Source organism: Phycisphaerae bacterium (assembly GCA_017999985.1).
In the GTDB taxonomy this organism is placed as follows: Bacteria; Planctomycetota; Phycisphaerae; order UBA1845; family Fen-1342; genus JAGNKU01.
Genome location: JAGNKU010000001.1, coordinates 115,343 through 173,013 on the forward strand (window position 1 = coordinate 115,343; position 57,671 = coordinate 173,013).

The 57,671-nt window shown below is 67.9% G+C and carries 40 protein-coding genes (2 of these 40 running past the window's edge); 13 read left to right on the forward strand and 27 right to left on the reverse strand.

Annotated features, from left to right (window positions below; all coding sequences use genetic code 11):
• From trxB to tadA, 4 genes are all read right to left on the reverse strand, one after another.
• A protein-coding gene (gene trxB, locus KA383_00465) for a thioredoxin-disulfide reductase (protein MBP7744571.1) crosses the window boundary here: on the reverse strand, positions 1-20 show its 5' end (the start). Its footprint begins 949 nt before the window's first position; the window shows 20 of its 969 coding nt (coding positions 1-20); it begins with the start codon at positions 18-20; its stop codon lies beyond the left edge, outside the window.
• 304 nt (positions 21-324) lie between these two features.
• Complete coding sequence (locus KA383_00470; protein ID MBP7744572.1) at positions 325-942, reverse strand: lamin tail domain-containing protein; 618 nt, start codon at positions 940-942, stop codon at positions 325-327.
• Between the two features lie 302 nt (positions 943-1,244).
• A complete protein-coding gene (locus tag KA383_00475) occupies positions 1,245-2,393 on the reverse strand; it encodes a type IV pilus twitching motility protein PilT (protein MBP7744573.1) in 1,149 nt (382 codons plus the stop codon).
• A 45-nt stretch (positions 2,394-2,438) separates the two neighbouring features.
• On the reverse strand, positions 2,439-4,160 hold the full coding sequence (tadA, locus tag KA383_00480) for a Flp pilus assembly complex ATPase component TadA (GenBank protein ID MBP7744574.1): 1,722 nt from the start codon (positions 4,158-4,160) through the stop codon (positions 2,439-2,441).
• A gap of 294 nt (positions 4,161-4,454) precedes the next feature.
• Between tadA and KA383_00485 the strand changes: the two genes are divergently transcribed.
• From KA383_00485 to KA383_00495, 3 genes are all read left to right on the forward strand, one after another.
• Positions 4,455-5,021 carry an LOG family protein gene (locus tag KA383_00485; protein ID MBP7744575.1) on the forward strand — a complete coding sequence of 189 codons (567 nt, stop codon included), beginning with the start codon at positions 4,455-4,457 and terminating at the stop codon, positions 5,019-5,021.
• 119 nt (positions 5,022-5,140) lie between these two features.
• Positions 5,141-6,013 carry an amidohydrolase family protein gene (locus tag KA383_00490; GenBank protein ID MBP7744576.1) on the forward strand — a complete coding sequence of 291 codons (873 nt, stop codon included), beginning with the start codon at positions 5,141-5,143 and terminating at the stop codon, positions 6,011-6,013.
• A gap of 31 nt (positions 6,014-6,044) precedes the next feature.
• On the forward strand, positions 6,045-6,569 hold the full coding sequence (locus KA383_00495; protein MBP7744577.1) for a hypothetical protein: 525 nt from the start codon (positions 6,045-6,047) through the stop codon (positions 6,567-6,569).
• Here the strand turns inward: KA383_00495 and KA383_00500 are convergent.
• The 12 genes from KA383_00500 to KA383_00555 all read right to left on the reverse strand — a co-directional run bounded on the left by KA383_00500 (position 6,553) and on the right by KA383_00555 (position 29,317).
• A complete protein-coding gene (locus tag KA383_00500) occupies positions 6,553-7,029 on the reverse strand; it encodes a CBS domain-containing protein (protein ID MBP7744578.1) in 477 nt (158 codons plus the stop codon). The two genes, KA383_00495 and KA383_00500, sit on opposite strands and share 17 nt — an antisense overlap.
• 93 nt (positions 7,030-7,122) lie before the next feature.
• A complete protein-coding gene (gene mreD, locus KA383_00505; protein MBP7744579.1) occupies positions 7,123-7,620 on the reverse strand; it encodes a rod shape-determining protein MreD in 498 nt (165 codons plus the stop codon).
• Positions 7,620-8,255, reverse strand: coding sequence for a hypothetical protein (locus KA383_00510; protein ID MBP7744580.1), 636 nt, complete (start codon positions 8,253-8,255; stop codon positions 7,620-7,622). The genes mreD and KA383_00510 overlap by 1 nt, the downstream gene beginning before the upstream one ends.
• A 6-nt stretch (positions 8,256-8,261) precedes the next feature.
• Positions 8,262-20,489 (reverse strand): hypothetical protein, encoded by a 12,228-nt coding sequence (locus KA383_00515; GenBank protein ID MBP7744581.1) that lies wholly within the window; start codon positions 20,487-20,489, stop codon positions 8,262-8,264.
• A gap of 207 nt (positions 20,490-20,696) precedes the next feature.
• A complete protein-coding gene (locus KA383_00520) occupies positions 20,697-21,851 on the reverse strand; it encodes a hypothetical protein (protein ID MBP7744582.1) in 1,155 nt (384 codons plus the stop codon).
• Between the two features lie 15 nt (positions 21,852-21,866).
• Entirely contained in the window at positions 21,867-23,492 is a 1,626-nt protein-coding gene (gene pilM / locus KA383_00525; protein ID MBP7744583.1) for a pilus assembly protein PilM, read from the reverse strand.
• Positions 23,493-23,512: 20 nt separating this feature from the next.
• Complete coding sequence (locus tag KA383_00530) at positions 23,513-24,991, reverse strand: general secretion pathway protein GspK (GenBank protein MBP7744584.1); 1,479 nt, start codon at positions 24,989-24,991, stop codon at positions 23,513-23,515.
• Entirely contained in the window at positions 24,988-25,863 is an 876-nt protein-coding gene (locus tag KA383_00535) for a hypothetical protein (GenBank protein MBP7744585.1), read from the reverse strand. The genes KA383_00530 and KA383_00535 overlap by 4 nt, the downstream gene beginning before the upstream one ends.
• Positions 25,860-26,861 (reverse strand): hypothetical protein, encoded by a 1,002-nt coding sequence (locus KA383_00540; protein MBP7744586.1) that lies wholly within the window; start codon positions 26,859-26,861, stop codon positions 25,860-25,862. The genes KA383_00535 and KA383_00540 overlap by 4 nt, the downstream gene beginning before the upstream one ends.
• A 23-nt stretch (positions 26,862-26,884) precedes the next feature.
• Positions 26,885-27,541, reverse strand: coding sequence for a prepilin-type N-terminal cleavage/methylation domain-containing protein (locus KA383_00545; GenBank protein ID MBP7744587.1), 657 nt, complete (start codon positions 27,539-27,541; stop codon positions 26,885-26,887).
• 47 nt (positions 27,542-27,588) lie between these two features.
• Positions 27,589-28,053, reverse strand: a complete 465-nt coding sequence (gene gspG, locus KA383_00550; protein MBP7744588.1) for a type II secretion system major pseudopilin GspG — start codon at positions 28,051-28,053, stop codon at positions 27,589-27,591.
• Positions 28,054-28,108: 55 nt separating this feature from the next.
• A complete protein-coding gene (locus tag KA383_00555) occupies positions 28,109-29,317 on the reverse strand; it encodes a type II secretion system F family protein (GenBank protein ID MBP7744589.1) in 1,209 nt (402 codons plus the stop codon).
• 312 nt (positions 29,318-29,629) lie between these two features.
• On the opposite strand from KA383_00555, the gene KA383_00560 reads away from it, so the two are divergent.
• Positions 29,630-30,961, forward strand: a complete 1,332-nt coding sequence (locus KA383_00560) for a DEAD/DEAH box helicase (GenBank protein MBP7744590.1) — start codon at positions 29,630-29,632, stop codon at positions 30,959-30,961.
• Positions 30,962-31,104: 143 nt separating this feature from the next.
• On the opposite strand, the gene KA383_00565 is transcribed toward KA383_00560, so the two are convergent.
• From KA383_00565 to rlmN, 3 genes are all read right to left on the reverse strand, one after another.
• The gene (locus tag KA383_00565) at positions 31,105-32,040 is read right to left on the reverse strand and encodes a hypothetical protein (GenBank protein MBP7744591.1); all 936 of its coding nucleotides are present in this window, start codon (positions 32,038-32,040) and stop codon (positions 31,105-31,107) included.
• Between the two features lie 104 nt (positions 32,041-32,144).
• Complete coding sequence (locus tag KA383_00570) at positions 32,145-33,284, reverse strand: DUF1573 domain-containing protein (protein ID MBP7744592.1); 1,140 nt, start codon at positions 33,282-33,284, stop codon at positions 32,145-32,147.
• A 114-nt stretch (positions 33,285-33,398) separates the two neighbouring features.
• The gene (gene rlmN / locus KA383_00575) at positions 33,399-34,454 is read right to left on the reverse strand and encodes a 23S rRNA (adenine(2503)-C(2))-methyltransferase RlmN (GenBank protein ID MBP7744593.1); all 1,056 of its coding nucleotides are present in this window, start codon (positions 34,452-34,454) and stop codon (positions 33,399-33,401) included.
• A gap of 382 nt (positions 34,455-34,836) precedes the next feature.
• Between rlmN and KA383_00580 the strand changes: the two genes are divergently transcribed.
• On the forward strand, positions 34,837-35,919 hold the full coding sequence (locus KA383_00580; GenBank protein MBP7744594.1) for a branched-chain amino acid aminotransferase: 1,083 nt from the start codon (positions 34,837-34,839) through the stop codon (positions 35,917-35,919).
• Positions 35,920-36,574: 655 nt separating this feature from the next.
• Here KA383_00580 and trpE read toward each other — a convergent pair.
• From trpE to KA383_00615, 7 genes are all read right to left on the reverse strand, one after another.
• A complete protein-coding gene (gene trpE / locus KA383_00585) occupies positions 36,575-38,098 on the reverse strand; it encodes an anthranilate synthase component I (GenBank protein ID MBP7744595.1) in 1,524 nt (507 codons plus the stop codon).
• Positions 38,099-38,134: 36 nt separating this feature from the next.
• Entirely contained in the window at positions 38,135-39,334 is a 1,200-nt protein-coding gene (locus tag KA383_00590; protein ID MBP7744596.1) for a redoxin domain-containing protein, read from the reverse strand.
• A gap of 147 nt (positions 39,335-39,481) precedes the next feature.
• The gene (locus tag KA383_00595; protein ID MBP7744597.1) at positions 39,482-40,243 is read right to left on the reverse strand and encodes an RNA methyltransferase; all 762 of its coding nucleotides are present in this window, start codon (positions 40,241-40,243) and stop codon (positions 39,482-39,484) included.
• Positions 40,244-40,556: 313 nt separating this feature from the next.
• Complete coding sequence (locus tag KA383_00600) at positions 40,557-42,857, reverse strand: Ig-like domain-containing protein (protein MBP7744598.1); 2,301 nt, start codon at positions 42,855-42,857, stop codon at positions 40,557-40,559.
• Between the two features lie 167 nt (positions 42,858-43,024).
• Complete coding sequence (locus KA383_00605) at positions 43,025-45,325, reverse strand: Ig-like domain-containing protein (GenBank protein MBP7744599.1); 2,301 nt, start codon at positions 45,323-45,325, stop codon at positions 43,025-43,027.
• 151 nt (positions 45,326-45,476) lie between these two features.
• Entirely contained in the window at positions 45,477-46,211 is a 735-nt protein-coding gene (rsmG, locus tag KA383_00610; GenBank protein MBP7744600.1) for a 16S rRNA (guanine(527)-N(7))-methyltransferase RsmG, read from the reverse strand.
• On the reverse strand, positions 46,183-49,029 hold the full coding sequence (locus tag KA383_00615; protein ID MBP7744601.1) for an FAD-binding protein: 2,847 nt from the start codon (positions 49,027-49,029) through the stop codon (positions 46,183-46,185). Before KA383_00615 ends, rsmG begins: the two co-directional genes overlap by 29 nt.
• Positions 49,030-49,206: 177 nt before the next feature.
• Between KA383_00615 and KA383_00620 the strand changes: the two genes are divergently transcribed.
• Positions 49,207-49,833 (forward strand): hypothetical protein, encoded by a 627-nt coding sequence (locus KA383_00620; GenBank protein ID MBP7744602.1) that lies wholly within the window; start codon positions 49,207-49,209, stop codon positions 49,831-49,833.
• A gap of 18 nt (positions 49,834-49,851) precedes the next feature.
• On the opposite strand, the gene KA383_00625 is transcribed toward KA383_00620, so the two are convergent.
• Positions 49,852-50,271 carry a secondary thiamine-phosphate synthase enzyme YjbQ gene (locus KA383_00625; protein ID MBP7744603.1) on the reverse strand — a complete coding sequence of 140 codons (420 nt, stop codon included), beginning with the start codon at positions 50,269-50,271 and terminating at the stop codon, positions 49,852-49,854.
• 128 nt (positions 50,272-50,399) lie between these two features.
• On the opposite strand from KA383_00625, the gene KA383_00630 reads away from it, so the two are divergent.
• The 7 genes from KA383_00630 to hypB form a co-directional block, all read left to right on the forward strand.
• Positions 50,400-51,542: an acyl-CoA dehydrogenase family protein gene (locus KA383_00630; protein MBP7744604.1), complete on the forward strand. Its 1,143-nt coding sequence runs from the start codon at positions 50,400-50,402 to the stop codon at positions 51,540-51,542.
• 450 nt (positions 51,543-51,992) lie between these two features.
• Complete coding sequence (locus tag KA383_00635) at positions 51,993-54,362, forward strand: response regulator (protein MBP7744605.1); 2,370 nt, start codon at positions 51,993-51,995, stop codon at positions 54,360-54,362.
• A 304-nt stretch (positions 54,363-54,666) separates the two neighbouring features.
• Positions 54,667-54,915: a HypC/HybG/HupF family hydrogenase formation chaperone gene (locus KA383_00640; protein MBP7744606.1), complete on the forward strand. Its 249-nt coding sequence runs from the start codon at positions 54,667-54,669 to the stop codon at positions 54,913-54,915.
• Positions 54,912-56,006, forward strand: coding sequence for a hydrogenase formation protein HypD (gene hypD, locus KA383_00645; GenBank protein MBP7744607.1), 1,095 nt, complete (start codon positions 54,912-54,914; stop codon positions 56,004-56,006). Before KA383_00640 ends, hypD begins: the two co-directional genes overlap by 4 nt.
• Positions 56,003-57,061: a hydrogenase expression/formation protein HypE gene (gene hypE / locus KA383_00650; protein MBP7744608.1), complete on the forward strand. Its 1,059-nt coding sequence runs from the start codon at positions 56,003-56,005 to the stop codon at positions 57,059-57,061. Before hypD ends, hypE begins: the two co-directional genes overlap by 4 nt.
• Positions 57,062-57,116: 55 nt before the next feature.
• Complete coding sequence (locus KA383_00655) at positions 57,117-57,479, forward strand: hydrogenase maturation nickel metallochaperone HypA (GenBank protein MBP7744609.1); 363 nt, start codon at positions 57,117-57,119, stop codon at positions 57,477-57,479.
• Positions 57,476-57,671: the 5' portion of a hydrogenase nickel incorporation protein HypB gene (hypB, locus tag KA383_00660; GenBank protein ID MBP7744610.1), read on the forward strand. It continues 497 nt past the right edge of the window; the window shows 196 of its 693 coding nt (coding positions 1-196); it begins with the start codon at positions 57,476-57,478; the stop codon falls past the right edge of the window. Before KA383_00655 ends, hypB begins: the two co-directional genes overlap by 4 nt.

Consider the following 57,671-nt stretch of genomic DNA (forward strand, 5'->3'; position numbering starts at 1 on the left):
ACAACCTTCTCGACGGCCATGCAAGCTCCTCTGGGCACGGTACGACTCAGTCAACCGAAGACCCGGAGCCCATGGCGCCCGCCGAACACCCGCCTCCCGCGCCGGACCCCGAGGTTGCCCGTATTGTAGGCGGGCCGGCGGCGTTCGTCAGGTAAGGGGAAGCGCTGCGTCCCATAGAAGCGGGCAGCCGGTGAACGGCCGCGCGCGAGCGCACCTTCCACCGGCTGTCCGCCGCTGCCAGGCGGGTGCACACAGTCCCCCTGCGCCCGTCACGCGTCGTGTGAGCCGAGCTCTGTCGGGGCAGCGCGGCCGACGTCGCGGCGTCTAGCGGCGGCGCGCCAGCAGCAGGCCACACGCCAACAGCGTCAGTGCGGCCGGCTCCGGAATCGGCGCAATGCCGGGACTGCCGATGTCACCGCCGGTCGATGCCCACGAGCCGTAGACATCGCCGACCGCGGCGAGGCCCCAGCTCGTCTGGACCACGGTGTACCCGTAGTCCGTGGCCGGGATATTGCAGCTCTTGTTCTGGGTGCGCACGGTGCCGGGGTAGGTCTGGTCGCCATAGGCCAACTGATCGACCAGGTTGCCGCCGGCGTCGTAGAGGTTGATCTGGTCGTTGCGGCCGAGATTGGCGAGGTTGTCGCCGATGATGCCCACGCCGCTCAGCGCCCACGCCGTGGCGAAATCCGCCGCCGTCACATCCACAAGCAGTACGGACGCGCCGGGCGCGACAACGCCGAACGCGCTGAGATCGACCGTCCCGGGCATCTGGCTGTCGTCATCGTAGCTCCAGCCGGTCATGTCCACGGCGGCCGGTCCGATATTGGTGAATTCAATGAATTCCCCGCTGGTGCCCGAGTACATCCACTCGGAGATCTGCATGCTGCCGAAGGCCGCCTGCACGACGGCCGCGACCAGAACAATTGCCACAGAGCGCTTCATCACTGTCCTCCTTCTTGGGGTTACCCGTGGGACACCGGCGGCATTCCGGTGACGCGCTTGCGGGCCGTCAGGGAGCAGGCCGCCGCGCGCCCAGCGCGCGGACCGTCTCCCCTGCTGCAAGAAACGTTTGCCTATGGGTTTTATTCAGCGCCATGTTGGATTTTCAAGTCTGAAAACCGGCTGACGCGGCCGGCGCGCCCGCAGCGCGCGGGTAGCCGGTCGCGGCACCGCCGGATTCGCGCAACTCCCTCCGGGCGGGCGAGTTAGCGGGGCAGCCCACCACGGACAGGGCTGGCGACGCCCTAGCCCTGTGCTTCCTTCTCGAGAACCTGCTCGTCGTAGCTCTTCTTGCCGAGCATACCGACCGCGGTGGTGCCGCGCAGCTTGGCCTCGATTTTCGTCTGCAGCTCCGAAGGGTTCCGCGCCCGCTCGACGCACTCCTCGGCGCTGCAAATGCCGCCGTCGTAGAGCTGCCAGAGGTGGTCATCGAGCAACTGCATGCCGTACTTCTTCCCGGTCTGAATGGCCGAGTCGATCCGGTAGGTCTTGTTCTCGCGAATCAGGTTGGAGATGGCCGGCGTGATGACCAGGAACTCGTACGCCGCCACGCGCCCGCCGGTGCCCATCTTCGGCAGCAGGTTCTGCGACAGCACGGCGAGCAGGTTGGTGCTGAGCTGGACGCGGATCTGCTCCTGCTGCTCGACCGGGAAGGCATCGATGATACGGTTGATCGTGCCCTGGGCACCGGTCGTGTGCAGCGTGGCAAAGACCAGGTGGCCGGTCTCGGCGGCCCGGATGGCCGATTCCATCGTCTCCAGGTCGCGCATTTCGCCGACCAGGATCACGTCCGGGTCCATGCGCAGCGAGCGGCGCAGCGCTTCGGCGAAGCTCGGCACATCCACGCCCACTTCGCGCTGCGAGATCACGCACTTGTGATGCTGATGGTAGTACTCGATCGGGTCCTCGATCGTGATGATGTGGCGGTCGCCGATGTCGCGGTTGATGTGGTCGATCATCGTGGCCAGCGTCGTGGTCTTGCCGGAGCCGGTCGGGCCGGTGACGAGGAACAAACCACGCGGCCGGCGGCACAGGGCCCGCGTGATGCGCGGCAGGCCGATCTCCTCGAAAGACAGGATCTTCGACGGGATCAGCCGCAGCACCATCGAGATGTTGCCCTTCTGCCGGAAAACCGAGACGCGGAAGCGGCCCTTGTCACCGAACGCGAAGCCGTAGTCCGTGCCGCCTTCCTCCTGCAGTTCCTGCTGGTTGCGCTCGGGCGTGACAGACTTCATCAGGGCCATCGTGTCGTCGGCCTCGAGCGACTTGGTTTCGAGGGAGCGCAGGGCGCCGTCGATCCGCAGCACCGGCGGACGCCCGACGTGCAGGTGGATGTCCGACGAACCCACTCGGATGCAGGTCTCCAGCAGACGATCAATGTGAACGGTAGCCACAGCCGAACCTCACTTGGGCGCCGGCCAAGGCGGCGCGGACAGCCCCTATTCCTCGGTCAGTACGCCTTCGGACTGCGCGATCTTGGCCACTTCGAGCGCCGTTGTGATACCGCGCAGGATCTTGCGTTTGCCGTCTTCGAGCAGCGGGCGCATGCCGGCGGCCCGCGCGGCCTTGCGAATCTCGTTGGTGGGCGCGCGGTTGAACGCCAGCTCGCGGACCTCGTTACACATCTCGAGCATCTCGAAGATGCCCTGCCGGCCGCGGAAGCCCACGCCGCTGCAGCGATTGCAGCCCTTGCCACGATAGAGGTGCCCGCCGGCCAGGTCGTCGTCCGTCATGCCGAGCATGCGCAGGACGAAGCGATCAGGGGCGGGGTCGATCTCCTTGCATTCCTGGCAGATCGTGCGGATCAGGCGCTGGGCCATGATCGCCTGCACGGACGACGCGACCAGGAACGGCTTGATGCCCATGTCGATCAGACGCGTGATGGCGCTGGGTGCGTCGTTGGTGTGCAGCGTGCTGAACACCAAGTGGCCGGTGAGCGCGGCCTGCACCGCGACCTCGCCGACCTCGCGGTCACGGATCTCGCCCACCAGGATGATGTTGGGGGCCTGCCGCAGCATGGCGCGCAGGATGCGCGCGAACGTCAACCCGATCTCCTCCTTCACCTGGCACTGGTTCATGCCGGTGAAGTTGTATTCGACCGGGTCCTCGGCGGTGATGATCTTGCGGTCCGGGCGGTTGAGCTCCTGCAGCGCGGCATAAAGCGTCGTGGTCTTGCCGGAGCCGGTCGGCCCCGTGACCAGGAACACGCCGTTCGGCTGGCGGATGATGCGCTGAAAGCGCGCGTAGTCATCCTCCTCGAAGCCCAGGCCCATGATGCCGATCTTGACCGAGTCCGGGCGCAGAATACGCAGGACCACGCTCTCGCCGTGGTACGCCGGCAGCGCGCTCACGCGGAAGTCGATGAACGAGCCGCCGATTTTCATCTTGATGCGGCCGTCCTGCGGCAGGCGTTTCTCCGCGATGTCGATGCCGGAGATAATCTTGAGGCGGGCGATGACCGGGCCCTGCATGCTCTTGGGAATGTTGTCGCGCTCGATGCACACGCCGTCGATGCGGTAGCGGACGCGCACGCGGTCCGCCATGGGCTCGACGTGAATGTCGGAGGCGCGCATGCGCACCGCTTCGCCGATCAGCAGGTTGATCAGTTTGATCACGGGGGCGTCGGCGTCGTCCTCCTCCTGCGCCTTTCTGTAGGCGTCGACCTCCTTGGCGTGCAGGTCGGCGTCGCGGTCGATCTCCGAGATGGCTTCGTCGACGCTGGTCCCCAGGCCGCCCATGAACGTGTCGATGAAGCGCTGGATCTTGGAGCGCGGCGCCAGGGCGCAGTCGAGCTCCATGTTGAGCAGGAAGCGCAGCTTGTCCTGCAGCTCCAGGTCCAGCGGGTCGGAAATGATGATCTTGAGCCGGTTCCCCTCCTTCTTCATGGGGAGAACCTTTTCGTCCTTGATGATCTTCTCGGGCACCAGGTCCAGCGCGGCCGGCACCTGCACGTTCTTGTCGAGGTCCACGTACTCGAGGTCGAACTGCGCCGCCAGGGCCTTGGTGACGTCGTCCTCGCTCGCCAGCTCCAGCGCGACCAGCGCCTCGCCCACGCGTTGCCCACGCTCGGATGCGTAGGCAATCGCCTCCTTCAACGCCTCCGGCGAGATGATGTTCCACCCGACGAGGATCTCGCCGAGCTTCTTGCGACGTCGAGCCATCCGTTCTCCCTCGGCCAGCCGGCCACCCGAAGCGGCCCCCGCCGGCCGCGGCTGCGCGCGGACCAACCACTGTAACCAGGACAAATTATTGTCGGGCTCGACCGCCCAAAAGGCAAGCTCTGCGGGCCCGCCCCACGGCGCGGGCCGCCAAATCGCAGCCGGAGCGGCATTGTGCCGGCGGACCACCGGGCGATAATCTCCGCACCGGACCCATCGGTCCGATTGCGAACACGGTGCCGCTTCGCGCGGATTCGGCCCGTCAGGCCCGTGCGCAGCGACGTCAAGGAGGCTGGCGTGCGTACCCGCGTGGTCACCATCTTCGGCAGCTCCACACCCGAACCGCTGAGCCCGCCCTACCAGGACGCGTACGAACTGGGCCGGGCCCTGGCCCAAGCGGGCTGGACGGTCTGCAACGGCGGCTACGGCGGAACCATGGAGGCCGCGGCGCGGGGCGCACACGAGGTCGGCGGACACACGATCGGGGTCACCTGCTCGATCTTCGGGCGGCGCGGCGGGGCCAACCGCTACATCCAGCAGGAAGTCCCGACCTTCGACCTGCACGCCCGCCTGAACACACTCGTCCGCCTCGCGCATGCCTACGTCGTCCTCCCCGGCGGCACCGGCACGCTGCTCGAGTTGGCGCTGGTCTGGGAGCTCTACAGCAAGGGCCTCACCAGGCGCGCAGCACCCCTCATCCTGTTCGGCACGCACTGGACACCACTGATCGGCATCCTGCGCGCGCAACAGGACGAGCTGCTGGAGCCCTTCGTCGCAAGTTCAGCGGCGGACGTGGTCGAGTTCCTGCGGCACGAATGGGCCACGGCGCCCGACGCTGACGATGCACCGTCACCAACGCCTTGACGCTGGACGCGGTTCGCGGTTAGCATCGCCACAACATGTAGTGGTAAGCTCGGTTTTCGGCTTTCGACGGGGCGCGCGTCGCAGGCCCATCAAGTAGCACGAACAGGTGGCCGCCGGACATGATCGTTGACTGCCACACCCAGGTCTGGAACTCGAGCGCCCAGCTCGGCCGCGACACACCCCCGCTGGTGGCCATGGCCAAGGCCGACGAATTCCACCATCGCGAGGCCATCGACCCGGTCGATCGGGCCATCGTGCTCGCATTCAAGAGCCGCTACCTCGGCGCAGAAATCCCGAACCGCTTCGTCGCGGAGTACGTCCGGCGGAACCCGGGCAAGACGATTGGTTTCGCCGGCATCGACCCGCTCGAGCGCGACTGGCTCGACGAGCTGCGCATCGCCCAGGACGAGTTGAATCTGAAGGGCGTGGTGATCTCGCCGGAGATGCAGAACTTCCACCCGTCCGACACGCGCGTCATGCGACTTTACGAGGAGTGCGTCCGCCGCCGGCTGCCCGTGCTGTTCGAGCAGAACCATCGGCACGCGACGGCGAACATGGGGTACGCCGAGCCGATCCTGCTGGACGAAGTGGCGCGGGAGTTTCCGGAGCTGCGCATCGTGGTCGCGCGGCTGGGGCATCCGTGGGTGGCGCAGACGATCACGCTGCTGGGGAAACACCCGCACGTCTACGCCGACGTGGCCGGCCTGCTGTCGCAACCCTGGCTGAGCTACACCGCGCTGCTGGCGGCGCGCGAGTACGGCGTCATGGATAAGCTGCTTTTCGGAAGTGACTTCCCCTTCCGGGCCCCGGCGGCCTGTATCGAAGCGCTGTACTCATTGAACCAGTTCAGCCACGGGAGCAACCTTGAATCGATCCCTCGCGAGCAGTTGCGCGGTATCGTGGAGCGGGACACCTTGGCGCTGCTGGGCATTGAAGGGCCCACCACGCCAAACGCCAAACCCAAGCAGGCTATATTCGCCGATGAGGATTAACCGGCCGCGACGCACAGGTGTCCTGCTGAGCGTGAGCTTGGCACTGCTGGCCGGGGCGGCCGTGGGTTGCCGCACCTCGTCATTCCAAGTCGTTTCCTACAAGGACCCGTATTTCCCCGAGCACTACCGGACCGCGCTGGCTGACTGCGCGTATCGCACCGACCCCAGCGGCGATGTGCACGCGGTCGGGCGGGCAACCCGCGCGACCGAGCAGGGCACGACCCGGCAGTATCTCTACGTCCACATGTTCTGGCAGCCCAAGCCCGGCAAGACGCCGGCCGAGCAATCCGCCACCGACGCCACGTTCCGCTACGTGGTCGCGACCGACACGGGTGCCACCACCTACGCGGGCACGGGCTTCGTGTTTCCGCAGCAGCGCGCCGGCGGGCACCTGGAAATCACCATCGAATCGGCCCGGCTGCACCTGGAGTCTCAGCGCGGCGAGGTGGGCGACGTGCTGGGCGACAGCCGGCTGACGGGCACCCTGATCGCGCGCCGCGACCCGCCCGCCGCCGCCCATCTGATCCGCGAGGCCGAGCTCAGCGCGGCGCGGTAGCGCCCGCTGAAGTCGCGGCCTGCGCCGCCCACTCGCCATACAGGTACTCGTGCAGGTATTGGATGGTCGCCATCTGGTCGGCCTCCGCGGCCATCAGCACGTCGCCGATCGAGACGATGCCCACCAGCCGGCCGTTCGCGACGACCGGCAGGTGTCGGATGCGCTTGCGGCGCATGACCGCCCGGCATTCCTCGCCGGTGGTCGCGGGGGTGCAGCACGCGACCGGGGCGGTCATCACCGTGCCGACGGTGGTCGTGGCCGGGTCGCGCTGAGGGGCCACCACGCGGCAGAGTATGTCGCGCTCGGTGAAGATGCCCACGACCACTTCCGCACGGGTCACGACCAGCGCGCCGACGCGGTGCGTGTTCATCAGGTGCGCGGCCGCGAGTACGGTCTGGCTCTCGCCGACGCTGTGAACGTGGTGCCCTTTCTGGTCCAGGATGGTTTGGACGGTCGCCATGGGAGCCACCTCTCCAGTGCGCATTCCACGATGCGGGAAGACAGTCTTCGGCCGCGTGGGATTGTAGGCGCGTGCTCCGCCGCCGGCGGCCGGCTACCAGCGCGCCGCGGAGTAGCGGCGCCGGCGGCCGAGGAGCGCGGGCAGATGCAGGATGAGGGCAGCCAGCAACGCCGCAACGAGGCTCGTCGCCAGCGCCTGGCCGATGAGCTGGAGCCAGCCGAGCGCGGTGTCATCGGCGTAGTGTTCGTACAGGCGCACAAAGAGCTGGGCGGGCATCGCCACGAGAAAGGCCGCGAGCCAGCGCACCCACCAGAGTTCGCGGTTCACCATCTCACGCAGGTAGGTCAGCCCCAGGACTGCAAGCCCCAGCGCCAGCGCGTTCAGGCCAAGCGGGCCATCCGTGCCGGCGTCCACCGCGAAGCCGACGATCCACGCAGCCAGGCGCGCGTCGATGGCCGGTGCGCTGAGGCCCACGACCAGCGCCAGCACCAGCAGGAGGTTCAGCCACTCCGGGGCGAAGTGCTTCAGGATGGCAGTCTGCACAACGTACGTCACGAGCAGCGCCACGATGAATAGCCGCCAGGACATCATCAGGGTCGAGGCTCCGTTTGCGGCGGCGTGTCCGGCGCGCGGCGCGGGGCCGCCGCTTTCGGCGGGGCCGGCGCCCGCTGCCCCGGCGGCAGGGGCACCTGGAACCGGCTGCCGCGCCGCGCGATCACCTCGCCGTCCTGCCGCTCATAGCTGAACTCGACCTGGATTTCGCGGCCGGCGACGTCGACCTCGCGGGGCCACCGCAGTACCAGGCCGTACGAATCACCCATGCTCGAGGCGTGGCGAACGCGGAAAGCAGCGGCCTGCTGCGCCGTGAACGCCCACTCATGCGCGAGCTGACGGTCGTAGCTGCCGTCCGGCCGGACGCCCAGCACGTACATCCGGGCGCGGATCGTGCCGGGGACGAACACGCCCTTGGGAATCTCCTCGCCCGGCCGCGTGGCGGCCGTGAAGTACACCCGCGCCATGATCCCGTTCACGCGGCCGGTTTCATCGTCGCGCGTCCACGGCTGCGCCGAATAGAACTGCCGAATTGCGACGATATCGTCGCGCATCGTACCCGCGCCCGGCGCGCCCTTCTCCAGCGACGCACACCCCGAGGCCAACAGCAGCGCGCCCGCCAGAAGCGCCCCGCCGGCCGGATTCAATGACATCCTGAACAGGCTTCGTCGCATAGCGCGTCACCGCGTGCGCATCGAGACCGGTACGTCGTACGAGTCCTCGTTCACCTTCTGCGGGGTCGGCTCCGGGCGCAGCGTCGGACGCACCGGTCCGTATTCACCCTCCACCGGCTGGGCGGCGGGGGTTTCACGTCGGATCACCGGGACGGCGTCTTCCGCCGCACGCGCGGGCGGCAGGACCGGTTCCGGCTCGACACGCAGGCCCTGCATGAGCGTATCGGTCAGGGTCTCGGTGGGGATGACTTCCATGTTGTCCCGCTCGGTCACCGACAGCGCACGGTAATCCTCGACGGTACGGACCACGTGCGGCGTCATGACCAGCAGCAGCTCGGTGCGGTTGGCCGTGTCATTCTGGTTGCGGAATAGCAAGCCCAGGCCGGGAATGTCGCCGAGCAGGGGTATCTTCTGCTCGCGGTTTTCCGTCCGCGAGGTGATCAGCCCGCCCAGCACCACCGTCTCGTTGTCCTTCACCATGACGTTGGTCTTGGCCTGCCGGCGGAAGAAGACCGGGGCCGTAACCCCCTGACCCACGTCCACGGTCGAGCCCGTGAAGTCGGACACTTCCTGGTCGATCTCCATGCGCACGAAGCCGTCCGGGTTGATCTGCGGGGTCACCGTCAACTTGATGCCGATGTTCTCGCGGGCCACGCTGGTCGTGATCTGGCCACCGGTGGTCGTGGACGTGCCCGTGACATACGGCACATCGTTGGTGACCTCGATCAGCGCTTCCTGGTTGTCCATGGCGATGATCTGGGGCCGGCTGAGGACGTTCAGGCTGCCCTCGTTTTGGAGCGTGCGGAAGAGGAAGTTGAAATCTGCACCGGTGATCGTGAACGAGAAGCCGCCCAAGCCGCTGCCCGCCGCGCCGAGGTCGGTGCCGCCGACGTAGTCGTATGTGGTGGTGTCATTCGGGCCGGCCTTGGTCCACTGGAGGTCCTGGAACGCGAATTCCACGCCCAGATCGAGCGCGTTGTCCATGGTGACCTCGACGATCAGCACCTGGATCAGCACTTGCGGGGGCGGCTGATCCAGCTCGCGGACGACGTTCATCACCGTATCCTGGAAGCGCGGGTCGTAGTCCAGGATCACGCGGTTGGCGTCCTTGCTCGCGATCGCGGTGACCTGCCGCTCCTGCTTCACGCCGATCGAGACATCCTGCCCGATGTCCTGCAGACGCTGCTGCTCGGCGTCACTGAATTCCTTGATCGTGGGTGCGAGCTCCTCGGCCTTGATGCTCTTGGGAGAGTAGACGTGCGTCAGGCGATTGGGAATCTCGGTCGTATCGAGCTCCAGGATCAGCTTCTCCGCCAGGTCAAGGTAGCCGGGCGTGCCCGCCGCGATCACGGAATTGGTGCGGACGTCGGTCGCAAACGCGATCTCCTGTCGGCCGCCCTCGCCGCCGAGCCCTTCACCCACTGTCAACACGCGTTCCGATTCGGCGGTGCCACCGCGCCCGGTGCCGCCGGTCGCTCTGCGCTGGAACAGGGCCTCGAGGTTCTTCACGAGGCTCTCGGCGTCGGCGTTGCGCAGGCGGAAGACGCGGATCTTCGCGTCCTGCGGCGGCACGTCCACCGCCGCCACGAGCGACTCCATGAGCGGCATGCTCTCGGGTGGTGCCGTCACCACCAGCGAGTTCGTGCGGGCGTCCGCAATCACGACGATGTCGGAGCGCACGGCCCGCAGCGTCTCGAGACCCAGGTCCGGGTGCTGCTTCTGAAAGATCAGCATGACCTGCTTGGCATCTTCCTTCGTCGAGCCGCTGCCGCCACCGCCGCTACCGCCCGTCCCGCCGACGGTGCCGCCGCGCAGCTCCAGCACGCGCCCGAGCAGATCGCCGGCGTCCTCGGCCGCCGCCTGCTGGAGCTTGAAGATGCGGACCACGGTGCCCTTCAGCGAGGTGGTGTCGTCGAGCTGTCGGACGAACGTCTCGATGTCGTTCAGCAGGGTCGCCGGGCCGAACGCGACCACCGAGTTGGTGGTCTTGTCCGCTGTGACGGTCACGTCGATCTCGCCGCCCGTCTGGCTGCCGCCCTGTTTCTTGAAGATGTCCTGGACGTTCTTGGAGACCTCCTCGGCCACCGCGCGGCGGAGCGGGATGATCTTGATGTTGCGGCCGACCTCGCTGGGCCGGTCGAGGATGTCCACCCAGCGCTCCAGGATTTCCATGTCCTCGCGCGCCGCCGCCAGCAGCAGGCTGTCCGAAACCGGGTCGGCCGCGACGTGGATCGGCGTGCCGCTCAGCTTGGTGTCCTTCTGCGTGAGGGCTTTCTCGACCATCTCCTTCAGCAGCGACGCGATGTTCGGGGCACTGTTGAGCTTCACCTTCCGGGCGTGGAAGACCACCGTCCCGTCAAACTGCCGATCCAGGTCGTTGATCAACTGCTCGGCGTCCTGGAGGTAATCGCGCGTCCCGGTCAGCAGCAGCGAGTTGCTGCGCGTGTCCGCCAGGATCGTCAGCGAATCCGTCGCGTCCTTGTTGATTTTCTTGTCGGCGTCCAGGCGACTCTTGAAGGTCTCCTCCAGCATGTTCTGGAGCTTCACCGCGTCGGCGTGCTGCAGCCGCCGGTAGCGGATATCCACAATGCCGTACTTGTCCGACGCGTCGAGCTGGAGCACGAGGTCCTCGACCATGTCGTAGACGTCCTCGGTCGCCAGCACGATCAGCTTGTTCGAGCGCTCGTCGGAATAGATGACCGCCGTGTCCCGGCCGGCGTCCTTGTCGCCGCCGAGGGCCTTCATGCGGTCATCGAGCAGCTTCTTCAGCTTCTCCTCCAGCGGCGCGGCCTGCGCGTTCTTGAGCTGCACCACGAACGGCTTCATCCCCACTTCCAGCGTCGGCCGATCCAGCTCGGTCACCAGCCCGCCGGCCAGCAGCACGGCGTCCTTGCGGCCAATGACAAGCACAGTGTTGCTGCGCACATCGTGCTGCACGACGAGCGGATAGGGCAGGCCTTTTGCAGCCACGCCCGGTGGCACCGGCGGCATGACGCCCTTCTGCAGCCCCTTGCCATCGCCCTCGGTCGGACGATTCAGATAGCTCTTGTCCTTGAACGTCTCCTCCAGCAGGGTGGCGATCGACTCGGCCTTCGCGTGCTTCAGGACAAACGCTTTCACGTCCGTCTCGGCCCCGATCGGCAAAGCGTCGAACACGGTGATCATCTCGCTCAGGGCGACGTTGTTCTGCTTCGATGAGAAGACCAGCAGCGAGTTCGTGCCCTTCTCCGCGATCAACCGGATCGGCCGCTCCAGATCGAGCTCGGAGAACTCCTGCTCGCCCAGGCGCAGGCGGATCTTCTTCACGAACGGCTTGCCGGCGGTCTTCTTGTCGCCGCCGCCCGACTGTGCCGCTTCCAACTCCGCCTTGATCATCTCGTTGATGACCTTGGCGACGTCCTCCGCCTGCCCGTTCTTGAGCTGCACCAGGATGGCGTCAGTGCTGACGAAACCGCTATCCTTTTGCTCCTCGGTCAGTTCAACGTCTAGCGCTTTCAGCCAGCCTTCGATCTCCGAAATGTCTTTCGGCGTGCCGATGATCATGACGCTGTTATCGCGATCGATTGGATCGATGCTCGCCTGCGACTCCTTCGGAACATCGTTCATCGTGTTGTAGCGCTCGATAGTCGGCCGCAGAATCGCCGCCGCCTCGGCCGCCCGGATGTGCTGCAGCGCGAGCATCTTCACCTCGGTGCCACCGCCGCCCTTCTTCACATCCAGCCGTTCCACCAATTCCGCGATCTTCTCCATGATCGGCTCGGCTGCCGACACAATCAGCGAATTGCTGCGCGCCTCGGCGTTGACGCTGAACTTGTCCTGGGGTCCGGGCTGGCTGGTACGTGCATCGATCCACGCCTTGACCGACTTGTCGATGATCGGGGCGAGTGTCGCGGCCTTGGCTTCCTGGAGCGTGAACACCTGCACCAGCGCGACCGCGGACGTCTGCTCCATCATGGACAGGATGCGCGCGATAAACTCCACGTCTGCCGCGTCGCCGGTGATCATGATGCGCTGGCTGTCGAGCGCATTCGCGGCGACCTCGCCGCGCAGCGCGCCCGTCACGCCACTCAGGTCGTCGCTGAACGGCTGCGCCTCCTCGGCCGGCTGCGTGCCCGCCAGCTCCGCCTCCACCTCGTCGAGCACCTGCGCACGCGCCGCCGGCGGCGATTCGGGAAGCGGCTCGGTCGCCGGCCGCGTCGTCGGAGGCTGACGCCGAGGTCGCGGCGGCGGCTCGTCCTGCGTGTCGCCGAAGACGTCGTCGGCCAGCACGAACCGGATCCACGAAGAAATCGGTGTCAACGCGATATACGGCTCGACCCACGCCAGCGACTTCGGCATCAGCGGGGCGCGGTCCAGGTCCAACTCGGGCGTTGGCAGCACGGCTCCGCCGCCTCCGGATGAACGCCGCGTGCCACCCTGCCGCGGCGTCGTGCTGCGCTGCTGGCGCTGGCCGCCGCCCGACGGCGGGCTGACGCTCGGGCTGCGACTGCCAGCGCCGGATCGACGTGCACCCGTTGTGCCGCTGCGCCCGCCTGCGGGCGCATTCTTCTGCATCTCGTCGATGACCTTCTGGGCATCCTGCGCCGAGAGATTGCGCAGTTGAATCACCTGGGTCACGACGTTGGGGGAACGGATTTCCCCCAACTGGTCCACGATCGTCTTGACCTGCGCGAACAGCGTCCGCTCGCCACCGACAATGAGCGAGTTCGTGTATTCATCCGAACCAACCGTCACCTGCCGCGCATAGCGCCCCGTCCGGTCGGCGTCCGAACGTTCATTCTCGTTGACGATGCGCTCGACTTCAGTCGCGAGGCGGGCAGCATCCTGCCCGTACGGAACCTGAATAACCTCGATGTTCGCCTGCACAATGGCCTTGTCGTCGAAACGCGTCACCAGCTCGCGCACGTCGTCGATCTGCCGCTTCGTGCCACGCACCACCAGCGTCTTCGCGCTGTCGTTCGGCACGATCTGCGGCCCGGCCGACTCAGCGCCCTTCGCCCCGCCCCGGCCGCCACCCTGCCCGCCACGCTCCGCCGCCGCCCCCTGGTCGATGAACTGCCAGATGAAATTCACGATCTCCGACGGCGACACGTTCTGCACGGCCACCGTCTCGATCCGATAGCGGTCACTGAGGCTGTCCTCCAGCTTGTTGATCACCGTCGACTCGACGACGTCGATATCTTCGCGCCGGCCGATGACCATCACGGAGTTCGTCGCTTCCTCGGCCACCGCCAGCACGTTCAACTCGCGTGCGCCGGCCGCCGCCGCGCCGCCGCCGCCACCCCGCCGGCCGCCGCGCTGCCCGCCGCCCGTGTCGGCCCCGCCGGTCGCGTAGCCGTTGATCGCCTCCGCGACCGTCACGGCATCCGCCTTCTCCAGCATGAAGATGCGGAATTCCTTCTTCTGATCGGCCGGCGTCTCCACGTCCACCGCCGCCAGCACCTCGCCGACGAACAGGAACGTCTTGTCCGAGCCGACCACGGTGATGCTGTTCGTCCGCGGATCGGGCACGGCCGTGAAAGCTTCAATGTCGGTTTCGTCACCCTGGGCCTTCGCAAGTTGCAGATACTCGGTCAGAGCCTGCTTGACCGATTCCACCACCGTCGTGGCGTCGGCGTACTTGAGCTGGAAACGCTTGAGCTGCATGTCCGCGCTCGGCTGGTCCAGCGTCACCGCCAAGTCTTCGATCTGCGTGAAGATCTGGTCCGGGGCGCGCACCAGCAGCTTCTTGGCCGCCTTGTCGCCCAGGATCATCACGCGCCCGCTCGACATGGCGCCCGTGCCGCCCGCCGCGGCCTGCCGCGCCCGCCGGCCACCCTGGCGCGCCGCCTGCCCACCGGCCCCGTCACCGAATACTTCCCACAGCTTGTCGGCCAGCTTCGCCGCATCGGCGAAGCGCACCGGGATTTCGCGGATTTCGCGCTGCACCAGCTTGTCCAGCGCCTCGATCTTCTGGAAGATCACGTCGCGCTTGTCGCGCGGCCCCCAAACCAGGATCGTGTTCGTCGCCGGCTCAGCCACTAGCCGCACATCCGTGCCGGCACTGCCCGTCGCAGCGCCGCCACCACGCCGGCCGCGCCCGACGCCCTCGCCGCCGCCGAAGATCGGCTCCAGCGCACTGACGATCGCCTCCGCGTCGCCGTACTGACAGACGTACATTTCGCTTTCCGCGACCGGGCCTTCAATGTCGAGCGCCTTGATGTGCGCTTCGACCGCCGGCACGTCCTTGTTCTCGGCCATGAAGATGATCGTATTCGTGCGCGGATCAGCGGAGACCTTCACCGGCCCCAGCGCCGCGGGCGACCCGCCGCCGCCACCACCCGGCATGCCACGCAGCCGCCCACCGCCTCCGCCTCCGCCTCCGCCGGACACCGCCTCGAAGACCTCTTCGAGCAGCGGCAGCACGTCATCGACGCGCGCCTTCTGCAGCGGGAAGTAGTGAATGCCGACGATATCGCGGCCTTCAAGCTCTTCGAGTTCGCCGATGACGCGCTCGATCAGCTCCATCACCTCCGGCGGCGACGACACCAGCAGCGAGTTCGTGACGCCGTTCGGCACGATCTCGACGCGCTCGACCTTCGCCCCGCCTTCCACGCCGGGCACCGACACGAGCTGCTGTTGCAGCATCTCCAGCAGTTGCGCCTGCTGGCCGCCCGGCTGCATCGCACCGCGGCCGCGGGCACCGGCCGGCAACCCGCTCCGCCGCTGCTGGACTTTCGAGATGCCCAGCACATCCTTGATGTTCTCGCACGTTTCCTCGGCGTTCAGATTCTTGAGCTGGAAGACCTTGACCTGGACCTCGCCCGGCGGAATGTCCAGCTCGCGCAGCAGGCGATGAATCTCGGGGATGTCGGCCTCGTCGCACTTGACGATCAGGTAGTTGTGGCCGGGGTCGGTGGCGATGCGCATCTGCCCGCCGCGTCCGGCCTTACCGCCCTGCTGCTGTCCGCCAACCATGCCGCGCAGTTGATCGAACATGCCCTGCTGCTGATTGCGGCCATCCTCGCCCGGCCGCCCCTGCTGACCCTGCTGGCCACGTTGCGGCTGCTGCGGCTGCTGGATCACGATCTGCCGCTGCTGCACGTCAAACATCATGCTCAGGATTTCCGCGGCCGCGGTCACATCGCCGTACTTGAAGCGGAAAATGCGGATGACCTCACCGACCGCCAGGTCCTCCTGGAGCACGTCGAGCGCTTTGGTGATGTCGTCCACCTTGTCGCGCGGCCCGGTCACGAGAAACGAGCCGTCCGGCTGCGGGATCAGCTTCACCTGCGTCTTCTCGAAGGGCGATTCGACGCGCTGGCCATACGATCCGGCGTCCGTCACTTCGCCCGGGGTGACCTGCGGCGCGGTGGTCGGAGCCTTGGCCGGCGGCTCCTGGTACGCCGCCGGCACGACCGTCAATGCATCGTCCGACTCGGGAGCCCACCGCCGCGTGACGCGTCCGCTCGGCGGCTGATCACCGCCAATCTCGGCCTCGATCTCGTCCAGCAGAATATCGGACAGCGGCAGCGCGCTTTGGAACGACGACGCCTTCCGCCCGCCACGCTCGTGCTTCTCGCGTTCCTGCTTCTCGCGGCGCTCTTTGACCGCCTCCGGCTCTTCGCCGTCTTCCCAGACGTCGCGCACGATCGGCGGAAGCGTCGGCTTGGCCGCCGGCTCGACGATCTCGACTTCCTCGCCGCGGGCCTTGAGCCATTGCACCAGCGCGGCCTGATCGGTGCTGCCACGCGGTCGATACGTGCGGACCACGAGCTCCGGCTTCGCCCGGCTCTCGAACTGCCGAATCAGCTTCTCGATCTGGGGGAACTCAGTCGGCCGGCACTTCACAATCAAGTACTCATCAAACCAGTCGGACTCGATGCTCGGGCCGCCGCGGTCCTCGTCCGGCAGCAGGTCGCGAACGTCCCAGGCGATGTCGCTGGCACTGCCACGATTAATGTCCACCAGGTAGATCTGACGGCCGCCAGTCAGCCAGTCTTCTTCGCCCTCGGCCGGCGCACGATCGAGTTCGGCAATATACGTTTCCACCTGCCGCATCTTGCGCTTGTTTGCCGTGACGATCAGCTTGCCGGAATAGTCATCGGCCGTGACGGTCACGGCGTCGCCCACATTGCGTCCGCCCGCCGGGAAGAGCTGCTTCAGCGTCTCCTCCACATCGGTCGCGTTGGCATGCTTGAGCTTGAACGTCTGCAGCTCCGGCACGCGGACGCTTTGGCCATCCAGCTCCGTGATCCACTGCTCGACCTCGGCCAGGTCCTTCGCCATGCCCGCGAGAATGACCGCGTTGCTGCCCGCGTCGGCGGCGATGCGCACGTTCGCCGTCCCGCCGCGCCCGGCGGCCCCGCCCGTGCGACCGGCCACGACCTGCGTCAGCGACTGCGCCATCTGCGTCGCGTCGGCGTTCTCCAGCGTGATGATGTGGACGATGTCGCCACTGACCGGCTCCGCGTCCACCATCTCCACCAGCTTCGCGGCCAGTTCCTGGTACTCGTCCGGCGCGAACACGAACAGCCGGTTCCCCGTCGCGTCGCTGAACACCGCGGTCTGCAGGGTGGTCTTCTTCACGCCTTCACGCTCGGCGACCTTCGCCTTGAGCATGGCATCGATGTTGTTGGCCACCTGGTCGGCGCGCACGAATTTCAGCGTGTACGACTCGACCTTGCCCGTCGGCGGCGTCTTGCCTTCCAGCTCCTGGATCAGACCGTCCAGCACCGGCATGACGTCCGGCGGCGCCAGCACGACCAGCGTGTTCGTCGTCGGCTCGGCAAACGCACCGGGGGCCAGTTGCCCGGCCTTCACGTTCTTCTTCAACTGCGCGAGGAACAACTGCACCTGCGCCTGCACCTGCAGCGCGTTGAGCACCTTCAGGTCATACGTCTTGACCTGTACGCCGGTCGTGTCCTGGCTGTCCACGGCCGCGACCAGCTCCTCAATCTGCTCCAACTTCTTCTTCGGCGCCCGCAGCACGAGCATCCCGTTGCTGACCGAGACCTGCACTTCCTGCTGCGCGCTGCGCCCGCCCAGCGGCCGGAACATGGCCTGGATCATCTGCGCAAGCTGGTTCGGGTCGGCGTACTTCGGCGTGATCGTGACGGGCAGCACTTCCTCGACACCCGTCGTCAGTTGTGCCGCGAGTTCCGTGATCTTCGGCAGCAGGTCCGTCGTCGCCGTGACAATCACGCGATCGCTGGTCGGATCGGGGATGAACGACGCCGCCGGGCGGCCCGGACGTTGCAACGGCCGGATGGCCGCGGTGAGATTCTGAGCCACCTGGTTCACGTCGGCCCCCGGGACATCGAGCGTCACAACTTTGATCTCGTTGCCCTTCGGGTCGTCCAACTCCTTGATGAACCCCTCGATCGTCGCAAACTTGTCCTTCGGCGCCTCGACGATCACCTGCGCCCCCGCCGCCAGCGCGCGAATCTGCGCCGCGGCCGCCGCACCCCGTCCCGCCGGCCGCCCGCCGAAGATGTTCTGCACGGCGGCCGCGACTTCCGCCGGCTGCGCGTACTGCATCGTGTAGAACCGCCGCTCGGTGGATTGCAGCGCGATCTTCTGGTCGATCTCGAGCGCGAAGTTCTTGATCTTGTCCATGTCGGCCCGCTCAGCCTGCACGATCAGCGAGTTCGTGACCGACTCGACCATGATGAGCGGGGCCGTGCCGCCGCCCCGCGGGCCACGCGGCATGAACAGGCTCTGGAGCTGTTGCGCGATCTGCGCGGCGTCGGCGTTGACCAGCGGCAGGATCTCGACCTTGTCCGTCGCATCCTCGACGTCGAGCGTCCGGATCAGCGCGCCGATCTCCTCCCGCGCCGGCTTGATCGCGAACACCATGACGCTGTCGCCCTCGGCCTGGATCGCGACCGTCGAGCGGCCCAGCACCGGGTGCTCATACTGGCGGTAGAAATTCGCGAGCGTCGCCGCGATGTTCGCCGCGTTGCCTTTCGTGATGGGGAACGTCTCGAGCTCCGGCGTGTTGCTCACGACGTTCTCATCCCACATCTTGATGGTGTCTTCGATCTTCGCCCAGTCCTCCGGCATGCACAGCACGATCAGGATCTGGGCCTCGTCGAGCGGGATGACCTGGTACGTGCTGCTCTGCGCCGCCGTGCTGCGCGACATGCCCGGCATGCGTCCGCGCCCGCCCGGCAGCGGCGTCACGGCCGGGCTGCCGCCGGCACCCAGAAGCGCCTGGACCATCTGCGCCACCTGGCTCGGCCGCAGTTGCTTCAATTCGACGACGTGCCGCTCGAGCTCGGGGCTGGGCAGGTCAAGCTGCTGAATCAGCCGGCCGACGCGCTCCATCTCCTCGCGATCGGCGATCACGTGGAAGGTGTTGCTGACCTCGTCGGGCACGATCGTCGCGCTGCGCCCGGCGCGGCCGCCGGTCTGGCTCATCCCCTGCGCGATCTGCGTGACCAGGTTGGTCACGTCCGCGACCTTCGCGTACTGCAGCGTAAAGGTCTGGTACGTGTCCGGCAGCGGCTTGTCGATGGTCTCCAGCAACTCGCGCACGCGCTTCAGGCCGTCGTCGTTCGCGTACACGATCAGCGAGTTCGTCCGCGTGTCCGCGACGAGGCGGATGGTCTTCTTGGCCCGCTCGAAGATGCCTTCCGTGAAGATCTCCTCCGGCGAAACGCCGCCGGCCTGCACCGCGGGCGTGGGCTGCACGGGCGGCACGGGTTGCCCGGGGCGGCGGTTCCGCTGCTGCATCAGCATCTGCTGGCGGATCTGCTGCTGCATCTGCCAGTTCGGCGTGCGCTGCTGCCCCTGCTCCTGCTGGAGGATCTGGTTGAGCAGGTTCGCGACCTCGGTCGCGTCCGCGTGCAGAATCTCCACCACGACTGTCTTGAACTCGCCGATCTCGGGCTTGATATCGAGCGTATCGATCAGCATTTTGATTTGCGCGAACTGGTCCGGCATCGCCTTGACAATGATGGTGTTCGTGCGCTCGTCCGCCACCATCTGCACTTCGGTGCTCCCGCTCGCGGCGGGCGCGGCCACCGGCTGCGCGACCGGCCGCCCGGTGCGCGGATCGGGGACCATCCGGATCTGCGGAACCTGCTGCGCCCCGCCGATGTTCAGGAACGCGCGGACGCGCTGCTCGATGTCCATCGCGTTGGTCTTGATCTCGAAGATCCGCATCTCGCGGGGGTCGTTCGGCGCGATGTCGATCCGCTCCTGCAGCACCATGAACCGCCGCACGTCGCGGGCCAGCGCGACGATCTTGATCTGGTTGCTGTCCGCCATCGCGGTCAGCCGCGTGTAGTCCGGCAGCGTGTCGCCGAACGCGTCCACGATCGTCTGCGCCGAGCGGTCCTTCACCTGGTAGTAGACCGTGACGTATTCCATGTCGCGCGGGTTGGCGCGCTCGAACGCGTCCACGGTGGGGAATACGAGCTGCAGGTCGACGTGCTGCGGCATCTCCGACAGCGGCACGATGTAGACGTGGTACTCTTCCTCGACGAAGCGGTAGCCCTTTTCGTGCAGAATCAGGTTCAGCTCGTCCAGCGCCTCCTGCTTCGTGAACTTGCGATCGCTGACGTACGTCAATTCCCCGCCGATCACCACCGTCCCTTCGTCCAGCAGCGGCTTGCCGATCCGCTGGACGAAGTACGCAAGCACATCCTCCCAAGGCATGCCGTTGAAGTTGAACCACTCCCCGTCGTCTTCCGTGGACGGCCGGCGCGTCAGCTTCTCGGGCTCCTCCGGCGTCTCCGGCTCCGGCACTTCAGCGTGCGGCGCCGGCGCGGTCGCCGCCGGCCCCGCCAGGCTCTCCGGCGGGCCGACGAAATCCGCCGGCACGGTCGGCGGCTCGCCGCGGCCGTTCGCGCCGCTGCGCTGGGTCGACGCCAGCGCGCGGGCCTTGCGTTCCTCCAGGCTCAGCTCGCCGGACTTGGCCGGCGGCGGCAACGTCGGCCGGCTCGTGGCGGTGGGGCGGCGCGCGGGCGGCGTGGCGCGCTGCGGAGTGGGCTTGGGCTCTACGTGGCCGCTGCGCTCCTTCTCTTCCTGCTCGCGCTGCATCTGGTCGCGGAGCTTCAGCAGTTGCTCCAGGGCGGCTTGCGTGTCGGTGGGCTGGTCCGGCAGCGGCGGCTCTTCTTCGAGCCGCGACTCCGGCTCGACCGGATCCGGCTCCGGCGGCTCCTGCGCCAGGGTCGTGGGAACCCACAGCAGCCCCGCGCTCCCGAGAACCAGACCAAGCAGCCGGCACAGAGTTGTGCGCCAAATCATGCGATCACCTCTCCGCTCATGCCAAAACAGCCTTTGCGGCTGTCCGGTACGCATTCCCGCCGGACCCGGGCCGCGCCCGCCAACAGCGCGCGGGCCCCCTGGGCCGCGAGGTCCGCTATTTATACCCGCAAACCCCCCGGGGGTGGCAGTGCAAAAAAGGGTCGCCGGCAAGTTCTTTGACGCCCCAACATCCTTGCTCATGGGCACTTAGACGCGGGGGCCCGACGGCCGGCCGACCGGCCCCGCTTCAGGTTGCAGGAACGCCCGCTGGAAGGCCTCCCAGACCTCCGGGTGCGCGTCGGCATTGAGCACCTCGCGCTCGGCGAACTTCCTGCCCAATGCATAGAAATAATCCCTGCCATTGGCGCGCACGACAATGCCCTCGGGAACGACCAGCAGCAGCGTCCCGTCGTGAATCGGCTGGTCGAGCCGATACTCACTGAGCGGCTGATCACGATGCGCCTCGTCCAGCACGTACGCGATCAGCTCACCATTCAGGCGCGTCGTGCCGCAGACGTACTTCTGGGCGTCCGGGTCAGACTTGGGCGGCTCAACGATGGTGGCACGCGGCTCATCAACAACCGCCGTCTTGGTCTCCGGCTCCGGCTGCTTTATCGCGACCCGCGGCGTGTAGGGCACGAACAGGCTGCGCTCGAAGATCGTCTTGTACGCCGGCAAGTCTTCCGCCAGGCGCCCGCGCTCCAGCTCCGGGATCTCGTCCGGCAGCACGGGGTGCCCCATCATCGGCAGTCGCGGCAGGACCAGCGCGACGGCGGACACGTTCAGCTTCAGCTCCGGTCCGTCCGGACCCGTCGCCGCCTCGCGCCGCGCGGCACCGCCCCGGCCGGGCCGCGTGCCACCCCCGCGGCCGCGCGTCGAATTCACGTCGGCCACCACGGCCTGCTCCGCCGAGATGCGGACCTTGTCCAGGCGCGCCAGGTAGTCGCGGCGATAGAAGTCGCATAGGAAGCCGACGATCGCCTTCAGGGAGCCGCTGGCACTGATCGTCAGCGGCACGCCGGTGGACTCGTCCTTGTAGCGCACGAACGCACCCGGGCTGACCTTGGCGCTCTTGAGGCCGTGGCGTTCGAGCAGCATGTGCATGTCTTCGCGGAAGCGGCGCTGCGCCTCCTGCGGGTCCGCTGAAAACGTGCGGCTGGTCAGCTTTTCCCACTGCGCGTCCACCGACTGCAGGTTCCGCAGCTCGGCGCGCAGGTCCTTCTGGCGTTTCTGTTCGTCGCCGATCTGCTTCTGGATGGCCTTGTAGGGCTCGACCGCCGTCCAGCGGACGATCATCGCCAGCGCCAGCCCGCTGAGCGCCCCGCCCACGCAGATTGCCAGAACTTTCTCGCGCCGCGTCATGAGCTTGCTCCGCGCCTACAACCGTCCCAGCGTGTTGAGCCGATCCTTGCGCTCCTTGGCCCGCTTGGCCGCCCCCTCCCGGAACTCGAGCAGCTTGCGGAGCAGCACGCGGACATCGGCCTTGCCGTTGAAGCGTGCCGCGTCGGGCACCGGCGTATAGGCGCCCTGCGAGGCGTCGTACAGGCGCTCGCCTTCCACCTCCAGCGCGTTGAGTGCTTCCACGTATTTCGTCGGCACCTGCCAGTCAACCGTGTAGAGGTTGCGCAGCGTGATGCCCGGCGTCCGCGAGATCGTGTCGAGCTGGATCTCCTGCACCACCATCTTCTCGTTCGGCTGGTTGCCGAGCGTCCCGGCCGCCTGCACGACGTTGAGCAGCTCGTCGGGCCAGACCGCTTCCACCGCCCAGTCGCTGGCCAGATCGATCCGATTGAGAATCTTCTTCTTCTCGGCCACTTCTTTCTGCAACTGCTTGTTGCTGTCGCGCAGGCGGTCGCGCTGCGCCGTCAGCGCGTGGAACTGCCTGCCCACCAGGCCGCCGACCGCGATCACCACCATGAGCGCCGCCAGCACGCCGATGCGCGCCCGGCGCTGCAGCGTCTCGCGCGACGACACCGGCCGCTTGGGGTTCAGAAAGTCCAGCGCCAGCGCGCCCTCGCGCCCCAGTCCCCACGCCAGGCCCAGCGCCGCGGAAAAGGAGCGCAGCTTGGGCGACTCGGCCGGGTCCACGCCCAGCGCGCTGGTCGGATCGTACAGGGTGACGGGCAACCCGAGCCGCTGCTGCAGCCGGTCGGCCAGTTGCGTCTCCACCCCCGTCCCGCCGGCCACCACCAGCTCGTCAACCGTGGCCTCCGTGTCCGTCGCCCGATAGGCCTGCAGCGTGCGCGTCGTCTCGACCAGCAGCTCGTTTACCGCCGCTTCAATCGCCTCGTCCGAGCTCTCCAGATCGCTCAACTCGGCGATCGCAGCGACGCGCGAATCATCGTACGTGCCCGGATCGCCCGGCGGCAGCGGAACGTTCACGTTTGCCGACCGCGCAAACAGCAGCGCGTCGCCGAACACGACGTCGATCTCCGTCGCCGACGGCCCGACATCCAGGAACAGCACCCGCCGCGGCGCCCCGCCCCGCATCTTGTGCACGCTGATCAGGTTCGCGTACGGGCGCAGGCCGATGCGCGCCGGCGTCAGCCCCGCCGCCTCGCACGTCAGCCGCACGCGGTCCAGCGTCTCGACCGTCACCGCCGCGAGCAGCACCTCCGTCGCCTGCCCGGCCTCGTCGCGGTTCATGATGACGAAGTCCACCGCGGCCGAGTCCAGCGGGAACGGCAGCTCCTTCATCGCCTGGAAGCGGACCGCCGCGGCCACCTCGTTCAGCGGCGTCGGCGGCAGCGCCAGGCGATTGATGACCGCCCGCTCGCGCGGCACGTCCACCACGACCGTCCTGTGGTGCAGCTTGTGCCGCCGCAGCATCGCGCGGATGAACCCGCCCATCGCCTCCGGTTCGTCCGGGTCCACGGCGTTCGGCAGGCGATGAGAATGCGCATCTTCCAGGACCGTGCGGTTGGGGCCCACGCGCGCCACCACGATGCGCAGGGAGCGCTTGTCCCAGTCGAGACACAGGGCTTTGCGACTCAGCTTGATCACCGCCATACACTCCGCCGGCCCTATTGGCCGGTCACCATCACCGTATCGTCATCCACGCGCCACGCAAAGCCCAGCGCGGTCAGATCGCGCCGGTAGAGCACCTGCGCCAGCGAGCCGCGCAGCTCGATGATCCACTCCAGCCGCTGGGCCAGCTTCGTGTGGTCGCCGTACCCGACGATCTCCACGTGGAACTGCAGCGCCTTGACCGTCAGCTTGTCCTTCAGCGTGGCCAACGTGCCCGCGTCCATCGCCCCCGAGCTGACCAGCCAGTCCAGCGATTTCAGCGCGTCACCGCTCTGCTCGCGCCGCAACGTGACGATCGCCTCCGCCGCCTCGGGCGGCATGCCGTCCAGCGCCTTGAGCACGACCAGCGGCGCCGTGTTAACGTTGACGCGTCCGATGAGCGTTTGCTGCCCGGTCTGCTGCTGCTGCCCGCCTGGCGGCTGCGGCCCGCCGGTCGTTTCCTCGCCACCTTCCTCCCGCGCATCCTCTTCCTGCATGCCGGGCTGCCGACGGTCCTGGCCGGCCTGCCGCCCCGCCCGCTTGTCCGCCTCCTTGTCGGCATCGGCGTCCCCTTCTTCGTTCGCTTCGCCCTGCTCCTCCTGTTGCTGTTGCTGCTGCTGTTGCTGTTGTTGTTGTTGTTGTTGTTGCTGCTGTTGTTGCTGCTGCTGGCTGGTGCCCGGCTCGCGCGACCAGATCGTCAGGTACGCCGCGACGCCACGATTCAGCAGGCCGTCACCATTGTCGTACGCGGGGAACGACGCATCGCCGTCGTCCTCGTTCGGGTCGAGATAGCCGTTGCGGTTCGTGTCTTCGCCGTACAACATCGCCGCCGTCCAGCCCTTGACCAGCAACAACTCCTCCAGCGTCTCGAAGGGACCATTCTTGGTCAGATACGCGGGCTCGAGCGTGTTGTAATACTCGTTCTCCGCCCCGCCCGGCCGCGGCTCGTCGTCCTCGTCCCGCCAGTCCAACAGCGCCGCGATCAGCTCCGGCGCGTTCTGCACCTGCAGGTCCAGCAGCAGCGGCGTCAGCAGCGCCTCGAGCTCCGTGTCCGTCGCCGCATTCAGGTTCAGCTTGCTCGCTTCCGGCGTCACGCCGTAGCGCAGCGTGTCCGGCGGCCCGTCCAGGTTGTCTGCCACGACGCTGTAGCGCCACGCCACCGGCGCCGCGCCGGACTCGAGCAACTGGGTCCGCGAACCCATCTTGGTAACCGGGTCGTCCTCGCGCAGGTAATCCTCGGCCCACACGAGCGCGTGCCGGAAACGCTCGGGCACGTCCCACCACGTCGTCGGGTCGTCGCGGGACGCGCGCAAAATCGTGATCACCTCTTCCAGCCCCGACTCGGCGATCAGCCGCGCCTGCTGCCCGTCGCGCTGCGCCTGCACGCCGGAGATCTCGGCGTTCACGAAGAACATGAACCCGGCCATGATCAGCGCCAGCAGCCCCACCAGCACCAGCACCACCGGCAGAATGATCCCGCGCGCCCGGCCGCTCACTTGCCCCCTCCCGTCTCCTCCTCGCCGCCGGCGCCCGGCGTCACGGACTGGTAGACCTCCTCCACCTGACTGCCAAGGTTGTTCATGCGGCTCGTGAACATCTGGTCGGCCCCGGCCAGCCGCACGATCGCGCTGTAATGGTCGGGGTTCGGCACGTCCGGACCGGTCGGATACTGGTCTAGGGGATACGTTTGCAGGTCCTGGTCCTCCAGGTCCTCACGCTTCAGCGACGTGAAGCCAACCGTGATCTGGATCAACTGCGGCAGCGGATTGCCCTCCGACACGTTCCACGTCGTGTTCCACTCGATGCCGTCAAAGAAACGGAACTCCAGGTAACCCAGCTCCGGCGACCACAGGTCGTGCCGCAGATAGAGCAGGTCCTCGTCCTCGGGGATCTCCGCCTCGGTGAGCAGCGGGTTGATCGCCCGCCGCTCGGTGCGCAGGATGCCGCCCACCAGCGGCTCGCCGTCCTCGGTCGTCTCCTCGGGGTCGATCCACAGCGCGTAGGTGATCTCGCGCAGGTCGTGCTCCGGCATCGGCCGCACTTCGGACTCGCGGTAGAACGCGTAGGAGTCCGGGCCCGGCAGCGGGTTGGTCACGAACGTGATGCTCCGCCGATCGCCGGCGAAGCACGTGATCGGGAACCCGACCTGCTCGCAGCCGATCGCGTTGCGCAGCTCGCTCGACATGCGGTCCAGCACCTGCTGGACAATCTGCGTGCGGTCCAGCGCGGCCGCGGCCTGCTCGCGAATGGCCAGGGTCTGCCAGAAGAACGTCAGCAGCGCCGCGAGCAGCATCGCAATCAGCGCGATCGAGATGATCACCTCGAACAGCGTCAACGCGCGGGCAACTTGTGGGCCCCGCCAGCTCACCGGCGCCCTCCCTGCGAGCGCTCATACTCGTCGCGCATCCGCATCAGGTCCTCGATCGTGTACTCGCCATTCGGACCCGAGCCCTGGCCCACGTTCACGCCACTCGGCGGCGGACCCGGCCGCGCCGCGGGCCGCTGACCCGGCGGCGCCCCCATCCGCTGACCCGGCCCCTGGCCGCCCGGTGCCCCCTGGCCCGGCATGCGCCCCGGGGCGCGTCCGCCGCGCGGCGGCGGCGGCGGAATGCCACTCCCGCCGCCGGCCCTGCCTGTCTCGACGGCCTCACGAATCGCGTTGGCCAGCTCGTCCGGAGACGCACCACCGAGTTGATCGGCATTCAATGCGCCGCCGCCGAACTGCTCCGCCAGCTCGGCCAGCTCCGACGGCATCCCGCCGGCGCTGATCTGCTGCAGGAGCGGCAGTAGCATCGGCAGCAGTTGGGAGATCATGTCGGGATCGAGCAGCGTCATGAGCTGCTGCAGGTCCACGTTGGACGGATCGAAGCCGGCGATCGGAATCGCCTGGCGCAGTTGCTCGGCCTGCTCTTCCGTCAGGCCCCCTTCGGAGACCAGGTCGAGGGTGCCCGGCTTGGCCTTGAAGAACCCGAGCTGCCGCATCAGCCGCGCGCTGCTGATGCCGGATACATCGTCCTGGAGCGACGGGTCCGGCTGGTAGTAGACCTGCACCGTGATCAGGCGCAGCTCCTCCTGGTTCTCGCGGTCGAGCGGCTCGTTCCGCACGTGCCAGAAATAGCCCGGGTACTCGTCGCCGAACTTGTCCTCCACGTCCTCCGCTTCGCTGATCCGACGCTGGATCTCCGGATCGAGCTGCACCATGGCGACGATGCGATCCGCCAGCAGCGCTGCGCGCAACTGCTCCTCGGCGTACGTCGTCATGTTCAGCCCGCCGCACAACTGGGCGCCGAGCAGCCCCATCGCCGTCACCAGGACGGCCAGGGCCACGACGACCTCGAGCAGCAGCGCGCCACGGACACGGCACACTCCGCGGGCTGACCGGCGCGACGTCACCTGTAGTCCTCCGGGTTGTATTCCACTGCTTCTTCCTCCGGCAGCGCCTCGGGCCGCTGCACCTCGCTCGCAGGCACCGGCGTCCAGTCCTCGATCTTGACGCGCCCGAAGCGCCCGTCGAGCGTCACCAGCAGCCCGAACCCACGCTCGTCCCGCAACACCCAGCGCAGCGAGTTGCACGTGCCGTCCGGCGCGAAATCCAGGTCCAGGCCCGCCGGCAATTCCACCACCGGCACCAGCTCGATCTCCACCTCGGGAAACTCGAGCCGCTCGTCGATGATCCGGATCGGCGGCGGCCCTTCCGGCAGCAACTGCACGCCCTCGACCCACACGTCTGACAGCAGGATCTGCTGCCGGGCCCAGCCCACCGGCGGCGTGATGTACAGGTGCGGCGCCTTCAGCGCGTCGGCCTGACACAGGACCCGCACGCTCCCGTCCGGACGGGTCCGGATGCGGTAGGTGCGGGTCTCGTTCATCGCCTCGGCCCGGCACATCGCCACCAGGGCCTGCAGCCGCCGGGCGGATTCCTTCACGTGCTCAGCGGTCGCGACATTCCGGAACTCCGGCCACATGAAGGCCGCAACGACCCCGAGCAGTGCGATGACCATCAGGACCTCAAGGAGCGTAAAGCCGTTGTGCACGTTGTGCCGCATCGGAACGCTCCTCACCGCGGGCGTCGCACCCGGCGCGGGGCTCCGGGCTAGTTCTTCGTCCAGTTGCAGATGTCGTCGTCCGTACCGCTTTCACCGTCCGGGCCGTTGCTGGACAGGTCAAAGCTCTCCTTGTTGTAGCTGCCCGGATACTCGTAGTTGTAATCGTTGCCCCATTGATCCTTGAGCCCCTTCGCCTCTTCGATGAACGGACCGCCGCCGGTCTTCCACTTCTTGGCCAGTTCTTCATCGTCCGGCGGCTCGACCAGAGCCAGCAGCCCTTCGTCGGTCGAGGGGTACTTGCCCATCGCCAGGCGATACATCTTGAGCGCGCTGGGTAAGCTGCCGTTCGGCCCGATTGCGGCCTCGGTCAGCCCGATCTTTGCCGTATTGGGTGCGTTGATGAAGCTCGGGACCACGAACGCCGCCAGAAGCCCGATGATGACCACCACCATCAGCACTTCCAAAAGGGTGAAGGCTCGCGCGCGCCGAGCATTGCGTGTGTTGGTTCTCATCAGCTTCTCCGTTTCAGATGCCGCGACCATGCCAGACCACACTCCGATTCCGGGATTACGTTCTCATGCCGGACATCGCCATGCGCAGGATGGGCACCAGCAGCGCGATGGCGATGAAGGCGATCATGCTGCCCATGAACAGCAACAGCGCCGGCTCCAGCAGGCGCATCGTAAAGTCAATCTGCCGCGCTGTCCGCTCCTCCTGCGTGTTGGCAATTTCCACCAATACCTTGTCCAGGCTGTTGCTCTCCTCCGCGACGGCGATCATGTCCACGATGGCCGGCGGGAATACCTTGCTGGCCGCCAGCGGCTTCGCCAGCGATTCACCGCCGCGGACGCTCTCGGCGGCTTCGTCAATCCCCTCCGCCAGCACCGTGTTGCCGGTCGAGTCCTTCGAGATCTTCAGTGACTGCAGGATTGGGATGCCGTTCGCCAGCATCGTGCCGAACACGCGGCAGAAGCGGCAGATCGCCACCATCGTGAAGATTTTGCCGAACCCCGGCAGCTTCAACTGCACGCGTGACCAGTGCGTGCGCCCCGCCGCGCTCTTGAAATATCCGATGATGACGGCGGCGATGACCCCGACCACCGCCACGACCCAGAGTCCGTAGTCGTGGAGCGTATCGCTGACCCCGAAGACAATCTGCGTGGGCAACGGCAGAACCTGGCTGCTCAGCACGCCGCGAATCTTCGGCACGATGAATGCCATGATGAACGACACCGCGCCGATCGCCCCGAACAGCAGCACGCTCGGATAGATCAACGCCCCGATGAACTTGTTCTTCAACGCATCCTGGCGCGCGACAAACTCCGACAGGCGGGCCAGCACATCCTCCAGGAACCCGCCCTTCTCGCCCGCCCGCACCATCGCCGCGTGCAGCTCCGGAAACGCGTGCGGATGCGCGCGCATCGCGTCCGCCAGCGCCTCGCCCCCGGACACGTCGTCGCGCACCTCGCGCAGTACCCGCGCCAGCGCCGCCGAACTAGATTGCTGCGACAACACCTCCAGCGCCCGCAGGATCGGCACACCCGCCCGCAGCAGGTCGGCCAGTTGCTCGTACATCTGCCCGACCTTCGAGAGGCTCACCTTCCGCGCCCGGCCCGTGAACAGCGACCGCTGCTGCGCCTTCTGCTCTTCAACCTCCACCGGCAGCAGCGAACGCTCATCCAGCACGCGCGCCGCCGCCAGCGCACTCTCAGCCAGCAACGTGCCACTGACCTGCTCACCGGCCGCGTTCCGCGCTTTGTACACAAACGTCGGCATGCGTCACGCTCTTCCAACGGCGCACGGCAGCGCCTAACAGGCACCGCCGGCACAGCTTATACCCCCGGGCCACCGCCCGGATGCACGCCGCGGCGGCTCATTCAGTATTATCGGCCAGGCGGCCCGCGGCCACCCGCGCGGTCCACTCGCCTCCGCCCACGCCCGACGCACCACAGACCTTGTGCTGCCGGCGATCGCGGTTAGATTATGCCGCAGACAAGCGTGTGTGAGAAGGCGACAAACTTATCGGACGTGCGAAGCGCGGCGAAACGCGGCACGCCGCCCGGCTTTCCGCCGACAGGACCACTGCCCATGCCAGGCACCAAGGCCGCCCGCGAACCGAAAAAACAGGCCGGTTGGACCGAGCTCGGCCTGAACACCAAGACCCTTGAGGCCGTCCGGCGGGTGGGCTTCGAGACTCCCACCGACATCCAGCGCGAGCTCATCCCCCTTGCCCTCGCCGGCCGCGACTGCCTCGGCCAGGCCCGCACCGGCACCGGCAAAACCGCCGCTTTCGGATTGCCCGTGCTCCAGTTGCTCACGCCCGGCGGCGGCGTGCAGGCGCTGATTCTCGTGCCCACGCGCGAGCTGGCCGTGCAGGTCGATGAGCACATTCGCCTCCTCGCCGGGCCCGGCGGCTTGAAGACCGTCGCGATCCTCGGCGGCCGCGGCATCAAGCAGCAGGTCGCCACGCTGCAGCGCCATCCGGAAATCGCGATCGGCACGCCTGGGCGCGTGCAGGACCTGATGCGCCGCAAGGCCCTCAGCCTCGACCAGGTCAAGCTCGCCGTCCTCGACGAAGTCGACCGCATGCTCGACATTGGCTTTCGCGACGACATCCGCCGCATTCTGCGGGCGATCGAGCACCCGCACCAGACGATCTTCGTCTCGGCGACGCTCGACGAGGAGATCCAAAAGCTCGCCAAGTCGTTCATGCACGACCCGGCGGAGGTCAACGTCTCCCGCGACATGCTGACCGTCGAAGGCGTCGACCAGAGCTTCGTAACCGTGCATCCCGAGGACAAGTTCGCCACGCTGGTCGGGCTGCTGAAGCACGAGGCGCCCACGCTCGCGATCATTTTCACCAACACGAAGCACAAGGCCCGCCGCGTCGCGCAGAGCCTCAAGCGCGAGGGCATCGACTGCCGCGAGATTCACGGTGACCTGGTGCAGGAACGCCGCGAGCGCGTGATGAAGAGCTTCCGCACGCAGAAGACGAAAGTGCTCGTCGCCACGGACCTCGCGTCGCGCGGCCTCGACGTCATGGACATCTCCCACATCGTCAACTATGACATCCCCGCCGACCCCTCGGGCTACGTTCATCGCATCGGCCGCACGGCCCGCATGGGCAAGAGCGGCCGCGCGATCACGTTCGTCACCACCGAGGAGGGCAAATTCCTCACGGAGGTCGAGAAGCTCATCAACAAGGAGCTGCCCTGCTTCGATCCGCCCTGGCTCATCAAGCGCCAGCCCACGCCGACGCAGATCGCCGCGGCGGTCCAGGCTGAAACCGAAGGCCCCGCCGCGCCCGGCCGCTACAGCACCCCGCGGCAGCGCGACGAGGTGCTCGACTCGCTCGGCCTCCGCCCCGTCAAACGCACGCTCGGCAGCCGCTTCCGCAGCCCCCGCAAGTTCCGCCGCTAGCCTGTGGGGTCGGGGAACCGCGAAGCTCTGCTTTACGCCGGGTGACGCCAGACCTCCGCTTTGCGCCGGGGGACGGCAAAGCTCCGCTTTGCCTCAACAAACCAGAGGTTTGTTCTCCCCGCGCGGATGCGCGATTCGAACGCCTAGCCCCGCGCCAGATACGCCAAGACGTCGTCCACCACCGCGTACATCCGCCGCAGCCCGCCCGGCGTCCGCGCCGCGATGTGCGGCGTCACGATGCACCGCGGACACGCGAACAGCGGATGCTCCGGCGGCAGCGGCTCCGGCTCCGTGACGTCCAGCGCCGCGCCCGCCAGGCGCTCCGCCTGCAGCGCCGCCGTCAGCGCCGCAGTATCCACCACCGCCCCGCGCGCCGTATTGATCAGTATCGCCGTCGGACGCAACTGCGCCAGCACCGCCGCATTAATCAGCCCGCGCGTCAGCTCCGTCAGCGGCACGTGCAGCGTGACGATGTCGCTCGCGGCCCAGAGCGTCTCCTTGCTCACCGGCGCCGCCGGAAAATCGAACGGACCGACCGCGACGATATCGTTGTAGATGACCCGCGCGCCGAAACCCGCCGCGCAGGTGCGCGCGACGCGCGACCCGATCCGGCCCATGCCCACGATGCCCACCGTCAGCTCGCGCAGCTCGCACCCGTGCGCACCCGACCGCGCCGCGTGAAACTCCCCGCGCCGGTACGCGTCCGCCAGCCGTCCCGTCGGCCGCAGCAGTTGCAGCATGAAGCTCACGGCCAGGTCGGCGACCGCATCGGTCGAAGCGGCCGGCGTGTTCAGCACGGCAATCCCCAGTTCCGCCGCCGCCGCCACGTCCACGCGATCGACGCCCACGCCGGCCACCCCCACCACGCGCAACCGCCGGCCGGCCTCGAGCAGCCGGCGGCGCACGGGCGTGCTGGTCCGTACCACCAGCGCGTCACAGTCGGCGATCAGTCCGCAGAGCGTGTCTTCGTCGGACACCGGCGCCCGCCGCACCTCGGCACCGGCCGCCAAGCGGGCCTCCGCGTCGGCGTCCAGCGTTTCGACCAGCAACACGCGCGGCCTGGCCGCCATGACGTTCATCTCAGTAGTCCGCCGACGCTCCGCTCTCGGTTCAGTGGTCAAGTGTGTCACGGCTTGAGAGCAGTGGCATGGTAACCCAGCTTGTGATCAGCGCCCGCGCAGCGCTACTGCGCCTGGGCCGGTTGCTGTGCTGGCGGCGGCAGCGGGGCCGGACGCGCGGGCTGGGTGGCCGGACCGCGCGGGGGGGCACCGGCCAGCATGATCGGAATGGCCAGCTCCTTGAACTCCGGCGACGCGTCGTCGGTCTCGATCAGCAGCCGCGTGCCACCCGCCGGAATCGACTCCGCCACCGGCAGCGTAACGCGCAACTGGTACGCGGCGATCGTGGCCTCGGCCGACGGCGGCGCCGACGGCAGCAGTTCCCACTGCACCGGCCCCAGATCGCTTTTCACCCCCAGGATCTTGATTGGCTTGGCCACCTGGTACTGCACCCGGACGATCTGCTGCGTGGGGCTGGCCGCGGCCAACGGAACCAGCAGCTTCATCGGAGTCGTGATGACGCGCGGCTGAATGTTGGCGCTGACATTAATCTGGATGTTCGCCACTTCGGGCAGCGCCGGCTCGAGCGTGATCATCGTGCGGTTAAAGCCCTTCTGCAGCGGCGGCCTGGTCGTCACGGTGAGCTCGTATTCCATCTCCGGCTTGATCTCTTTCAGCTCGGCGTTGAACACGCCCCAGTTCTGGTCCGGCTGCATCTTCAGCGCGAGCGGCTTGCCGTACTTGTTCTCCAGCTTCAGCGTCTTGCTGGCCGAGGAGTCCGCTTCGAGCCCCTCGAACATGACCCGGTCCGACGGCGTGATCGCGTAAATCGCGTTCACCTTGCCCTCGACCGGAATCTCCGCCGCGACCTGCTGCGTACCCGCGACGTAGAGCATGACCTTCTTGTGCGCCTCCCCGGTCCGCCGCGTGTCGTAGCTCACTTCGATCTGGCAGCTCTCGCCCGGTGCCAGCGGCGACTTCGGCTGCGTCGGCACGGTGCAGCCGCAGGTGCTCTTCGCCGACAGACTGATCGCCTCAGGCCCAACGTTCTTGAGCGTGAACTCGCGCTTCGCTACCGCGCCCTGCCAGATCTCGCCGAACTTGAAGTCCGGCGGATCCACCTCCAGCTTGACGTTCGCGACCGGCTGGGTCGCCGGCGGCACGTGCGACGGCGACGGCGCGGGCGGCGGCGGCACCTGCCCCACCGCCACGCTCGTCGCCCAGACGCCCAACGCCACGATCACCAACCGCGGACACCATCGCATGTTCATCGCTCTCACTTTCCCTCGTGTCATCGCCGAATACTCCTCTGACCACGACCGGCACTGCACGCCCGGCAGTACGCCTTGCTAGTACGCAATCCAACGCTCGCTGTTCACTCAGGCCTCCGGCGCCCTGTCCGCCGCGCGGCGGCGCAATTGCCCGCACGCCGCCTCAATGTCCTGCCCGCGGGAGGTCCGAATATGCGCGTTGACGCCGTGCTCGCGCAACGCCGCCTGAAACGCGTAGGCGGATTCGCCGCTGGGGCGCCCGAACGGCAACCCTGGCACGGGATTATACCGCAGGAGGTTCACGTTGCAGCGCAACCGCCGGATCAGCCGGGCCAGTTGGGCCGCGTGCCGGGCCTCCATGTTGACGCCGTCGAGCAGCACGTATTCGAGCGTGATCTCGCGGCCGGTCTGGTCAAAGTAGTCCGCGCACGCATCCAGCAGCTCGGCCAGCGGGACCTTGCCCCACGGCACCAGTTCCTCGCGCAGCGCCTGGTCCGGCGCGTGCAGCGACAGCGCCAGGTTCAGCGGCAGTCCCTCGCGGGCCAACCGGCGAATCTGCTTCGGCAGGCCCACGGTGCTGAGTGTGATCCGGCGGGCCCCAATGCCCAGCCCCCAGGGCGCGTTGAGAATGCGAATGGCCTGCACGACGGCGTCGTAGTTCGCCAGCGGCTCGCCCATGCCCATCAGCACGATATGCGACAGCCGGCCGCTCTCGCCCGCCGCGGGATCGACGTGCGCCGTGATCAGCCCGCGCACGCGCAGCGCCTGCTCGACGATCTCGGCCGCGGTGAGATTCCGCTGCACGCCGGCCAGCCCGCTGGCACAGAACCGACAGCCGACCGGGCAGCCGACCTGCGACGAGAGGCACGCCGTGTGCCGGTCGGCCTCGGGAATCCAGACGGTCTCGATGGCCGCGCCGTCCGGCCAGGTCAGCAGCAGCTTGCGCGTGCCGTCGGCCGCGACCGACTCGGCGGTGATCGCGGAGCGGTAGATATCCGCCTGCGCCTCCAGCGCCGCGCGCAGCTCTTTCGACAGATTGGTCATCTGCGCGAACGTGGTCGTCCCGTGCTGGTAAATCCAGGCGAGCACCTGCTCAGCCCGGTAGCGCGGCTGGCCACTTGCGGTCAGCCACGCCTGGAGCGCAGCCAAGTCATCACCCAGCAGGTGGCGTCGCGTCTCGGCAGGGACCGCCGCGCACGGTACGGCCGGCGGGGTCGTGGTTCGCGGACGGCGGGGCAAGGAGCGGATACCTCATGGCGGGCGGTCCGAGGTCACTGCCCCCGATACCGCCGCGGTCGTGATGCACAATTCGGCGATTATACCACATCGGGCCCGCGCGCCCAAGCCAGCATCGCAGGCCGGATTGCGCGCCCGGATCACGCCCGCTTGCAAGCTTTTGGGCCATTGCCTATGCTCAAGTAGTGGCAGCGCTTGCGTATCAATTTGCCGGGGGCCACGCGCGGCTGGGGCCGCCCACGGCGGCTACGCAGGATGGATTGGGGGATGCGGCGGCATCCGCAGTGCGGGGGGCGCTCGGAGACTCCCTATGAGCATTCGTACTCGTCCTCGGTCTGAGCAGCGCACGGAGAGCAACGTGACCAAAGCCGACCTTGACTGGGCCAACCTGGACTTTGGATACCACAAAACCGATTTCAACATCCGCTACATGTTCCGCAACGGGCAGTGGGACGAGGGCGTGCTCACGCCGGACGAAACCGTGCCGATGCACATCGCCGCGACGTGCCTGCACTATGGCCAGGAGTGCTTCGAGGGACTGAAAGCGTTCGAGACGCGGCGCGGCGAAGTGGTCGCGTTCCGCCCCGATGAGAACGCGGCCCGCATCATCCGCTCGTGTAAGAAGATCCTGATGGAGCCCGTGCCGGCCCCGATGTTCATCGACGCGATCGAGCGCGTCGTCAACGCCAATCGCAAGTACGTCCCGCCCTACGGCACCGGCGCCAGCCTCTACATCCGCCCGCTCGTGATCGGCACCGGCCCGCAGGTCGGCGTGAAACCGGCGACGGAATTCATGTTCCTCGTCCTGGTCACCCCCGTCGGCCCCTATTTCAAGACTGGCTTCAAGCCCGTGGACCTGGTCGTCGAAGAGGAGGTCGATCGTGCCGCCCCGCTCGGCGTCGGCGACGTCAAGGTCGGCGGCAACTACGCGGCCGGCATCCGCGCCACCATGGCCGCCAAGAAACGCGGCTTCACCGAGGTGCTCTACCTCGACGCGAAGGAGAAACACTTCATCGATGAATCCGGGCCGGCGAATTTCTTCGGTATCACGAAAGACGGCCAGTACGTCACGCCCGCCAGCCCGTCGATTCTGCCGTCGATCACGAACAAATCGCTCCTCACTCTCGCCGAGGAGATGGGGATGCGCCCGCAACAGCGGCCCATTCACGTGAACGAGCTGTTCGATTTCGTCGAGGCGGGCTGCTGCGGTACTGCCGCCGTGATCACGCCGGTCGGCACCATCACCTACCGCGACCAGAAGATCGTCTACTCCCAGGACGGCCGCCCCGGCCGGCTCACCACCGAGCTCTACCAGCGCCTGCGGGCCATCCAGCTCGGCGACGCCCCCGACCGCTACGGCTGGGTGCACAAGATTCCGCCGCCCCAGGAATAGCCCCGAAACGCGATTCTCCAACCGCGTCGCCCGCGCCAGCCGTGCCGGTTGCGGGCGACGATCATTTGGCGGCTGATTCTGCCCCGCATATCGCGATTGCTGTCCCGCATTCGGGGCAGCGCCCGCTCACATTGCCAGTCAGGTCATAGCCGCACTTCCGGCAGTGGCCGGGCGGAGTGCGACGCCGATCGACGAACCAGAGCAGTACGGTCGGAATCGCCAGAAAAGCGAATGGCCAGCCGAGTGCAAGATACACAATGTGCAAACCACCCCCCAAATGAGGATCGCTGAAGAAACCGATGTACCCTGGCAGGTAGGCAGCCGCGCGCGACCAACTAGTCGGTGGGGGCCGCCGCTCGACGCGCACGAGAACTATCGCGTGCGTGGGGCCGACAGAAATGTCTGCACTCAAGAGCTTCACGCGAACCTCAGTCCAGCACGAAGCTGCCCAGACCGCGAGTAATCCGACGCACAGACATGCCCCCACCCATTTCAGCCACCGACGCATGCGGAAATGGCCACGCACGTCTACGCCTCCCGCTGGCGAGTTGATCGCCGGATTCGCGTCCACATAGCGCTCATACACGGGCGGAGTACCGAGGTCGCAAACGCGATTGGGGCTCCCGCCAGATTCCGTGGCGCACGCCGTCCGCGTCTACGCGCCGAACCGCGCTTCCGCCAGGCCGATCGCACTGAGCAGGCTCTGGGCCTTGTTCAGCGTCTCCTGGTACTCGCGCTCCGGCACCGAGTCCGCGACAATCCCCGCCCCCGCCTGGATGTACGCCCGCCACGCACCGCCGCCCGGATGCATCACCAGCGTCCGCAGCGCGATGCACGTGTCCATGTTGCCCGCGAAATCGACATAGCCGACCGCGCCGGCGTACGGCCCGCGGCGCGTCGGCTCGCACTCGTCGATGATCTCCAGCGCCCGCACCTTCGGCGCCCCGCTCACCGTTCCCACCGGCAGCGCCGCCCGCAACGCATCGAACGCCGTCCGCCCCTCCGCCAACTCGCCGGTCACCGTGCTGGAAATGTGCATGACGTGGCTGTAGTACTCTACGTCCATCACGGAACTGATGCGCACACTGCCCGGCCGCGCGACGCGGCCCACATCATTGCGCCCCAGGTCCACCAGCATCACGTGCTCGGCCCGCTCCTTCGGGTCCGCCAGCAGCTCCTCCCGCAGCCGGCGGTCCTCCTCGTCGGTCGCGCCCCGGCGACGCGTGCCCGCCAGCGGCCGGTTCATCACGACGCCGTCCTGCACGCGACACATCACCTCCGGGCTCGCGCCGACCAGCGTGACCTCCGGGCTCTTCAAATAGAACATGAACGGCGACGGGTTGATCACGCGCAGGGCGCGGTACACATCCAGCGGGTCTGCGCTCGTCTCCACCAGCAGCCGCTGCGACGGCACGACCTGAAAGATGTCGCCCGCGCGGATGTACTCCTGGCAGCGCTCCACGACGCGCTCGAACTCCGCCTGCGTGAAGTTGCTCGTGTACCGCGTCACCGGTGCGGCCGGCAGCGTCACCTGCACCGGATGCAACGCCGACGGCCGGCCCAGCCGCGCGATGACCTCGTCGATCCGTCGCGCGGCCTCATCATACGCCGTGCGCCGTGCTGCCCCATCCGCGTCCGGCGGGATCGCCGCGTGGGCAACCACCAGCGTCACCTTCCGCACATGGTCGAAAACCACCAGCGTTTCGTAGACATCAAACAGCAGATCGGGCAAACCTCGGTCGTCCGCCGGCGCATGCGGCAGACGCTCGTAATAGCGCACGGTGTCGTACGCCGCATAGCCCACGGCCCCGCCCAGAAAACGCGGCAGACCCGGCAGCACCGGCGTGCGATACTCGCGCAGGTGCTGTTCGAGCACCGCCAGCGGATCGTTGGTCCGCTCGGTCCGCGCGGCCCCGGTCGCGTGGTCTATCCAGCGGACCTCGTCGCGGCGGGTCGCAAATGTCCGCTGCGGATCGACCCCCAGGAACGAATAGCGCGCAACGTTCTCGCCGCCAACCACGCTCTCGAGCAGAAATGCACGCGGCCGATCGACCTGTAAACGCGCGAACGCGCTCACCGGCGTCATCTCGTCGCAGATCAGCGTCGCAACCAGCGGCACGCGATTAAACTGCGTTGCCAGCTCTTCGAAACGCGCACAGGATGGAAACAACTCGGCCATGTCGTCAGTGTAGCACGCAACCCGCCCCCCCTGCGATCACAACGACTCCAGGCGCTCCTTCGCTTCTGCGGCCTCCCACGTGCCCGGGTACTTGTCGATGATTTCCTGCAGGACGCGCCGCGCATCGGTCTTGCGCCCGGTCTTCTGGAACACGCGGGCCTCATTCAACAGCCTCGCCGCCTCCTGATTGTGCGGCAAATCGCTCTTGCCTGTCGCCTGCGGCGTCGCGTCGGCCTTGGCCGACTCCGTACCGGCCGGCTTTGCGGCGACCGGCTCTGACACCGCTTCGCCCGCCGTCGTCTTCGGCCGCATCACCGCATACGCACCCTTCGCTTCCGCCACCGCCGCCCGCAGCGCGTAGACCAACTCCGGCTCGCTCGCCGCCCCCGCGGCGCGCGTGTTGCCCTCGCCGTCGATGACGACCTGGTACGGCGCCGGGTCGACATCAGCCAGTTTCCGCGTCAGCGGCAGCTCACCTTCGGGCAGCCCATAGACCTGCGGCCACTTGTACCCCCACTCCGCCGCCTGCTTGCGCGCCGCCTCGGCCTCCGCCGGCGGGTCCGCGTTGATCCCGACGAACTGCACGTGCGAGTCATCCGCCCACGCGCCGTACAGCTCACGCAACGCCTTGACGTGCTTCTCCTCCGGCGTCGGCTTCAAGCGCCAGAAACCCATGACCAGCACGACGCCACCCCGCCGCTGCAACGCGATCGTCTGCCCATCCGCCGTGTCCACGCTCTCATCGGGCGCCGGCTTGCCCACCAAGGCCAGCCGGCGTTGCCGCAGCGCGATCGCCTTCTCGCCCGCCAGTCCCTTGGACCTCAGCGCCTCCAGCGTCTGCGCCGCAAGCTGCCCGTCACCGGCCGCAATCGCCACCAGCCACGCCGCCCGCAATGTGCCGCGGTCCTCCGGCGCTTCCGCCTGCAAACGCGGCAGCCACTCCAGCGCGGTGCGCACGTCGCCCACCGCCAGTGCCGCCCTGATCGTCACCTGCAGCAACCACCCACGCGGCTCCGCGTCCAGTTTCTCCGGCGACAGGTTCCACGCCTTGAGCTGCGCGCGGGCCGCTTCGCCGTCGGCCGGCGACAGGATTTCATTCGCCTTGTCGAACTTCGCGTGCCATTGCTTCAGTTCTGCCAGAACCTGCGCATCCTGCCCCCACGCGACGCCGGCCAGCAGCAGCCCCGCCAGCCAGGCTGCGCTCGTCGCATGCATGATCCGACTGTTCGTACACATACACGTTCTCCGTAGCCGCCAACGCGGCATCCTACCGTACCGCCGGCGCTTTATCCGGGTGGTATGGGCATCTTGCCCGTCTCCCAAACGGGCGGGACGCCCGTACCACCCGACCAGAGGGTACCGCCCGCAGCCCACTGAAGGGTGCTACTGCGGCGGATCGATCCGTTGCGGGTGATGATCGACGTACCACCGAATCTGCCGGGCGAGGCCGATCAGAATGTCCACCTCGTTGACCGACAGCTCGATCCGCCCGAACAGGTGCCGCAGCGCATACTTCAGATGGTCCGGGTTCTGCCCGTACAGAAACCCCACGCGCTCCAGCGCATCGAACAGGCGCTCGAACATGACCTGCTTCTTCTCGTCCGGCGCCACGCCCGGGTCGATCGTCATCGGCAGCGGCGCCCGCCCCTCGCTGGCCAGCCACGCCTGCCGCAGCTCGTAGCACACGACCGCGACCGCCGCCGCCAGGTTCATCACCGGGTACGTTTCCGCCGCCGGGATCGACACGATGCGGTCGAAATGCAGCAGCTCGCGCGTCTGCAGCCCGTAGTCCTCGCGCCCGAACGCGAACGCCACCGGCCCGCGTGCGGCGGCCTGCACCGCCTCGGGGGCCGCCTCGGCGGGCGGGACGGCGGACTGTCGCCGGTAGAGCCCCAGCTTCGATGAGGTCGCGTAGGAACGCACACACCCCGCCAAGGCCGCGGGAATATCCGCCACGACGCGCGCCGCATGGAGAATCTCGACTCCATGCGTGGCGTACGCGACGGCGACCTCGTCATCGACGGCGCAGCGTGGCGCGACGATCACGAGTTCGGACAGCCCCATGTTGGCCATGGCCCGGCAGGCCGCGCCGATATTGGCCGGTCCGCTGGGCGCAACCAGGACGATCCGCACGTTCGTGAGCATGCGGACATTCTACGGCATCCGGCCGCGCCAGTCCCTGAGCGCACCCAACGCCCCTCTCTCCCAGGGAGGCGGCCGGGGGAGGGTCGGGGGAGGGTCGGGGAGCGCAAAGCTCTGCTTTGCTGACCAGGGGAGTGCAAAGCTCTGCTTTGCTGACCAGGGGAGTGCGAAGCTCCGCTTTGCTTCCGCAAGATCAGGGGAGTGCAAAGCTCTACCTTGCCCCAGCAAACCGGATGTTTGCTCTCCCCGCTCGGGAGGTTTGTCCCCCGCTCAGGAGGTTCGCTTTCTCCCGCGCGACGGCGGCGCACCGCGGTGCTTACGGCGTCAGCAGCGTCACAAACGGATTGATATCGCCGAACGAGGGATAAACGCCATTGCCGTCAATATCGCCGTTGGCCGCCGGGCAACCCGGGTACGTCGGCTGCCACGCAGCGAAGTTCGACAGGTACAGCACAAATGGGTTGATGTCGCTGTAGTCGACATCGCCGTCGCAGTTCAGATCGCCGCGCACCGTCACCGTGAAAGTCGCGACCGCCGCCCCGCCGGGCACACCGTCTCCGCTCGGCAGCGGGGCCGAGCCGTCGGTCTTCACCAGCTCGCCGTCCAGCGCCTGCCCCGTCGCGACGTTCACCAGCGTGTCCGCGACCGTCAGCGTGTATGTATCCGTCGCGAGCGCCGCCGCCGGCGTCAGCGTGATCGCGAACCGCGCCGCATCGTACGCCAGCGCGCATGGCACAACGCCGCCGCGCGCCCCCACGAGCGCGAACGCCCCCGCGTCCGCCACGATGTCCTCCTGGAACACCAGCTCAATCGCCGCAACTTCCGCCGGCGTCCGCACGGCTCCCGGCGGCGGATCGAGCACGACGATCTTCGGCGGCCCCTCGTCGAAGATGACTTCTGACTGGCCGGCACGCAGGACCCACGGCGTCGGATCGAACGCCACGTCGTATACGCCGGGGCTCGCGACGGGCAGCAGCAGGTATTCGCGCCGCGCATCGTTCCAGATCACGTGCGTCACCGGACCGTTGTCATCCGTCGCGACGATGTCGAGCGGCATGGTGAAGACCGATTCCTGCGTGCCCTGCAACTGCTCGATGAACAGCTCCACGTAGCCGGCGCCGTCGATGTCGAGCGGGCGCCAGGCGTAGACGTAGAACGGCGCGCCCACGCCGTAGATCCACTGGTCGAAGTACCACGACAGCTCGCGCCCCGTCGCGCTCTCCGCCAAGGCCACGAAGTCTTCCGTCGTCGCCGCGTTCTCGCCGCCGTACGCCGCCCGATACGCCGCCAGCAGGTCGAAGAACGCCGCGTCGCCGACCACGTGCCGGAGCATGTGCAGCACCCAGGCCGCCTTCAGGTACGTCGTGTTGTAGGCGAAAATCGCCTCGATGCTGTCCGGGTTGTAGACGTAGACGCTGCCGCTCGGCTCGCTGGGGCGCTTGTTGGCCATGTTCGCGTGCAGCCACGGCGCGCCGGGGCTGCCCGGCTGGAACTCGCGCCACAGGGCTTCCGAATACGTGGCGAAGCCCTCGCTCAGCCAGATGTCGTGCCAGGTCGCGTACGTGACCCAATCGCCCCACCACTGGTGCGCCAGCTCGTGCGCGACGGTGCCCTCGTCGAAGCCCAGCATGCTGGTCATCGTCTGGTGTTCCATCGCGCCGGCCCCGCCCCATTCGAGCATGCCGTACTTCTCGTTCGCGAACGGGTACGTGCCGAACACGTCGCTGTACGTCGTCAGCATGGTCTTGCAGCGCAGCCACGCCGCCCGATTGCCGGCCGTGTTGTGCTCCGGATAAATGAAGAACTGCAACGGCATACTCGCGCCGTCGTACGTCCACGTGTCTTCGAAGACGTCGAAGTTCGTTGTCGCAAAACAGTACAGGTAATCCTCGGTCGGGTATTCTGTCTTCCAGCGATAGCGCTGCAGGCCACCGCCGACGTCGTCCACGCCCAGCAGCACGCCGTTGGACGCCACCTTCTGCGTTGCGGGCACGGTGAACCACAGGTCGGCCGTCGTCTTGTCGAGCAGGTCGTCCTTCGCTGGCCACCACGTGTACGCGTACCACGGATCGCTCTCGGTGAACGCCTCCGGCACGCCGCCGCGCAGACGGAACGTGATCGAGCCGAAGCTGCCCACCGACTGCGGATAGCCGCTGTACGCCACATACAGCGCAAACTCCTCGCCCGCGCCATACGGCCGATCGAGCGTCACATCGATGTTGGCCTCGTCGAGCCGCGTCCAGGTCACCGGCACGCCGCCGACGCGCAGGTCGGAGATGGTGAGCACGTCGTGCAGCCGGAACCGGAAGACGCTGAGTCCGGCAACCAGACTGCGCACGGTCATGGTGTTCGACCCGCCCAGCCAGTGACCAGCCGCGTCGATCGTCAGGTCAAGGTGATAGTGCCGCACATCGGTGTCAGCAGCCCGTTCGTCGCGCGGCTGCGCCGCGTACCACTGCTCCAGAGCGGCACCACTCATGTGCGACCACTGGTGCCCCTGCTCCAGAGCAGTGCCGCCTACGTGCGCTGACTTGTGCTCTGGAGCAGTGCCAGCGCCCACCGCCGTCGCGCTCGTGACACCCCAGCCCAACACAACCACCAACCACCTTCTGCTCATGGGGGTACCTCGCGACCGGCGTTGGAGCGCTTCCATCCGCAACCTGCCTCTCCCGCCCATTATACGGGTTGCGGCGGCCGACTGCGCATGCCAACTGCGCGGCGTGGCACTGCTCTGGAGCAGTGCCAACCCGTCCGCGCGCCGGTTTTATCGGTGCCCGCGCTCGTCTACGGATTGACGATCAGACTGACGAACGGATTGATGTCGCCGAAGTTCACCGCTCCGTCCCCATCGACGTCGCCGCTGCGCGCCGGACAGTGCGGATAGGTCTCCGCCCACACGCCGGGATTCGACAGGGCCAACACGAACGCATTAACGTCGCCGAAATTGACAATGCCGTCGCAGTTCAAGTCCCCCGGCACGTACACCGCGAACGTCGCCAACGCCGCCCCGCCCGCCAGCCCGTCGCCGCTCGGCAGCGGCCCCATCGCACGGGGCTTCGACAGCTCGCCGTCCAGCGCCACGCCCGCCATGCTCACCACCGTATCGGCGATGGTCAGCGTGTACTCGTCCGGCAACAGATCGCTCGCCGGCGTCAGCGTGACCGCCTGCCGCACCGCGTCGTAGGCAAACGCACAGGTTACGTTGCCAGTGCGCGCGCCGACCAGCGTGAAATCCGCCGCCGCCGCCGTCACCGGCACGTGGAACACCGCCTCCAGCTCCGGCAGGTCCGCGGCCTGCACGACCGCCCCGGGCGCCGGCTGCAGCGTCACGATCTTCGGCGGCGCCCCATCCGGGAACACCAGCTCCTGCTGGTCCGCCAGGATCCACGGCGTCGGATCGAACCGCAGGTAGTCGCTTGTCGTGCTCCGCACCGGAAACAGCAGGTATTCCACGCGCGCATCGTTCCAGACCGTGTAGGCCGCGTCTCCCTCCGCGTCCGTGACCACCAGATCGATCGGCATGTCGAACACGGACTCGGATGTGCCCTGGATCTGCTCGATATACAGCTCGATGTAGCCCGCCCCGTCGACCACGATGGGCTGCCAGCCGAAGGTGTAAAACGGCAGCGGCGCCTCGTAGACCCAGCGCTGGAAGAAATTGGCCAGATCATCGCCGGTGACGCCCTCGACCACCGCCCGGAAATCCTCGGTGGTCCCCGAGCCGCCGCCGTACGCCGCACGCCACGCCGCGAGCACGTCGAAGAACGCGTCGTCGCCGATCCGGTGGCGGAGCATGTGCAGTACCCAGGCCGCCTTGTAGTAGCTGAGGTTCATATCGAGGATCCGTGCCGGATCGGAGGCATCGTAGCAGTAGACCGTGCCGTAGGCGGTCTCAGCCGGCCTGCGGACGGACATGACGGCGTGGAGCCAGGGCTCGCCGGGGCTGCCGGGGCGGTGCTCGAACCACAGCGCCTCGGAGTACGTCGCGAAGCCCTCGTTGAGCCAGATGTCGTGCCAGGTGGCGCAGGTCACGTGGTCGCCCCACCACTGGTGCGACAGCTCGTGGGCGACGAGCCATTCGCCGAAGCCGCCGATGCTGGTGATGGTCTGGTGCTCCATGCCGCCACCCCAGCCAAATTCGAGCATGCCGTACTTCTCGTTCATGAAGGGGTAAGTGCCATAGAGGTCGCTGAACGTGGTAAGCATGTTCTCGCAGGCCCGCCAGGCCGAGCGGTGACTGGGCGTGTTGTCTTCGGGGTAGATGAAGAACTTCAGCGGCAGGGTGACACCGTCGCGGGTCCACGTGGACTCGAACGTGTCATAGTTCGTCGCGCCGAAGCAGTACAGGTAGTCGGCGGTCGGATACTCCGTCTTCCAGCGATAGCGGAGCTTGCCCGGTGCCAGCACGTCGGTCCCCTGCAGCAGGCCGTTGGACGCGACAACGAGCGTATCGGGCACCGTGTACCACAGGTCGGCGGTGGTCTTGTCCGTTAGGGCATCCTTGACCGGCCACCACGTGTGGGCAAAGAACGGCTCACTGAGCGTGTAGATGTCCGGGCTGCCGCCGCGCGTGCGGAACGTGATGGCGCCGAGCCCCTGGCCAGAGGGCGGATGACCGGTGTAGGCGATCGTGATGTCAAACACCTCGTCCACGCCGTAGGGGCGGTCGAGGGTGACCGCCACGGTGGCGGAGTCCAGCCGTTGCCAGGCCAGCGGCGTCGCATCGCGCGAGAGCGTGGTGATCGTGAAATTCTCGTGCAAGCGGAAGTGGAAGAGGGTGAGGTCCGGCACCAGGCTGCGCACGGTGATCGTGTTCGACCCCGCCAGTGTCGTCGTGGCCGGGATAATCTCGAGGTCAAGCTGATAGTGCAACACGTCGGTGAAATCGTCGTACGCGTTGCCCGGCGGGAAGGCGCGCGGCAGGCCGCCCGGCAGCAGCTCGCCGACGGGTCCACAGGCCGCGGCCAGGGCGCGCGCCGCATCCGCCTTCGCCGGCACGCCGTACCAGTCCTGATCCGGGAGCCCCTGTCCACAGGCTGCACACACGCACAGTCCCAGTCCCGCTGCCAGCACGATCGGACGCATGAAATCCACCTTTCCCCGCGGTGCAGGCCCAAGCGCACGGCGGACGCATAAATCCTAACTTACCTGGGAATAGCGCGTTGTCGGTTGTTGTCACGACGACGCGACAATCTCCGACAACTACTACGTTCGACCGACGCGCGGCCGCGTCGTGCTACAGCGGGCGCTTCCTCGCCCGCCCGGGCGCACGGGGCAGATCGGCGCGCAGCACCCCCGATTTCCGATAGCGGAGTACCACCCGCGCGTCCGCTTCACCAGGCAGCCGATAGGACAGCGCGCCGACGTACTCCAGCACACACATGGCCGCGGCGGCCTGCGCGGCGGCACGTTCCTCGGCCGCTCGAGCTGCCGACTTGAAGAACCAGCATTCCCCGCCGGACCGCACAAAACCCGCCGCGTACTCCAGCAACACCGGTAACTCCGCGACCGCCCGACTCGTCACCGCGTCAAACCGTTCGCGATACGCCGGCGCGTGTGCCCGCACCTCCGCCCGGCCCCAGAGCGCGGTCGCGTTCGACAGGCCCAGTCGTGCAATCATCCGCGCCGCCGCATCGACCTTCTTCCGCGTCGCGTCCAGGAGCGTCACGCGCACGCCCTCGCACACGCACGCCACGGGAACCCCTGGCAGTCCCCCGCCACTACCGAGATCCAGCAACGCTTGCACGCGCCGTTCGGATACGAGCCCTGCCAGTGCCAGGCTGTCACAGACATGCCCCCGCCAGATTTCCGCCGCCGTCTTCGCCGCCGTCAGATTCAGCCGCGCATTCTCTTCCAGCAGCAACCGGACGAACTCCGCCAATCGCGCGTACGCCGCCGCACCGACATCGTACCCGGCGGCCCGCAATTCCTCGCGCGTCACCTCAGGGCCCTGCCGGCTCGGCCAGCGCATCCGCCAGCCATTCGATCACGTGCCGCGGCGTCGCCGGCGTGTGGTGCGCGATGTGGTGCCGGCAACTGAAGCCCGATACCGCGATCTCGGCGTCGCCGCGCGCCCGTACCGCCGGGAACAGCCGCTGCTCGCCGACCGCCTTCGCCACGTCGTAATGCTCCACCTCGTGGCCGAAGGCACCCGCCATCCCGCAGCAGCCGCTGTTGATCTCGGACGCCTGCCCGTGCGTGCACGCCGTCAGCACCGCCAGCGCATCCGCCGTGCCCGTCAGCGCCTTCTGGTGGCAATGCCCGTGATAGAGCAGCTTGGGCACCGCGTCGCGGAAGCGCAGCGCCTGCGGGTTCTTTCGCAGCTCCGCCGCCACGAACGTCTCGATCGTCATTGCCCGGCTGGCGATCTGTCGTGCGGCCGGCGTGCGCACCATCTGCGGCAGCTCGTCCAGCAGCACCGACACGCAGCTCGGCTCCGTGCCGACGATCGCCACTCCGCGCTCCGCGTACGGCGCCAACACCTGCACGTTCGCCTCGGCCAGCTTTTTCGCGTCGCGCAGCAGACCCTTGCTGATCAGCGGCCGGCCGCAGCAGCGCGTCGCCGGCACGATGACTTCGTAGCCCAGCGCTTCGAGCACCTTCAGCGCCGCGCGCCCCACCTGCGGCTGGTAGAAGTTCGCCCAGGTGTCGACGAAGTACACGACCTGCGGCCGGCCCGCCGCGGCAACCGCCTCCCCGCGCCGCGCCAGCCACTGCCGGAACGTCGGCCGCGCGAACCGCGGAAACGGCACGCGGCGATCGAACCCGAACAGGTGCTCCATCAGCGCCCGCACCGCACGCGACTGCATCACCCAGTTGCTCAGCGGCGCGAAATGGCTGCCCCACGGCGCCTTGTCCACCGACGCCGCCACCAGGCGCGTCCGCGCCGGCACGCCGAGCCGGTCGTTGCGGTGCGCGAGCCACTCGGCCTTCAGCTTGGCCATGTCGGTGCCGGTGGGGCATTCGGTCTTGCACGCCTTGCAGCTCAGGCACAGGTCCATGACCTCATCGAGCGCTTCATCGGCCAACCCGGTCAGCAGCCCCCGGTTCGACAGGGCGATCCGCAGCGCGTTCGCCCGGGCCCGCGTGCTGTGCGCCTCGTCGCCGGTCGCCATGTACGACGGGCACATTGTGCCGATCAGCCGCTGCCGGCACTGCCCCAGCCCGCTGCACATCCCCGCCAGTCCGGCCATCCCGCCGTACTTGTCGAAGTCCAGAATCGTCGCCGGCTGCTGCGACTCGAAGCCGTCACCGTAGCGCAGATTCTCGTCCATCGGCAGCGCGGCGACGATCTTCCCCGGATTCAGGATGCCGTCCGGGTCGAACGTCCGCTTGATCGTCTCGAACGCCGCCATCAGCCGCGGCCCGAAGGTCTTGCCCAGCCAGCACGACCGCACGATCCCGTCGCCGTGCTCGCCGCTCATTGTCCCGCCGAATTCCGCGACCAGCGTGCTGACGCGGTCGCCGATCCGGCGCAGGCGCACAATGTCCTCGCGCCGCTTGAGATTCAGCACCGGCCGCACGTGCAGACAGCCCACGCTGGCGTGGCCGTAATAGCCGGCCTGCTCCACACCCTCTTCGCGGAGCACTTCGCCCAGGCGCGTCATGTAGTCGCCCAGCCGGGCAGGATCCACCGACGTGTCGTCGATGAAGTCGTACGGCTGCTTATCGCCCGGCCGCGACATGAGCAGCCCCGTGCCGGCCTTGCGCACATCCCACACGTCGGTCTGCTGCGCCGTGTCGGTCAGAATCGGCCAGGCGTAGCCGATGCCGCGGCTCTGGCAGTCCGCGCACAGCTCGTTGAGCCGGCGACTCAGGCGCGCTTCGTCCTCCTCGTAGAACTCCACAATGAGCAGCGCGTGCGGATCGCCCTGCAAGAACCAGCGCCGCCGCGCCATCGCCGGATTGTCCTTCGTCGCGTCCAGGATGAACTTGTCGACCAACTCGACCGCGGCGGGCTGGTGGGCCAGGTGAACCGGCACCGTGTTCAGCGCCTGCGCCAAGCTGTCGTAATGGACGACGACCATGCCCTTGTAGCGCGGCAACGGGATGAGATTGACCGTCGCCGCCGTGACAATCGCCAGCGTCCCCTCGCTGCCGCAGAGCAGCGCCTCGACGTTCAGCCGGCCATCGTTTGGCCGCAGGCGGTCAAGCGCATAGCCGTCGTTCGCGCGCATCACCTTCGGGAAACGCGCCGCGATCTCGTCGGCCTGCTCGGCCAGAATCCTGGTGAGCACGCGTTCGCATTCGATCGCGCGCGGGTTGGTCGCCGGCGGTTCATCCCGCCCCCACGTGTGCGTCGAGCCGTCCGCGAACACGACGTCCAGGCTCAGCACGTGATCGACCGTCCGGCCGAAGACGAGCGAATGCGCGCCGCACGAGTTGTTCGCGATCATCCCGCCGACCGTCGCCCGGCTGCTCGTCGCCACGTCCGGCGCAAAATGCAGCCCGTGCGGGCTGAGCTGCGCGTTCAGCTCGTCGAGCACCACGCCAGCCTCGATACGTGCCGTACGCCGCGCCGGGTCGATCGCCAGCACGCGATTCAGGTGCCGCGAGCAGTCCACAATCAGCCCGCGGTTCACCGCCCCGCCGGCCAGGCCCGTGCCCGCCCCGCGCGCCGTGACCGGCACGCCGTGCCGGGCCGCCAGCGTCACGCACGTGGCCACCTCCGCGGCCGAGCGCGGGAAGGCCACCCCCGCCGGCAGGATCTCGTAGATGCTGGCATCCGTGGCGAACAGGACCCGCGACAGGGCGTCCGTGCGTAGCTCCCCGCCAAGAATGGGCGACAACTCGCGCGCCAGAGCAGCGAATCCGCCCGTCTCGTGTGCGGCTTCGGCGTGGGTGCCACCCGCAGGTGTGGCACCGGCTCGTGCAGCACCGGCGTCTCGCGGGTGTTCCGAGTTCGTGTCCATGGCTGCCCAGTGTACCATCCACCTGCCGGCCCCGCAGCGCGGTATGCTGCCCGCATGGACATCGACCTGGAGCAGTTGCCCATCCCCGATTGGGGCCTGACCTGCCCTCATTGCGCGTACCCGCTGAAGGGGCTGCCCGCCCACCGTTGTCCTGAATGCGGGCGCCCGTTCCGGATCGACGATCTCATCGGCCCATGGACACGCCTGCGCAGCCCGACGTTCACCGGTAGTGAGCTGCCGCTGCCGGATTTTGGCCTGCACTGCGCGCGGTGCGATCAGCCGCTGGCCGGCGCCATGACCCGCACTTGCCCGCACTGCGCGGCCCCGTTCGACCCGCGGGCCTGGCTGCCGCGCGAAGCATGGTTCCTGGTCGCGGAGGAACTCTGTCACCCAATACCGTCCCCCGCCGTGCAGGCCCTGCTGGCCGCCGAGTTGATCCCGTACATCCCCGTTGGCGAGCGTTCGGTGACCGAGATCTACGGCGTGCAGAGCGCCGTCATGGCGCGGGTTCGCGCCCCCCGCGAGTTCTATTTCGACGTCCGCTGGCACCTGCGCCGCGCCGCCGAAGACGCCCGGCGGTGCCGGACCGCGCGGGCCTGGCGCTGCCCGGCCTGCGGCGAACGCAACCCGGCCAACTTTGAGGTGTGCTGGAATTGTGCCGCACCGCCCGCGTCGGCGTGAGTCCCTTCAGCCCGGCGCTCATTCCCCGACGATCTGCACGACGATGTCCCGTGTCCGGCCGCGCGTGTCAAAATCGAGCAGGACAATCTGCTGCCATGTGCCCAGCGGCATCCGGCCGTCCACGACCGGCACCGTCAGCGACGGTCCGAGCGCAGACGCACGCACGTGGGCATGCCCGTTGTCATCGTGCCAGGTCGCCTCGTGCGCGTAATGTTCGCCCTTCGGAGCGATGCGCTCGTAGAACGCCTTCAGATCGTGGCGCAGCAGCCCCGGCTCCGCCTCGGTCGTGGTGATCCCCGCCGTCGACCCCACCACGAACACGACCAGCAAGCCCTGCCGGATCCCGGACGCCGCCACCGCGCGCGCTACTTCCCCCGTGATGTCCAGCACCTCCGTATGCCCTTGCGTGCGAACCTGAAACCGCCCAGCGTGCGTCATGACCTGCTCCTCACCTGCAACGATCCGCGGCACGGGGACCGCGACAAGCCCCGCGCATTCTGCTAGGATCGGGGCACACGGTCCAGGTGGCACAGGCGCGCCTTCGCGACGCCGCAGCGGTGACAACCATGCTCACGACGATCTCCGACGACCACCGTCTCCTGATCGAAGGCGTCCGTGACTACGCGCGCGGCGAACTCCTCGCGCTCGACGCCAAGTGGGACAAGGAGGAATCCTCGTGTTGCGAGCGACTGGGGCAGCTCTATGAGATGGGGCTGATGGGCCTGCGTGTGCCGGAAGACCATGGCGGGCTGGGCTGCCCGATGCTGCCGTACGCGCACATCATCCGCGAATTGTCCTACGCGTCGCCCTCCGTGGCCGTCACGGTCAGCGTGCACAACATGGTGTGCGAGGCCATCAAGATGTTCGCCGCCGACGCGCTGCGCGACGAGATGCAGCGCTGCCTCGTCACCCCCGGCAACCTGGCCGCCTTCGCCATCAGCGAGCCGGACGCCGGCTCCGACCCCGCCGCCGCCAAGACGCGGGCCGTGCCCGCCGCCGGCGGGTGGCAACTGACCGGCAGCAAGTTCTGGGTGACGAACGGCCTGCACGGCCGCTGGTTCATTGTGCTGGCCCGCACCGACCATTCCGGCCGCAACAAGGACCTGAGCATGTTCCTGCTCGACGCCCAGCAGGACGCCGTCGAGCGCCGCCCCATCCACGGCAAGATGGGCATCCGCGGCTCCGAAACCGCCGAGATGAGCCTCGACGGCGCCTTCGTGCCAGCGGAACACCTGCTGGGGCAGCCCGGCGACGGCCTGAAGATCGCGCTGTCCGCCCTGGACGGCGGCCGCATCGGCATCGCGTCACAGGCGGTCGGCATCAGCCAGGCCTGCCTGGACCTGATGGTGAGCTACTCCAAGGAGCGCCGGCAGTTCAACCGCCCGATCGCGGATTTCCAGGCGATCCAGTGGATGATCGCCGACAGCCAGACGGAACTGGACGCCTCCCAGTTGCTCATCGATCGCGCCGCGCAACTCAAGGATGCGGAGCAGCCGTACACGCGCGAGGCGTCCATCGCCAAGCTGTTTGCGACGGAGGCGGTCAACCGCATCGCCTACCGCGCCGTGCAGGTCCACGGCGGCACGGGCTTCGTCAACGAATGCCGCGTCGAACAGCTCTACCGCGACGCGCGCGTCACCACCATCTACGAAGGCACGAGCGAGATTCAACGCCACGTTATCGCCCGTGAGATTCTGCGCGGCGTTTAGCGGACCCGCCCCCGCCGCCGCCGCGTGGGCAGCGCCCACTGCGCGCTCTGCCCCGCGACATGGCCCGGTACGAGCCGCCTTCCCGCGCCCGTTGGCACCGCATTAGCAGACCGTCCCCCCGGACCATTCGCGGCGGCATTCGCGCCACCGGGGCAGCCCACGCCCTCCCGGTTTCACTAGGGCACGCGCCCACGCCGAACGATGAATCCCATGTGGGTATAGAGCTGAACCGTGCCCGCGCGCCAACGATGGTGCTGCGGGCCGCCGGGAGCGTCGTGTGAGCCAAACGCCCGTGGACCCGTCTCCACTGCTCGGCCTGCGCTGCTGCGTCGCGACATTGGCCGCGCTCGGCCGCTGCCTGCATGGACCGCTGGTCCAGGTCCGTCCTGTGCGGCAAACCGCCGCCCCGTCGCCGGGCGCGCCGGATAGTCTTTCAGGGGAGGTACGGGGATGACGCTGCGCGCGAAAGTGCTCGTGACGAACGCGGTCATGCTGACGTTCCTGCTGATCGCGCTGAACCTCGGCCTGTCGCGGATCGTGTCGCACGGCTTCGCCCGCATCGAGGCCCGCGACACGGAGCAGAACGTCCAGCGCGTCGTGGACATGCTGAACGCGGACCAGGCCGCGCTCGATCGCACGGTCCGCGACTGGTCGGCCTGGGATGACACGTACGCCTTCATCGCGGACCACAATCCGGCTTACGTCGAATCGAACTGGGCCGAGTACACGTTCAGAGACACCGACCTCGATTGGGCCTGCTACGTGGATCGCACCGGCCGCGTCGTACTCAGCCGGTACTACGACCCGACGCTCCAGGCCGAGGCCCCCGCGCCCACAAGTGTGCTGGACTTGTGCGCCCCGGACAGCCCCCTGCTGGCGCGCGATGACCACGCGGAGCACCACGGCGGCCTGCTCATGACGCCCGACGGCCCATGCCTCGTCTCGGTCTGGCCGATCGTGCCAACCTCGCGCGACGGCCCCGTGCGCGGGACGCTGCTCGCCGGGCGCCGCCTCGACCCCCAGCGCCTGGCACGCCTGGCACGCATGCTGCGCCTCTCCATCGACCTGCGCGCGCTGGACAGCCCGCTCCCGGCGGATTTCGCCGCGGCGCACACCCGCCTCGCGCAGCACCCCGGCCGCACTGTCACCACGCTGGCCGGTGGCCAGGCCGCTGGCTTTGTCATCCAGTCCGACGTCTACGGGCGACCGGCCGCGCTGCTGCGCGTCGCCCAGCCGGCAATCATCTCACCGCTGGCCGCCGCCACCTGGGCCCATTTCCAGCTCGCATTGCTGGGCGTCGGCCTGCTGTTTGGCGCTGCGATGACCATCCTCATGCAGCGGCTGGTAGTCGGCCGCCTGCGACACTTCAGCCAGAACGTTCGCCGAATCAGTGCTTCCGGCGACCTCGGCGCGCGTGTGCCCGTGCAGCACCACGACGAGCTCAGCGATCTGACGATCGCGGTCAACGGGCTCCTGGCACGCACGCAACGCTCCCAGCGGCTGTTGCAGGCCCGCCAGCGCGAGCTGCAGGAGGCACGCGACGCGGCCGATTCCGCGAACCGGGCCAAGAGCGCATTCCTGGCCAACATGAGCCACGAGATCCGGACGCCCCTCACCGCCATCACCGGCTTCGCCGAGTTGCTGGTCGAGGGCAGCGCGCAATGCGCGGCGTGCACCGCGCGGCTGGACTGCGCGACGCGCCGCCAGCGCCGCGAACACGCCGAAATGGTGCTCTCCAACGGGCGCCACCTGCTGAGCGTCGTCAACGACATCCTCGACCTGTCCAAGATCGAATCCGGCAAGCTGACGCTCGAGAACCTGACGTGCTCCCCCGCCACGATCATCGCCGAAGCCGTCAGCAACGCCCAGGTCCGCGCCCGCAGCAAGGGATTGACTTTCGAGCTGCGCCTGGCAACGCCGCTCCCCGAGCGCATCCAGTCCGACCCCACCCGCCTGCGCCAGGTGCTCCTGAACCTGCTCGCCAACGCGATCAAATTCACGGAGCTGGGCGGCGTCACGTTGACCGTGCAACTCATTGAGCCGCCCGCCAGCACGGGCCGGGCGCCGCAACTCCGCTTTGACATCGCGGACACCGGCATCGGCATCACCCCCGAGCAACTCACCCGCATCTTCCAGCCCTTCGCACAAGCCGACTCGTCCACGAGCCGACGCTTCGGCGGAACCGGCCTCGGCCTGGCCATCAGCAAGCACCTGGCCGCCGCCTTGGGCGGCGAGCTCACCGTCACGAGCCAGCCGGGACGGGGCAGCACCTTCACTCTCACGATCGCGACCGGCGCACTCGACAACGTGCCCCGCAGCACCGCGTCCGCGCCGCTCGACCCCTGCCCCAGCCCCGCCGGCCCAGTTACCGCGAGTCAGGATCAGCCGCTCGACTGCACGGTGCTCCTGGCCGAAGACGGGCCGGACAACCAGCGCCTGATCTCCTTCCTCCTCACGAAAGCCGGCGCACGTGTCACGGTCGCGGAAAACGGACAGGTCGCCGCGAACCTGGCCCTCGCCGCCCGCGCCGAGGGCCGCTCGTTCGACGTTGTTCTCATGGACATGCAGATGCCGGTGCTCGACGGCTACGCCGCCACCCGGCGGTTGCGCACTGCCGGCTACAGCGGCCCCATCGTCGCCCTAACCGCTCACGCCATGACTGGCGACCGGGAGAAATGCCTGGCCGCCGGTTGCGATGGCTTCGCGACCAAGCCCATCGACCGCCACAGTCTCATCGCGTTGGTGCGACAAATGACCCAGCACGCGCGCGGCGCGCCCCCCGAGGCTGCTGGAACGCGCAATCGCCGAACCGATCCGTAGCAGGCCGCGCTGCCCGGCGTGCTGGCCCCGCTGCGTGAGATTCCGCACTTCGGCGCCGTAACGCCCGCGCACACCCCCCCGCCACCTCGTCTCCCGTGCTATAATGCCCGCTCTTGTTCTGGTCTGTCGATTGCAGTTCGACCAGCCAGCCGAGCCGATGAACGCAACATGTGCGCACCGCCGCTGACAACCGCCCGCGTGCTGCCGAGAACCTCTCCTCCACAAACCGTCGCTGCGCGCTGCCGCGGGTCATCCCGCCGGCGTGCGGGCTCCCGAACCATCTTCCGATCCGGAGCATAGCCCCATGTGTCTCGCGGTCCCCGGACAGATCATCGCGTGCCACGGCGACGAAGCCACCGTCGATCTGCAGGGCAACCAGCTCAAGGTCAGCAGGGTGCTGACCCCGGAAGCTGATGTCGGCGACTGGGTGCTGGTCCACGCCGGCTTCGCCATCACGCAACTTGACGAGGCCGAAGCCAGGGAGACCTGGGACTACCTGCAGCAGGCACTCGGCGATCCGACCGGGGACGAGCCGGGCGGGGAGGCCTCGTGAATACCGCTGCGCCGCAACTCGTCTCCCGCCTGCGCCAGCTCTGTCGCGGCCGAGAGCCGCGCATCCAATTGATGGAAGTCTGCGGCACCCACACCGTCGCCATTTTCCGCACCGGGCTGCGCGGGCTCCTGCCGCCCGAGCTGCGGCTCGTCAGCGGCCCCGGCTGCCCGGTGTGTGTGACCGCCCAGCGCCACATTGACGCCGCGATCGAGCTGGCGGCCCGACCCGGCGTGATCCTCGCCACCTACGGCGACATGCTCCGCGTCCCCGGTCGTCGTGGTAGCCTGGAGCGCTTGCGAGCTGAGGGCGCCACGATTCACGTCGTCAACTCCGCCCGCACCGCGCTCGATCTCGCGCGCGAGCACGCGGACCGCCAGGTGGTTTTCCTCGGCGTCGGCTTCGAGACCACGGCCCCGGCCACCGCCGCGACCGTCCTCGAAGCGGATCGCGAAGGAATCGAGAACTTCTGCGTCCTCATGTGCCACAAGCTCGTCGTCCCGGCGATGCGCGCGTTGCTCAACGCGGGCGATGTGCCGCTCGACGGCTTCCTCGCGCCTGGGCACGTCAGCGTGATCATCGGTGCGGCGGCGTACGCGCGGATCGTGGCCGAGCACCACCGGCCAGTCGTCATCGCCGGGTTCGAGCCGGACCAGATCCTGCGCGGGCTCGTCGCCCTGGTGCGACAGGTGTGCGAGGCCCGGGCCGCTATCGAGAACGTCTACTCCGCGGTCGTCACCGACGCCGGCAACTGCGTCGCGCTGGATCTGCTCGCCAAAGTCTGCGTGCCCGCCGACACCGCCTGGCGCGAGCTCGGCACCATCCCCCAGAGCGGCCTCGAACTCGCGCCGCCTTACCGACGCTTTGACGCCCTGGAACGCTTCGGTGTCCAGCTCGGCGCAGATGAGAACCACCCGCTGTGCCGCTGCGGCGAAGTGATCACCGGCAAGGCCGAGCCGGCCGATTGTCCCGCCTTCGCCGACGCCTGCACCCCACTGAACCCCATCGGCCCCTGCATGGTCAGCAGCGAAGGCACCTGCGCGGCGTGGTACAAGTACAACCGCGCGGCGGTGCAAACCGGGAGGCACGGATGAGCATGCAGACGGCCGGCACCGGGACGCAAAACCGCGTGGTCATCGCCCACGGCGGCGGCGGGGAGCTGATGGGACGGCTGATCCGCGATCATCTGCTGCCGCCCCTGCGCAACGAGCGGCTGGCCGCCCTCACCGACAGCGCCGTGCTCCCCTGGTCCGCCGGGGAGGTCGTCTTCACCACCGACTCCTATGTGGTCACGCCGCTCGAATTCCCCGGCGGCAACATCGGCCGGTTGGCCGTCGCGGGGACGGTCAATGATCTCGCCGTCATGGGCGCCACCCCGCTCGCGCTCAGCCTCGGCCTGATCCTCGAAGAAGGTCTCCCACTGGAGGTGCTGGACCGCGTCATCGCCACACTTGCCGCCACCGCCCGCGAGGCCGGCGTCGAGATCGTCACCGGCGACACGAAGGTCATCGAACGGCGCGCGTCGGCCGCCCCGGGCGGCACGCCGACCGAAGGGCTGTTCATCAACACCGCCGGCGTCGGGCGCCTGCGTCCCGGCGTGCGCCTCGGTCTGGAACGCATCGAGCCGGGCGACGCCATCCTGGTGAACGGTCCGATCGCCGAGCACGGCCTGGCGGTGATGTCCGTCCGCAACGGGATTGAATTTGAATCCAGTCTGCGGAGCGACGTCGCGCCGCTCAACGGCCTCGTTGCAGCGCTGCTCGACGCCGGCGGCGACATCAAGTTCCTGCGCGACGCGACGCGCGGCGGCGTCGCGGGCGTGCTGGCCGACATCTGCGACGGGCGCAACCTGAGTCTGGAAATTGACGAAGCGCGCGTGCCGCTGTCGGCAACGGCGCGCCACGCGGCGGAAATGCTCGGGCTGGACCCGCTGACCGTCGCGAACGAAGGAAAATGCGTCGTGGTCGTTGCCGAGCAAGACGCCGAGCGTACGCTCCGCGCCTGTCGCGCCCATCCGCTCGGCCGCGACGCCGCGCTGATCGGCCGGGTGGTCGACACGACGCCGGCCCTGGTGGAATTGATGACCCGCGCTGGCGGGCGCCGCGTCGTGCAGCGCCCGTATGGCGAGGAGTTGCCGCGCATCTGCTGATCTGCGCACCGCGCGGGTGTGCCACTGCTCTTGAGCAGTGCCGAATGGTGTCGTGATGCACGAGTTCTCGATCGCGTCCGCGCTCGTCGATCAACTGCAGCGCATCGCCGCGGAGCAGCGCGCCACGCGCATCACCGCCGTCGAGGTGCATTGCGGCGTCATGCAGCAGGTCGTGCCCGAGGCGCTGCGATTGGCGTTCGAGGCCACCAGCACCGACACGCCCGCCGCCGGTGCCACACTGACGATCGTGGAAGAGGGGCTCGTCGCCCGCTGCCGCGCGTGCGACGTGCGCTACGCGGCGGCGATCGACGATTACGCCTGTCCGCGGTGTCGCCAGGCGGATGTCGAGTTGCTGGCCGGCCGGGACATTGTGCTGCGCACCGTGACGTGTGAAACCCAGGACGGGGTCGCCGTATGAAAATCAACGTGGTGGAAAGCGTGCTGAAAGCCAACGATGCCGTGGCGCAGGCCAATCGGCAGCGGCTCGACGCCGCCGGCATCCTGGCCATCAACCTGATGAGCGCCCCCGGCAGCGGGAAGACGACGCTGCTGGAGAAGACGATCGCGGCGCTCGGGCGCCCCGGGTGTTGTGCCGTCATTGTCGGCGACC

Excerpts from the sequence above, each read along its gene's own strand:
- KA383_00470 (MBP7744572.1), bottom strand. The coding sequence starts at position 942 with ATGAAGCGCTCTGTGGCAATTGTTCTGGTCGCGGCCGTCGTGCAGGCG.
- tadA (MBP7744574.1), bottom strand. The coding sequence starts at position 4,160 with ATGGCTCGACGTCGCAAGAAGCTCGGCGAGATCCTCGTCGGGTGGAAC.
- KA383_00490 (MBP7744576.1), top strand. The coding sequence starts at position 5,141 with ATGATCGTTGACTGCCACACCCAGGTCTGGAACTCGAGCGCCCAGCTC.
- KA383_00500 (MBP7744578.1), bottom strand. The coding sequence starts at position 7,029 with ATGGCGACCGTCCAAACCATCCTGGACCAGAAAGGGCACCACGTTCAC.
- mreD (MBP7744579.1), bottom strand. The coding sequence starts at position 7,620 with ATGATGTCCTGGCGGCTATTCATCGTGGCGCTGCTCGTGACGTACGTT.
- KA383_00510 (MBP7744580.1), bottom strand. The coding sequence starts at position 8,255 with ATGCGACGAAGCCTGTTCAGGATGTCATTGAATCCGGCCGGCGGGGCG.
- KA383_00515 (MBP7744581.1), bottom strand. The coding sequence starts at position 20,489 with ATGATTTGGCGCACAACTCTGTGCCGGCTGCTTGGTCTGGTTCTCGGG.
- KA383_00520 (MBP7744582.1), bottom strand. The coding sequence starts at position 21,851 with ATGACGCGGCGCGAGAAAGTTCTGGCAATCTGCGTGGGCGGGGCGCTC.
- KA383_00545 (MBP7744587.1), bottom strand. The coding sequence starts at position 27,541 with ATGCGGCACAACGTGCACAACGGCTTTACGCTCCTTGAGGTCCTGATG.
- gspG (MBP7744588.1), bottom strand. The coding sequence starts at position 28,053 with ATGAGAACCAACACACGCAATGCTCGGCGCGCGCGAGCCTTCACCCTT.
- KA383_00555 (MBP7744589.1), bottom strand. The coding sequence starts at position 29,317 with ATGCCGACGTTTGTGTACAAAGCGCGGAACGCGGCCGGTGAGCAGGTC.
- KA383_00560 (MBP7744590.1), top strand. The coding sequence starts at position 29,630 with ATGCCAGGCACCAAGGCCGCCCGCGAACCGAAAAAACAGGCCGGTTGG.
- KA383_00565 (MBP7744591.1), bottom strand. The coding sequence starts at position 32,040 with ATGAACGTCATGGCGGCCAGGCCGCGCGTGTTGCTGGTCGAAACGCTG.
- KA383_00570 (MBP7744592.1), bottom strand. The coding sequence starts at position 33,284 with ATGCGATGGTGTCCGCGGTTGGTGATCGTGGCGTTGGGCGTCTGGGCG.
- KA383_00580 (MBP7744594.1), top strand. The coding sequence starts at position 34,837 with ATGAGCATTCGTACTCGTCCTCGGTCTGAGCAGCGCACGGAGAGCAAC.
- trpE (MBP7744595.1), bottom strand. The coding sequence starts at position 38,098 with ATGGCCGAGTTGTTTCCATCCTGTGCGCGTTTCGAAGAGCTGGCAACG.
- KA383_00590 (MBP7744596.1), bottom strand. The coding sequence starts at position 39,334 with ATGTGTACGAACAGTCGGATCATGCATGCGACGAGCGCAGCCTGGCTG.
- KA383_00595 (MBP7744597.1), bottom strand. The coding sequence starts at position 40,243 with ATGCTCACGAACGTGCGGATCGTCCTGGTTGCGCCCAGCGGACCGGCC.
- KA383_00600 (MBP7744598.1), bottom strand. The coding sequence starts at position 42,857 with ATGAGCAGAAGGTGGTTGGTGGTTGTGTTGGGCTGGGGTGTCACGAGC.
- KA383_00605 (MBP7744599.1), bottom strand. The coding sequence starts at position 45,325 with ATGCGTCCGATCGTGCTGGCAGCGGGACTGGGACTGTGCGTGTGTGCA.
- rsmG (MBP7744600.1), bottom strand. The coding sequence starts at position 46,211 with ATGCGCTGGCCGAGCCGGCAGGGCCCTGAGGTGACGCGCGAGGAATTG.
- KA383_00620 (MBP7744602.1), top strand. The coding sequence starts at position 49,207 with ATGGACATCGACCTGGAGCAGTTGCCCATCCCCGATTGGGGCCTGACC.
- KA383_00625 (MBP7744603.1), bottom strand. The coding sequence starts at position 50,271 with ATGACGCACGCTGGGCGGTTTCAGGTTCGCACGCAAGGGCATACGGAG.
- KA383_00630 (MBP7744604.1), top strand. The coding sequence starts at position 50,400 with ATGCTCACGACGATCTCCGACGACCACCGTCTCCTGATCGAAGGCGTC.
- KA383_00635 (MBP7744605.1), top strand. The coding sequence starts at position 51,993 with ATGACGCTGCGCGCGAAAGTGCTCGTGACGAACGCGGTCATGCTGACG.
- KA383_00640 (MBP7744606.1), top strand. The coding sequence starts at position 54,667 with ATGTGTCTCGCGGTCCCCGGACAGATCATCGCGTGCCACGGCGACGAA.
- hypE (MBP7744608.1), top strand. The coding sequence starts at position 56,003 with ATGAGCATGCAGACGGCCGGCACCGGGACGCAAAACCGCGTGGTCATC.
- KA383_00655 (MBP7744609.1), top strand. The coding sequence starts at position 57,117 with ATGCACGAGTTCTCGATCGCGTCCGCGCTCGTCGATCAACTGCAGCGC.